The sequence below is a fragment of the Kitasatospora sp. NPDC085895 genome (assembly GCF_040702125.1).
Taxonomy (GTDB): Bacteria; Actinomycetota; Actinomycetes; order Streptomycetales; family Streptomycetaceae; genus Kitasatospora; species Kitasatospora arboriphila.
Genome location: NZ_JBFBJY010000062.1, coordinates 1 through 52,186, shown reverse-complemented (window position 1 = coordinate 52,186; position 52,186 = coordinate 1). Strand labels below are relative to the sequence as shown.

At 73.9% G+C, this 52,186-nt stretch carries 45 protein-coding genes and 2 pseudogenes; 23 read left to right on the top strand and 24 right to left on the bottom strand.

Annotation, left to right across the window (positions count from 1 at the left end; all coding sequences use genetic code 11):
• From AB0442_RS30160 to AB0442_RS30120, 9 genes are all read right to left on the bottom strand, one after another.
• Positions 1 to 1,554 (bottom strand): MFS transporter (locus AB0442_RS30160; protein ID WP_366166811.1); only part of this gene is annotated, 1,554 nt, incomplete at its 3' end.
• Positions 1,555 to 1,712: 158 nt separating this feature from the next.
• Entirely contained in the window at positions 1,713 to 2,414 is a 702-nt protein-coding gene (locus tag AB0442_RS30155) for an AAA family ATPase (protein WP_366166810.1), read from the bottom strand.
• Between the two features lie 38 nt (positions 2,415 to 2,452).
• Positions 2,453 to 3,496, bottom strand: coding sequence for an AvrD family protein (locus AB0442_RS30150; protein ID WP_366166809.1), 1,044 nt, complete (start codon positions 3,494 to 3,496; stop codon positions 2,453 to 2,455).
• Positions 3,497 to 3,500: 4 nt separating this feature from the next.
• Positions 3,501 to 3,788, bottom strand: a complete 288-nt coding sequence (locus AB0442_RS30145; RefSeq protein WP_366166808.1) for a phosphopantetheine-binding protein — start codon at positions 3,786 to 3,788, stop codon at positions 3,501 to 3,503.
• Positions 3,782 to 4,543, bottom strand: coding sequence for an SDR family oxidoreductase (locus tag AB0442_RS30140; protein ID WP_366166807.1), 762 nt, complete (start codon positions 4,541 to 4,543; stop codon positions 3,782 to 3,784). Before AB0442_RS30140 ends, AB0442_RS30145 begins: the two co-directional genes overlap by 7 nt.
• Positions 4,540 to 5,880 (bottom strand): AMP-binding protein, encoded by a 1,341-nt coding sequence (locus AB0442_RS30135; protein ID WP_366166806.1) that lies wholly within the window; start codon positions 5,878 to 5,880, stop codon positions 4,540 to 4,542. The genes AB0442_RS30140 and AB0442_RS30135 overlap by 4 nt, the downstream gene beginning before the upstream one ends.
• Positions 5,877 to 6,101, bottom strand: coding sequence for a hypothetical protein (locus AB0442_RS30130; RefSeq protein ID WP_344623744.1), 225 nt, complete (start codon positions 6,099 to 6,101; stop codon positions 5,877 to 5,879). The genes AB0442_RS30135 and AB0442_RS30130 overlap by 4 nt, the downstream gene beginning before the upstream one ends.
• Positions 6,077 to 6,316, bottom strand: coding sequence for an acyl-CoA carboxylase subunit epsilon (locus AB0442_RS30125; protein WP_366166805.1), 240 nt, complete (start codon positions 6,314 to 6,316; stop codon positions 6,077 to 6,079). The genes AB0442_RS30130 and AB0442_RS30125 overlap by 25 nt, the downstream gene beginning before the upstream one ends.
• On the bottom strand, positions 6,313 to 7,911 hold the full coding sequence (locus AB0442_RS30120) for an acyl-CoA carboxylase subunit beta (protein ID WP_366166804.1): 1,599 nt from the start codon (positions 7,909 to 7,911) through the stop codon (positions 6,313 to 6,315). The genes AB0442_RS30125 and AB0442_RS30120 overlap by 4 nt, the downstream gene beginning before the upstream one ends.
• Positions 7,912 to 8,178: 267 nt before the next feature.
• On the opposite strand from AB0442_RS30120, the gene AB0442_RS30115 reads away from it, so the two are divergent.
• The 3 genes from AB0442_RS30115 to AB0442_RS30105 all read left to right on the top strand — a co-directional run bounded on the left by AB0442_RS30115 (position 8,179) and on the right by AB0442_RS30105 (position 13,935).
• Entirely contained in the window at positions 8,179 to 8,826 is a 648-nt protein-coding gene (locus AB0442_RS30115; RefSeq protein WP_366166803.1) for a TetR/AcrR family transcriptional regulator, read from the top strand.
• Positions 8,827 to 9,135: 309 nt separating this feature from the next.
• The gene (locus AB0442_RS30110) at positions 9,136 to 13,089 is read left to right on the top strand and encodes a beta-ketoacyl synthase N-terminal-like domain-containing protein (protein WP_366166802.1); all 3,954 of its coding nucleotides are present in this window, start codon (positions 9,136 to 9,138) and stop codon (positions 13,087 to 13,089) included.
• A gap of 186 nt (positions 13,090 to 13,275) precedes the next feature.
• Positions 13,276 to 13,935: a TetR/AcrR family transcriptional regulator gene (locus AB0442_RS30105; protein ID WP_366166801.1), complete on the top strand. Its 660-nt coding sequence runs from the start codon at positions 13,276 to 13,278 to the stop codon at positions 13,933 to 13,935.
• Between the two features lie 26 nt (positions 13,936 to 13,961).
• Here the strand turns inward: AB0442_RS30105 and AB0442_RS30100 are convergent, their stop codons facing one another.
• On the bottom strand, positions 13,962 to 14,516 hold the full coding sequence (locus AB0442_RS30100; RefSeq protein WP_366166800.1) for a hypothetical protein: 555 nt from the start codon (positions 14,514 to 14,516) through the stop codon (positions 13,962 to 13,964).
• Between the two features lie 393 nt (positions 14,517 to 14,909).
• Here AB0442_RS30100 and AB0442_RS30095 point away from each other — a divergent pair, with 393 nt between their 5' ends.
• The 5 genes from AB0442_RS30095 (at position 14,910) to AB0442_RS30075 (ending at position 21,078) form a co-directional block, all read left to right on the top strand.
• Positions 14,910 to 15,206, top strand: a complete 297-nt coding sequence (locus AB0442_RS30095; protein ID WP_366166799.1) for a hypothetical protein — start codon at positions 14,910 to 14,912, stop codon at positions 15,204 to 15,206.
• 894 nt (positions 15,207 to 16,100) lie between these two features.
• Complete coding sequence (locus AB0442_RS30090; RefSeq protein ID WP_366166798.1) at positions 16,101 to 16,625, top strand: hypothetical protein; 525 nt, start codon at positions 16,101 to 16,103, stop codon at positions 16,623 to 16,625.
• A 182-nt stretch (positions 16,626 to 16,807) separates the two neighbouring features.
• Positions 16,808 to 17,638 carry a Crystal protein ET79 gene (locus AB0442_RS30085; protein WP_366166797.1) on the top strand — a complete coding sequence of 277 codons (831 nt, stop codon included), beginning with the start codon at positions 16,808 to 16,810 and terminating at the stop codon, positions 17,636 to 17,638.
• Positions 17,639 to 17,642: 4 nt separating this feature from the next.
• Positions 17,643 to 18,209: a hypothetical protein gene (locus AB0442_RS30080; RefSeq protein ID WP_366166796.1), complete on the top strand. Its 567-nt coding sequence runs from the start codon at positions 17,643 to 17,645 to the stop codon at positions 18,207 to 18,209.
• A gap of 115 nt (positions 18,210 to 18,324) precedes the next feature.
• Complete coding sequence (locus tag AB0442_RS30075) at positions 18,325 to 21,078, top strand: BTAD domain-containing putative transcriptional regulator (protein WP_366166795.1); 2,754 nt, start codon at positions 18,325 to 18,327, stop codon at positions 21,076 to 21,078.
• A gap of 161 nt (positions 21,079 to 21,239) precedes the next feature.
• Here the strand turns inward: AB0442_RS30075 and AB0442_RS30070 are convergent, their stop codons facing one another.
• On the bottom strand, positions 21,240 to 21,371 hold the full coding sequence (locus tag AB0442_RS30070) for a hypothetical protein (RefSeq protein WP_359985878.1): 132 nt from the start codon (positions 21,369 to 21,371) through the stop codon (positions 21,240 to 21,242).
• A 200-nt stretch (positions 21,372 to 21,571) separates the two neighbouring features.
• Entirely contained in the window at positions 21,572 to 22,156 is a 585-nt protein-coding gene (locus AB0442_RS30065) for an XRE family transcriptional regulator (RefSeq protein ID WP_366166794.1), read from the bottom strand.
• 118 nt (positions 22,157 to 22,274) lie between these two features.
• On the opposite strand from AB0442_RS30065, the gene AB0442_RS30060 reads away from it, so the two are divergent.
• From AB0442_RS30060 to AB0442_RS30045, 4 genes are all read left to right on the top strand, one after another.
• Entirely contained in the window at positions 22,275 to 23,111 is an 837-nt protein-coding gene (locus AB0442_RS30060; RefSeq protein WP_366166793.1) for an EamA family transporter, read from the top strand.
• A gap of 155 nt (positions 23,112 to 23,266) precedes the next feature.
• A complete protein-coding gene (locus AB0442_RS30055) occupies positions 23,267 to 23,569 on the top strand; it encodes a hypothetical protein (protein WP_366166792.1) in 303 nt (100 codons plus the stop codon).
• Between the two features lie 189 nt (positions 23,570 to 23,758).
• Positions 23,759 to 24,358 (top strand): hypothetical protein, encoded by a 600-nt coding sequence (locus AB0442_RS30050; RefSeq protein ID WP_366166791.1) that lies wholly within the window; start codon positions 23,759 to 23,761, stop codon positions 24,356 to 24,358.
• Positions 24,359 to 24,384: 26 nt separating this feature from the next.
• Positions 24,385 to 24,831: a carboxymuconolactone decarboxylase family protein gene (locus AB0442_RS30045; RefSeq protein ID WP_366166790.1), complete on the top strand. Its 447-nt coding sequence runs from the start codon at positions 24,385 to 24,387 to the stop codon at positions 24,829 to 24,831.
• A gap of 25 nt (positions 24,832 to 24,856) precedes the next feature.
• Here the strand turns inward: AB0442_RS30045 and AB0442_RS30040 are convergent, their stop codons facing one another.
• The gene (locus tag AB0442_RS30040; RefSeq protein WP_366166789.1) at positions 24,857 to 25,495 is read right to left on the bottom strand and encodes a hypothetical protein; all 639 of its coding nucleotides are present in this window, start codon (positions 25,493 to 25,495) and stop codon (positions 24,857 to 24,859) included.
• 272 nt (positions 25,496 to 25,767) lie between these two features.
• Between AB0442_RS30040 and AB0442_RS30035 the strand changes: the two genes are divergently transcribed.
• Positions 25,768 to 27,912, top strand: a complete 2,145-nt coding sequence (locus AB0442_RS30035; protein ID WP_366166788.1) for an NPCBM/NEW2 domain-containing protein — start codon at positions 25,768 to 25,770, stop codon at positions 27,910 to 27,912.
• Between the two features lie 65 nt (positions 27,913 to 27,977).
• On the opposite strand, the pseudogene AB0442_RS30030 reads toward AB0442_RS30035, so the two are convergent.
• Both AB0442_RS30030 and AB0442_RS30025 read right to left on the bottom strand, forming a co-directional pair.
• Positions 27,978 to 28,747, bottom strand: a pseudogene (locus AB0442_RS30030) (LysR substrate-binding domain-containing protein); the annotation flags it as partial.
• 112 nt (positions 28,748 to 28,859) lie between these two features.
• Entirely contained in the window at positions 28,860 to 29,213 is a 354-nt protein-coding gene (locus AB0442_RS30025) for a VOC family protein (protein ID WP_366166787.1), read from the bottom strand.
• Positions 29,214 to 29,520: 307 nt separating this feature from the next.
• On the opposite strand from AB0442_RS30025, the gene AB0442_RS30020 reads away from it, so the two are divergent.
• The 3 genes from AB0442_RS30020 to AB0442_RS30010 all read left to right on the top strand — a co-directional run bounded on the left by AB0442_RS30020 (position 29,521) and on the right by AB0442_RS30010 (position 33,273).
• The gene (locus tag AB0442_RS30020) at positions 29,521 to 30,564 is read left to right on the top strand and encodes a substrate-binding domain-containing protein (protein ID WP_366166786.1); all 1,044 of its coding nucleotides are present in this window, start codon (positions 29,521 to 29,523) and stop codon (positions 30,562 to 30,564) included.
• A gap of 103 nt (positions 30,565 to 30,667) precedes the next feature.
• Positions 30,668 to 32,239, top strand: a complete 1,572-nt coding sequence (locus AB0442_RS30015) for a sugar ABC transporter ATP-binding protein (RefSeq protein ID WP_366166785.1) — start codon at positions 30,668 to 30,670, stop codon at positions 32,237 to 32,239.
• Complete coding sequence (locus tag AB0442_RS30010) at positions 32,236 to 33,273, top strand: ABC transporter permease (RefSeq protein WP_366166784.1); 1,038 nt, start codon at positions 32,236 to 32,238, stop codon at positions 33,271 to 33,273. Before AB0442_RS30015 ends, AB0442_RS30010 begins: the two co-directional genes overlap by 4 nt.
• Positions 33,274 to 33,694: 421 nt before the next feature.
• On the opposite strand, the gene AB0442_RS30005 is transcribed toward AB0442_RS30010, so the two are convergent.
• From AB0442_RS30005 to AB0442_RS29990, 4 genes and pseudogenes are all read right to left on the bottom strand, one after another.
• On the bottom strand, positions 33,695 to 35,341 hold the full coding sequence (locus AB0442_RS30005; protein ID WP_366166813.1) for an amidohydrolase: 1,647 nt from the start codon (positions 35,339 to 35,341) through the stop codon (positions 33,695 to 33,697).
• The gene (locus AB0442_RS30000) at positions 35,338 to 36,153 is read right to left on the bottom strand and encodes an APC family permease (RefSeq protein ID WP_366166812.1); all 816 of its coding nucleotides are present in this window, start codon (positions 36,151 to 36,153) and stop codon (positions 35,338 to 35,340) included. The genes AB0442_RS30005 and AB0442_RS30000 overlap by 4 nt, the downstream gene beginning before the upstream one ends.
• A gap of 124 nt (positions 36,154 to 36,277) precedes the next feature.
• A pseudogene (locus AB0442_RS29995) lies at positions 36,278 to 36,754 on the bottom strand (amino acid permease); the annotation flags it as partial.
• Positions 36,755 to 36,911: 157 nt separating this feature from the next.
• Complete coding sequence (locus AB0442_RS29990) at positions 36,912 to 37,841, bottom strand: Lrp/AsnC family transcriptional regulator (protein ID WP_366166783.1); 930 nt, start codon at positions 37,839 to 37,841, stop codon at positions 36,912 to 36,914.
• Between the two features lie 564 nt (positions 37,842 to 38,405).
• Here AB0442_RS29990 and AB0442_RS29985 point away from each other — a divergent pair.
• Positions 38,406 to 40,187, top strand: a complete 1,782-nt coding sequence (locus AB0442_RS29985) for a cation:proton antiporter (protein ID WP_366166782.1) — start codon at positions 38,406 to 38,408, stop codon at positions 40,185 to 40,187.
• 681 nt (positions 40,188 to 40,868) lie between these two features.
• Positions 40,869 to 41,897, top strand: a complete 1,029-nt coding sequence (locus AB0442_RS29980) for a substrate-binding domain-containing protein (protein ID WP_366166781.1) — start codon at positions 40,869 to 40,871, stop codon at positions 41,895 to 41,897.
• A gap of 51 nt (positions 41,898 to 41,948) precedes the next feature.
• Here AB0442_RS29980 and acs read toward each other — a convergent pair whose 3' ends face one another.
• Together acs and AB0442_RS29970 are read right to left on the bottom strand one after the other, a co-directional pair.
• Positions 41,949 to 43,934, bottom strand: a complete 1,986-nt coding sequence (acs, locus tag AB0442_RS29975; RefSeq protein ID WP_366166780.1) for an acetate--CoA ligase — start codon at positions 43,932 to 43,934, stop codon at positions 41,949 to 41,951.
• Entirely contained in the window at positions 43,927 to 44,727 is an 801-nt protein-coding gene (locus tag AB0442_RS29970) for an acetate uptake transporter (protein WP_366166779.1), read from the bottom strand. The genes acs and AB0442_RS29970 overlap by 8 nt, the downstream gene beginning before the upstream one ends.
• Positions 44,728 to 44,810: 83 nt before the next feature.
• Here AB0442_RS29970 and AB0442_RS29965 point away from each other — a divergent pair, with 83 nt between their 5' ends.
• Together AB0442_RS29965 and AB0442_RS29960 are read left to right on the top strand one after the other, a co-directional pair.
• Positions 44,811 to 45,491 carry a class I SAM-dependent methyltransferase gene (locus tag AB0442_RS29965; protein WP_366166778.1) on the top strand — a complete coding sequence of 227 codons (681 nt, stop codon included), beginning with the start codon at positions 44,811 to 44,813 and terminating at the stop codon, positions 45,489 to 45,491.
• A gap of 52 nt (positions 45,492 to 45,543) precedes the next feature.
• Complete coding sequence (locus tag AB0442_RS29960; RefSeq protein ID WP_366166777.1) at positions 45,544 to 46,038, top strand: hypothetical protein; 495 nt, start codon at positions 45,544 to 45,546, stop codon at positions 46,036 to 46,038.
• Between the two features lie 222 nt (positions 46,039 to 46,260).
• Here the strand turns inward: AB0442_RS29960 and AB0442_RS29955 are convergent, their stop codons facing one another.
• On the bottom strand, positions 46,261 to 46,632 hold the full coding sequence (locus AB0442_RS29955; protein WP_366166776.1) for a fic family toxin-antitoxin system, toxin component: 372 nt from the start codon (positions 46,630 to 46,632) through the stop codon (positions 46,261 to 46,263).
• Positions 46,629 to 46,838: a hypothetical protein gene (locus AB0442_RS29950; protein ID WP_363548144.1), complete on the bottom strand. Its 210-nt coding sequence runs from the start codon at positions 46,836 to 46,838 to the stop codon at positions 46,629 to 46,631. The genes AB0442_RS29955 and AB0442_RS29950 overlap by 4 nt, the downstream gene beginning before the upstream one ends.
• Positions 46,839 to 47,036: 198 nt before the next feature.
• On the opposite strand from AB0442_RS29950, the gene AB0442_RS29945 reads away from it, so the two are divergent.
• Entirely contained in the window at positions 47,037 to 48,245 is a 1,209-nt protein-coding gene (locus AB0442_RS29945; RefSeq protein ID WP_366166775.1) for an SUKH-4 family immunity protein, read from the top strand.
• Between the two features lie 43 nt (positions 48,246 to 48,288).
• On the opposite strand, the gene AB0442_RS29940 is transcribed toward AB0442_RS29945, so the two are convergent.
• Positions 48,289 to 49,860: an FAD-dependent oxidoreductase gene (locus AB0442_RS29940; protein WP_366166774.1), complete on the bottom strand. Its 1,572-nt coding sequence runs from the start codon at positions 49,858 to 49,860 to the stop codon at positions 48,289 to 48,291.
• Between the two features lie 91 nt (positions 49,861 to 49,951).
• On the opposite strand from AB0442_RS29940, the gene AB0442_RS29935 reads away from it, so the two are divergent.
• The gene (locus tag AB0442_RS29935) at positions 49,952 to 50,593 is read left to right on the top strand and encodes a helix-turn-helix domain-containing protein (RefSeq protein WP_366166773.1); all 642 of its coding nucleotides are present in this window, start codon (positions 49,952 to 49,954) and stop codon (positions 50,591 to 50,593) included.
• 231 nt (positions 50,594 to 50,824) lie between these two features.
• On the top strand, positions 50,825 to 52,042 hold the full coding sequence (locus tag AB0442_RS29930; RefSeq protein ID WP_366166772.1) for a hypothetical protein: 1,218 nt from the start codon (positions 50,825 to 50,827) through the stop codon (positions 52,040 to 52,042).
• Positions 52,043 to 52,186 lie beyond the last annotated feature (144 nt).

Below are 52,186 nucleotides of genomic sequence, written 5' to 3'. Positions count from 1 at the left end.
TGGGGGGGTTGGGGGGGGGGGGGGGGGGGGGGGGGGGGGGGGGGGGGGGGGGGGGGCCCCCCCCCCCCGGGGGGGGGGGGGGGGCCGGGGGGGGGGGGGGGGGCGGGGCAGGGCGAGGCTGACGGCGGCGGCGATCAGCACCAGCACCAGGTCGATCACGCCGACCCACTGGAAGGCGGTGGCGTAGGAGCCGACGCCCTTCGGAGTACCGAGGGCGGCGAAGAAGACCGAGCCGATCGCGGCGACGCCGGCGGCGCTCGCGAACTGCTGCGCGGTGGTGAGCACACCGGCCGCGGCGCCGGCCTGCTGCGGGCGGACACCGGCCAGCACCGAGCCGACCAGGGCCGGCACGGCCAGGCCGTTGCCGAGGCCGATCAGCACCATCGGGCCGATCAGCCGGGCCGGGCCGGTGTGGTCGCCCGACACGCCCAGCACGATCAGCAGGGCGACGAAGCCGACCGCCGCGATCGAGCCGCCGGTGGTGATCATGCGGCTGCCGTACTTGGCGGTGATCCGCTGGGAGGCGATCGACGCACCGGAGAACGCCAGGCCGAGCGGGGTGAAGACGAACCCGGCGGCGAGCGGCTTCAGACCCAGTCCCGACTGGAGCACCAGGGTCAGGGTGAACATGAAGCTGAAGAAGCCGGCGAAGGTGGCGATGCTGACCACCAGACCGCGGCTGAACGCCCGGTCGGAGAAGAGCGACAGGTTGAGCAGCGGCTGGCCGCCGCGCCGGGCCAGACCGCGCTCCCAGAGCAGCGTCAGGGCCATCGCGGGCACCGAGGCGACCAGGCTGACCCAGGTCCAGGCCGGCCAGCCCTGGATCCGGCCGAGGATGAGCGGGACGAGCGCCAGCGCCAGGCTCACCGGGACGCCGATCGCCCCGACCGGGTCGAGCGAGGGCTTCCCGGTGGGCTTGCGGTGCGGCAGCAGCCGCGCCGCGAAACCCAGCATGACCAGGCCGATCGGCAGGTTGACCAGGAAGATGACCCGCCAGCCGAGGCCGGCGACGTCCGCCTCCAACAGCGCACCGCCGAGCACCTGGCCGGCGACCGCACCGACGCCGACGGTGACGCCGAACCAGGACAGCGCCCGGGCCCGCTCCGCCGGCGGGAAGGTCGCGGTGATCAGTGCGAGCACCTGCGGCACCATCGCGGCGCCGGTCAGGCCCTGGACGAGTCGCGCCGCCACCAGCTGGCCCGGCGACTGGGCGATGCCGCACAGCACCGAGGCGATGGTGAAGGCGACCGTGCCGGTCAGGAAGACCGCCCGGGAGCCGTACAGGTCGCCCAGCCGGCCGCCGGTGATCAGGCCGCTGGCGTAGGTGAACGCGTAGCCGGCGACGATGAGTTCGAGCGCGGCCTGACCGGCGGAGAGGTCGTGCTCCAGGGACGGGGCCGCGACGTTGACCACGTACAGGTCGAACTGGGCCATGAACATGGCCGCCAGGATCACCGGCAGCATCAGCCAGCGCTTGGCGTAGGGGGCCGGGTCGGCCGCGGGGGCCGCGGTGGCGGCCGGACCGGCGGCGGCCCCGTTCCGGGTGAGAGACATGGCAGTGGGTCCCTTCGGGGGTTTGCGTTTTTGCTGTGGGGCGGCCAGGTCAGGGGCGAGGGAAACCGGGGTCGAGCCGTGCTTCCACGGCTGCCCACATCCGGATCGCGCAGTTCCCCGCGCCCCTGAGGTGCTGCCCGACTGCCTTGTGAGGACTGCTAGGCGGCGGTCTTGGAGCGTTCCTGCTCCAGGCGCCAGTCGATCCGGGCGTACTCGGCCCGGGCGCGGGCGACGGCCTCGTCGACGGTGCAGACCGTCGGCAGGTCGAAGTGGGCGACGATCTTCTCCAGCCGCTCGTGCGGGGTGCCGGAGACCACGAAGTACGGGACCTCCAGCTCGTCGAGGGCGGCGAGGAGCATCGCGTCGCAGGTGGCGCGGAAGCGCTCGTTCATCGGCCGGTGGCCGTCGGCGGAGAGCTTCAGCTCGTTGGTGAGGTGCACGAAGCCGTCGAACGACTCCTTCACGTGCTGCTTGAAGTAGTGGCCGAGCTGGGCGGTGACCTGCTCGAAGAACGCCATCTCGGCGTCCTGCCGGGGCGGGTGGCCGTTCTCGGCCGCACCCGGGTCCATGCCGAACTCGACCCGGACGGCGGCGTATATCCACTCCTGCAGCGAGGAGCCGTCGGCTATGAAGCTGCCGCCGAGGAGCGCCTCGTTGACGGCCCGGCCGACGTGCCGGCGGACGGCCAGCTGGATGTACTCGGCCGGGGTGACCTCGGTCAGCGCCTTGCCCGGGACGGCGTCCGGCATGATCTCGCGGATGGTCTTCGCGGGCGAGCGGGGGATGCCGGTGAGGTGCGAGAGGGCGATCGCGGTGGAGGTCTTCCCCGCGGAGTAGGTGCCGGAGACGGAGATGCGCATGGTGGTGACTCCTTGTCGGATGCGGCGGGTGCCGGGGGTCAGCGGGCGGTCGCGGCGACGTGCGCGGGCAGCTCGTGGGCGAAGGAGCAGCGCATGCCGATGCCGGCCAGGCCGCCGCTCAGTTCGACGTTGCGCCAGGTGCCGCCGCGCAGCGGCAGCAGCCGGCGGCCGGTCAGGGCGGCCCGGGTGGTGAACGGCCGGCCCTCGACGAGTTCGACCGCGGGCTCCTCCTCGGGGGCGGTCAGCACCGTCTGCATCATCCAGAGCGTGTTGCTGTCGGCGCGGCTGAGCCCGTCGAGCTCGTACATCAGCACCTGCGCCAGCTGGAGGTTGACGACGAAGCAGTCGATCAGGCTGACGGTGGGACGGTCGCCGGCGGCGATGCCGTCGACCGGGGCGGGCGCGCCGGCTCTGCGGGTGAAGCGGACGAGGGCGGTGGCGCTGTGCTCCCGGTTGTCCACCGCCACGTCGGTGATCTCGTGGTGGCGGTACTTGAAGCCGGCACCGTAGAAGCGGTACTCGCCGCGGCCGAGCGCCGCGTCGAGGCTGCCGAAGCGGGCCTCCTCGGCGGCCCGTTCGACGATCGGGTGCTCGGTCTCGACGCGCACCCGCAGGTTGCCGACGGCGCACTCGTGGACGGAGCGGTACCGCGCGCCGGCCGGCTCGGTGCTGCGCAGCCGGGCAGAGAGCGGCACGCCGGTGAGGTCCTCCTGCGGGGCGGTGCCGGCCCGCAGCACCACCTTGGCCAGGCGCACGGTGCGCCGCTCGGCCTCGCCGAGGCCGTAGGCGTGCGCCAGGTGGAGTTCGGCGAGCTGGACGCCCAGCACCAGCGCGTCGACGGTGCTGAGGTGCGGACGCAGGTCGGTGCCGTCCTTCTTGCGGGACCAGTCCGCCGGGTAGCTGAGGTCGAGCGCGCCTCGCACACCCGGTTCGGCGGCGGAGGAGCCGGTGGTGGCCGGGGTGGCGTGCAGGCCGTGGACGCGGTACCCCGCCCGCTGGTAGCCGCGGGAGAAGAAGCGGGTCTCGCCGGGGCCGAGGTAGTCGTCGATGGAGTGCAGCAGCAGCTGCTGGTCGGTGGCCACGGCGTCAGGCCCCCGCGGAGGCGGTCGCCGGCTCGGCGCCCAGGGCCGCGGTGTAGGCCTGCGCCAGGTCGCCGATGGTGCGCATGTCGGTGATCGAGACGCCGTCCTCGAAGGGGTCGACGCCGAGCTGCATCTCCAGCTCGATCAGCAGCTGCGCCAGGGTCAGCGAGTTGAAGCCGAGCTCCGTCAGGTCCTCGCTGTCGTCGGCGGCAGCGGCGTCGTTGTCGGCGTCGAGCAGCAGGGCGCGGGCCTCGCGCTCGATCAGCTCACGGATCTCGGTGGGGGTCAGCATGTGATACCTCCGTCGATGACGAGGGACTGCCCGGTCACGAAGTGCGCGCGGGCGGAGGTGAGGAAGAGGATCGCGTCGGCGATCTCCTCGGCCGTTCCGAGCCGGCCGAGGGGGGTGCGGTGCTGGATCTTCTCGCGGTTGCGTTCGGTGACGTCCGCGGTCATGTCGCTGTCGAAGAAGCCGGGGACGATGGAGTTCACCCGGATGTTGAAGGTGCCGAGCTCGCGCGCCAGGCTGCGGCTGAAGCCGTCCAGGCCGGCCTTGGCCGCGGCGTACACCGAGACCCCGCGGAAGCCGCGGATGGCGTTGATGGACGAGATGTTGATGATGTTGCCGCCGCCGTGACGGGTCATCAGCCGGGCGCAGGCCTGGGTGAGCAGGATCGGCGAGGTGAGGTTGTTGGTGACGAGCGAGTCGATCTGCTTCGGCGGTGTGGTCAGCAGCAGCTCCTGGTGGAGCACGCCGGCGTTGTTGACCAGCAGGTCGACCCGGCCGAACAGGCGGCCCACGGTGCGGACGAAGACCCGCATCGCGTCCGGCTCGCCGAGGTCGGCCCGCTCCCAGTGGAAGGAGCCCGGGTACTCCTCGGCCATCGCCGTGGTGAAGGCGTTGGCGCTGCGGCTGAACGTCGCCACCCGCCAGCCGTCGGCGAGCAGCCGCTCGACCAGGGTGCGGCCCAGCCCGCGGCTGCCGCCGCTGACCACCGCGACCTTCGGCGCGGCCGGCCCGTCGGACCGCTCCGGCAGCGCGCTCACGCGGCGCTCCGGATCTTCTTGAACCGGTCGGAGTGCTGGTCGGCGTCGGAGATCTCGACGACCACCGGCACCTTGAACGCCTCCAGCCGACGGCCGCAGTGTTCGCGCACCGCCCGGACGACGTCCGCGCGCTCGGCGGGAGCGGCGAGCTTGACGGTCGCCTTGACGACCATGCCGGTCACATGGCTGGGCCGGCCCGAGACGGTCGCCTCGGCGATGCCCGGGATCTCCAGCAGGACGTTCTCGACCTCGCTGGGGTACACCTTCTCGCCCGCGACGTTGATGATCTCCGACTTCCGGCCGAGGATGCGCACGTACTCGCCGTCGGTCTCCACCGCGTCCTGGGTGTTGAAGTAGCCCTCCGCGTCGAACGGCGCCGGCGCGTTGAGGTACCCGAGCATCGCCATGTCGGAGCGGATCCACAGGACGCCGTCGACGATCCGGTGGTCGAAGCCCTCGCCGCCGAGCTTCACCCAGAGGCTGTCGTCGCTCTTCGACTTGGTGGGCATGATGCCCAGCTCGGACAGGCCGTAGGTCTGCTTGAACCGCACCGCGGGCAGCGCCTTCTTCAGCGCCTGCAGGGTCCGCAGCGGCATCGGCTCGGTGCCGTAGGTGATCAGCCTCAGCGCACTGACGTCGTGGCGCTGGTAGGCACCCGAGATCAGCAGCATGTTGAGGAAGGTGGGCGTGGTGGGCAGCACCTGGACCCGGTGGGCGGCGACGGCCGCGCAGACCGTGTCCGCGGTCCGCTCGGCGACGGTCACCAGCGTGCCGCCCTGGCTGAGGGTGTGCAGCAGGGTGTTGATGCCGCCGATGTGGTCCAGGTTCAGGAAGGCCAGCGTGCGGGCCGGCCGGGTCGGCTCGCCGTACTTGGCGAGGATCCTGGAGAAGTCCAGCACGGTCGCCTTCGACCGGCCGGTGGTGCCCGAGCTGAACAGCACCAGGCCCGGCACGCCCGCGGCGCGCAGCCGGCCGTACAGCTCGTGGCCGGCCGTGCGGCCGGTCCGCTCGAACTCCCGCGAGCCGTCGGGCCGGACGGTGGCGACCGCCTCCACCTCGGCGATCTCGTGGAACTCAGCCCGCTTGGCGGCGGGCAGCGGCGTCAGCGGCACCACCACGGCCGACAGCTCGACCAGGGCGAGCAGGGCCGCACAGGCCTCGACGCCGCTGGCGCCCTCCACCACCACGACCTGCCCGGCGCGGACGCCGTTCCCGGCCAGGTGGGCCCGCCAGTCGGCGGTGCGCTCGGCGAGCTCGGCGTAGCCGGTCGGCACGCCGTTGAAGACGATCGCCTCGGTCTCGCCGAAGGCTTTCAGACGTTCCAGGAACTTGCTCATCGGATCCCTCCCTCAGGTGTTCTCTGACTGTGCGATGTGCCGTTCTCGGTGCTGTCGGCCAGCAACTCCTCTGTCAGGGCGAGGAGTTGCTCGGTCGTCCGGTGGAGGCGCCAGGCGGCGCGGGCGGCCTCGTCGGGGTCGAGCTCACTGCCCCAGCTCGCGCGGTGCAGGGCCAGACAGGTTCTGGTGCGGTCGATCACGGAGCGGTCGGTGCCGTCCATGGCTGCTCCCTGGAAGTGCGCCCCTGTGCGGTCAGCCAGGAGGGGCGGTGGCGTTGGATGCGGTCCCAGGCGGGGCGGTCGGGGACGGGCCGGTCGGCCGTCCGGCGGGTCGCGAGGGCCGCCACCAGGGCGGTGAGTACGGCGAGTTCTTCCAGGTCGGGGTTGCCCCGCAGGACGCGCAGCGCCGCCGGCGACCCGGTCCGCTGCGCCGTCACACCGGCTGGTTGCCGTGCTTGCGGCTCGGCAGGTCGGCGTGCTTGAGGCGGAGCATCGCCAGGGCCCGGGCGAGCACGGCGCGGGTGCGCGCCGGGTCGATGACGTCGTCCACGAGGCCGCGCTCGGCCGCGTAGTACGGGTGCATCAGCTCGCTCTCGTACTCCTTGACCTTCTGCGCGCGCACGGCCTCCGGGTCCTCGGCCGCGGCGATGTCGCGGCGGAAGATCACGTTGGCGGCGCCCTCGGCGCCCATCACGGCGATCTCGTTGGTGGGCCAGGCGTAGGAGAGGTCGGCGCCGATGGAGCGGGAGTCCATGACGATGTAGGCGCCGCCGTAGGCCTTGCGCAGGATCAGCTGGATCCGCGGCACGGTGGCGTTGCAGTAGGCGTAGAGCAGTTTGGCGCCGTGCCGGATGATGCCCTCGTGCTCCTGGTCGACTCCGGGCAGGAAGCCGGGGACGTCCACCAGGGTGACGATGGGGATGTTGAAGGCGTCGCACATCTGGACGAAGCGTGCGGCCTTCTCGCTCGCGTGGATGTCGAGGACGCCGGCCAGGGCGTGCGGCTGGTTGGCGACGATGCCGGCGACGCTGCCGCCGATCCTGGCCAGGGTGCAGATGACGTTGGTGGCCCAGGTGGGCTGGATCTCCAGGTGGTCGGCGTCGTCGACGACCTCCTCGATGACGGTGCGCATGTCGTAGGGGCGGCTGCCGTCCGCGGGGACGAGGTCGAGCAGCGCCTCGCAGGGCCGGTCCTCCGGGTCGGTGCACGGCTCGGCGGGCGGGAACTCGCGGTTGTTCTGCGGTAAGAGGGAGAGCAGGTGCCGCACGTCGGCGAGGCAGGTCTCCTCGTCGTCGTAGGCGAAGTGGGACACGCCGGAGACGCCGGCGTGGACGTCCGCGCCGCCGAGGCCGTCGTGGGTGATCTTCTCGCCGGTGACGGCCTGGACGACGTCCGGGCCGGTGATGAACATCTGCGAGATGCCGCGGACCATGAACACGAAGTCCGTGAGCGCGGGGGAGTAGGCGGCGCCGCCGGCGCAGGGCCCGAGCATCACCGAGATCTGCGGGATCACGCCCGAGGCCTTGGTGTTGCGGCGGAAGATGCCGCCGTAGCCGGCGAGGGCGGTGACGCCCTCCTGGATGCGGGCGCCGGCGCCGTCGTTGAGCGACACCAGCGGCGCTCCGGTGGACAGGGCCATGTCCATGATCTTGTGGATCTTCTGGGCGTGGGCCTCGCCGAGGGCGCCGCCGAAGATCCGGAAGTCGTGTGCGTAGACGAAGACCGTCCGGCCGTGCACGGTGCCCCAGCCGGTGACGACGCCGTCGGTGTGCGGCTTCTTCGCCTCCAGGCCGAAGCCCTGGGCGCGGTGCCGGCGCAGCGGCTCCACCTCCTGGAAGGAGCCCTCGTCCAGCAGCAGGTCGATCCGCTCGCGGGCCGTCAGCTTGCCCTTGGCGTGCTGGGCCTCGGTCGCGCGGGGCGAGGGGCCCTCCAGCACCTGGGTGTGCACCGCGGCCAGTTCGGCGGTACGGCCGCGCAGGTCCGGACGGTGCGGCGCCGGCACGTTCGGCCGGGCGCGGGGACGGGTCGTCATGGGATGCCTCCCCCTGGGGCAGGCCCGGCCGGGTCGGTCCGGGCTCGATGGCTCAAACGTACACTCAAGTCCACTGAATGGCTAGGGGGCTAAAAATGCATTCGAGTACATGAGTGCCCGCCGCGACGGTGGAGGTCCTGTGTGCAGGTCTTCATCCGGCCTGGTCCGGGGCGGTGCCGTCCGTTGACATGAACTTCGCCCTATGTTTGAGTTGGAGAACATCAATGCACTCCAGTGCAGCAGCGACGATGTCACCTGGAGGCCTGTGTGCGTCGACCCTCGGACGCCCCGACGGCCGTGACCTCGCGGCGGGCCCGCAACAAGGAGCGCGCCAGGGAGCGCGTCTACACCTCGGCCAAGACCCTGTTCGGCCGCAAGGGGTATGCGGACACGTCCGTCGCGGAGATCGCGGAACACGCGGACATCGCGCGTGGCACCTTCTTCAACTACTTCCCGCGCAAGGACGCGCTCATCAGCGTATGGGCCGAGGAGCGCAGAACGGAGCTGATGCGCCGTCTGTCCCCGCAGCTGCGGCGCGGATCGGGGGTCGTGGCGGACCTCCGCGCCTGCCTGGCCGTGCTCGGCGCCCTCAACGAGGAGGAGCCGGAGCTCAGCGTGGCGATGCTCACCGCCTGGGTCCAGGCCGGGCGGCCGCTGGAGGAGGAGTCCTACCTCGGCGCGATCTTCGCCGACATCGTCGAGGCCGGCCGCACCCGGGGCGAGGTCCCCGCCGCGGCGGACGCCGAACGGGTCGGCGAGCTCGTGCGCGACCTCTACCTCGGCACGCTGTACCGCTGGAGCCGGGAGGATCCGGCCGACCGGTGCCGCCACTCGCTCGGCGCCGAACTGCAGCAGGCCCTCGACCTGCTGCTCCACGGCATCGCCGCGCCGCCGGGGCCGAACCCCCCGCGGTGACTCCGGGGAGTCCCCGCCTCCCCGCCCCTTCGAACGGGCCGCCCGTGCCTCGCGACGCTCTTGTCGTTGCGCGCACGGGCGGCCCGTTCCGCGTTGTCCGGGCCGTTCGTTCGTCTGCGTGCCGGTGCGCGAATCGCCCATCGGAGGACGTACCCCGCCAACTCGCGCCGGCCGGGCGGCAGGTCCTCGGAATCGCGTAGTTAAACACTGAGACCAAACTTGGCTTCCAGTGTAAGTTTGAATCGCGCTAACGACGAGCGCCCGCTGTCCCGTCCGTCCGGTCGTACTCGAAGAGATTGGACCACCCACATGGAACACGTGCGACAGAGCCCCGGCACCCCCATCGCCGTCATCGGCATGGGCTGCCGCTTCCCCGGGGCCGACGGGCCGGAGCAGTTCTGGCGGAACCTGCTCGCCAACACCGACTCCGTCACACCCGTCCCCGCCGAGCGCTTCGACATCGCGGCCGACTACGACCCCGCGCCCGGCACCCCCGGCAAGACCGCCTCCCGCCACGGCGGCTTCATCACCGACGCCTTCGCCTTCGACCACGCCTTCTTCGGCATATCGCCCGCCGAGGCCAGAGCGGTCGACCCCCAGCAGCGGCTGCTGCTCCAGACCGCCTGGGAGGCACTGGAGGACGCCGGCATCCGCCCCTCCGCCCTGGCCGGCAGCCGCACCGGCGTCTTCGTCGGCCAGGCCACCGCCGAGTACTCCGAGGCCTCGCACGCACCCAACGGCCCCGACGTGCGCGACGTCGCCGGCAGCCGACTGCGCGCGGTCACCGCCGGACGGCTGTCCTTCGCCCTCGACCTCCAGGGGCCCAGCCTCGTCCTCGACACCGCCTGCTCCTCCTCGCTGGTCGCCGTGCACGCCGCCCGCCAGAGCCTGCTCACCGGCGAATGCGGCCTCGCCCTCGCCGCCGGGGTCAACTTCCTGCTCTCCAGCCACGACGCCATCGCCTACTCCCAGGGCGGCATGCTCTCCGCCGGCGGCCGCTGCCGCTTCGGCGCCGCCGACGCCGACGGCTTCGTCCGCAGCGACGGCGTCGGCGTGGTCGTGCTCAAGCGCCTCGACGACGCCGAACGCGACGGCGACCGGATCCTCGCCACGATCCTCGGCAGCGCCGTCAACAACGACGGACGCGGCAGCGGCCTGCTGCTCCAGCCCGCCGTCGACGGCCAGGTCGACATGCTCCGCGCCGCCTGCGCGTCCGCCGGCATCGAACCCCGGCAGCTCGACTACGTCGAGGCCCACGGCACCGGAACGGCCGTCGGCGACGGCGTCGAACTCCGGGCCCTCGCCCGGGCCACCGCCCGGCCCGCCGACCGCCCCCTGCCCACCGGCTCGGTGAAGACCAACATCGGGCACGCCGAGTCCGCCGCGGGCATCGCCGGCCTCATCAAGGCCGTCCTGATCGTCCGCCACGGCACCGTCCCGGCCTCGCTGCACTGCCACCGGACCAACCCGGTGATCGCCGAACACGGCCTGCCCGTCCGCGTGGTGACCCGCAACACCGAACTCGCCGCATCCGGTGACCGCGCCCTCGTCGGCGTCAGCTCCTTCGGCATCTCCGGTACCAACGCGCACGTCGTCGTCGGCGAACACCGGCCCCGCGCCGCGCCCGCGATCGCCGGGGTCCCCGTGCCGGAGAGCGCCGCGACGGCCGGGGCCACCGGAGCCGCCGCGCCGGAGAACACCGAACACCTGCTCGTGCTCAGCGCCCGCTCCCGCCGCTCGCTCACGCTGCTGGCCGGGGCCTGGGCCGACCACCTCGACGGCCCCGGCCGTGACCAGGAACTGCGTGAGCTGTGCGCCGTCGCCGCCCTCCGCCGCGACGCCCACCCCCACCGGCTATGGGTCCGCGCCGACACCCACCGCACCCTCGCCGCCCGGCTGCGCCGCCTCGCCGCCGGCGACACCCTGGCCGAGGGCGGCATCGCCGAGGCCGGCTTCACCGGCCCGCGCCGCACCGCCTTCGTCTTCCCCGGTCAGGGCTCCCAGTGGCTCGGCATGGGCCGCGGCCTGCTCGCCGCCTCACCCGCCTTCGCCGGCGCCATGGCCCGCTGCGACACCGCAATCCGCGACGAACTCGGCTGGTCCGTCACCGAGTTGCTCACCCGGGCGACCGAACTGCCCACCGACATCGACCGGGTGCAGCCCGCACTCTGGGCCGTCGGCGTCTCCCTCGCGGCAGCCCTCACCGACCTCGGCCTCGTCCCGGACGTCTGCCTCGGCCACAGCATGGGCGAGATCGCCGCCGCCAGCACGGCCGGCGCCCTCGCCCTCGGCGACGCAGCCGCCGTCATCTGCCGCCGCAGCCGGCTGATGCGCCGCCTCGCCGGGCGCGGTGCCATGCTCGCCGTCGAACTCTCCGCGGACGCCGCGCGCGACTACCTCGCCTCCCGGCCCGGGTCCGCCGCCGTCTGCGTCGCCGCGGACAACTCCCCGAACGCGACCGTCCTCGCCGGACCGCCCGAGGCGATCGCCGCGATCAGCGCCGACCTGGAGGGACGGCACGTGCTGTGCCGCACCGTCCGCGTCGAAGTGGCCTCCCACTCGCCCGACATGGACCTGATCGCCACCGACCTCGTCGCCGCCCTCGACGGCCTCGCCCCGCGCCCCGCCCGCACCCCGCTGATGTCCACCGTGCTCGCCGCCCCCGTCCGCGGCGACGAACTCCTGCCGCAGTACTGGCAGGACAACCTCCGCAAGCCCGTCCGCCTCACCGAGGCCGTACGCCGGCTCGCCGCCGAGGACACCGTCTTCGTCGAGGTCAGCCCCCACCCCGTGCTCGCCGCGGCCGTCGAGGAGACCCTCCGCGACAGCGGCGCCGACGGCACCTGCCTGCCCACCCTGCGCCGCGGCTGCGACGAGCCCGCCGCACTCCTGGACGCCGTCGGCCGGGCCTTCGCCCACGGCGCGGCCGTCGACTGGCTCCGCTGGTACGGCACCCCGCCGCCCGTCCTCGACCTGCCCGCCTACCCGTGGGACACCGCCGAACTCCGCCGCGAGACCGCCGCCCCGACCCGCACCGCCGTGACGACCGGCGACACCGCCCCGTACGTCCGCGAGGCGGCACTCGGGGAGTGGGGCGTCGGCGACCGGGGCACCGGCGTCACCGTCCACGGCATCGCCCCGATCGTGCCCACCGTCTACCTGGACGCCGTCCTCGACACCGCCCGCGCCGCCGCCCCCGACACCCGGTTCGACCTCACCGGGGTCCGGCTCGGCAGCGCGGCCCTCACCCTGGACGACCTGCCGCACACCGCCCTGCGCGTCACCCTCGGCCGGCCCGGGCCCGACGGCGTCCGCCCCGTCCTCGTCCAGGCCCGCCGCGGCGCCGACGGGCCCCTGGAGCCGTGCGCCGAGGGCCGGTTGTGCCCCGTCGGCCCCGCCGACCCGCCCAACCGCCGGGACCTCCTGGACGCCGTCCTCGGCCGCCACCACGGCTACCTGTCCGCTGCCGGGTTCCACGCCGAGGCCGAACGCCACGGCATCGGGATCGGCGCCGGGTTCCGCGCCGTCCAGCACGTCTGGCGCCGCGGCAGCCACGCCGCCGCCCGGCTGCGGCCCGCCCCCACCGCCTCCCGCGGCGCCGCCTGGGAGTCCGGCCTGCTCGCGCTGATCGCCGCGTACCCGGCCCGCACCGCCTACACCCCGCTGGCCTTCGGCACCGTCCGGATCCACGGGGACCTCGCCGAGGAGTTCTGGTCGCTCTGCCGGGTGCGGACCGCCCCGGGCGGCCGGACCGCCCGCGGCGACGTGATCTTCGCCGGCACCGACGGCACCGTCCTCGCCGAATTCCTCGACATCGACCTGCGGGCCCTGGACCACCGCCCGCCGCAGCGGCTGGCCTCCTCCCTCGCCGCGGTCCGCTCCCGGCTGCTGCCCCCAGCCGGGCGCGGGCACGCCCGCACCGCACCCGTCGTGGTCGATGCCGCGCTGGCGACCGTGGCCGCCGGCCCCGCGCCGAGCGACCGCGGTCCCGCGCCGCACGGTCACGCGCCGGTGGGTGCCGGCCCGGAGCGGTCCCGCTCCGCGGCGACGGCCGCCGAGGCCCTCGTCCAGCGCGTCGCCCGCGTCCTGGAGATCCCCGAGGACCAGCTCGACCGCCGCCGCCCCCTGCGCGACCTCGGCCTGGACTCCCTGATGGCCACCCAGCTCCGCGCCCACCTGCGCACCGACTGGGGACTGGACCTCACCGCGGGCCGCCTGCTCGGGCCGGAGAGCCTCAACGGCATCCTCGCCACGATGCCCTGACCGAACCCCGGTCGATCCTGCGGGCGGCCAGCGTCGCCCGCCCGCGGGCCACGACCCCCGAGCACCACGGAGAAGGGAAGCGATGGGCAACCTTCCAATTTTGACTGCAAAACATAGTTAAACTGTGGTGCATCGACCTGCGGGGAGGATGCCTCCCCGATCCCACCCGGCAGATCGGAGACACCGGTGAACACCACACAGACCGCCCCGGCCGAGCAGACCGCCGCACCCCTCGGCCGACGGGAGCGCAACAAGATCAGGATGAAGGAGCGCCTCTACGGCGCGGCCCTCGCCCTCTTCACCGAACAGGGCTACGACGAGACCTCCATCGACGAGATCGCCGAACGCGCCGACGTCGCCCGCGGCACCTTCTTCAACTACTTCCAGCGCAAGGAGGACCTCCTCGGCACCTGGGGCGAGAAGCGCCGTGCCGCCCTCACCACCGCGCTCGTCGACGACGGCCCCGACATGGACACCGCCGCCGGACGGCTGCGCCGCTGCATGACCACCCTCGGCCGGATGAGCGAGGAGCACCAGAAGGAGACCGGCGCCATGCTGATGGCCTGGGTCCGTGCTGGCCACCCCCTGGTCGAGGAGCCGTACCTCGCCGACCTCTTCGCCCAGATCGCCGCCACCGGCCTCGAACGCGGCGAGCTCCGCGCCGGCATCGCCGCCGAACAGATCGGCAACGCCCTGCGCGACCTCTACCTCGGCACCCTCTACCGCTGGTGCGGACGCCCCACCGACCCCACCGGCGCCCTCACCGACGAACTGCTCACCACCCTGGACCTCATGCTGTACGGCGTCCTCACCACCCCCGTCCCCGAGGAGACCGCCGTGCGCTGACCGCCCCCGTCCCCGGCGATGTCCCGTCAGAAGATCCTCGGCTCCTCCTCGCGCTGGCGCCGGGCCATCATCTCGTCCCACCAGGCGTCGTCGTCGGAGGGCTTGCGCCGCTGCTTCGGGCGGTCGTCGCGGGGCGTGAGGAGGCTGCGGGGCGTCGGGTACTTCCGCTCCATCCGGGTCTCGTGGACGATCACCGTCACGACGAAGGCGGCAACGCCCAGGACGAGCAGCGGGATCCACACGCCGGACTCGAACAGCCAGTACAAGGCGCCCGCCGTCGCGAGGAGCATGGCGACGCGCCCCGGCACCGGGAGCCGCTTGAACAGCCGCTTGTACTGCTGCTCCGGCCACGCGCTCGCCCGGATGAGCCGGCCCAGGAACTCCGTCTCCTCCTCCTGCCGGGAGCTCCACGCCGACCGCCGTTGCGGCGGCGGGGCACTCCGGGTGGACTTGGCGGACCTGGCGGCTTTCGCCGACCCGGCGGAGCCGCCCGACCCGGCGGGCTGGTTCCCGCGGGCCGGGGCCTGCTTGCGCGGCGGCCGGCCGCCGCGCGGCGGAGAATTCTGCGAATGCGGGGCCACCGATCACCTTTCCGGGGGTGGTGTGCGGCCGGTGCGGGGCTCCCCGAGCCTTCCCGCCCGTCGGCGCACCGTGGCCTCTCCCGGCCACGAGACCGCATCCTAGGGTCGCCGGGCCCACCCCCGCCCGCATCGACCGAAATGCCCCCCGCTCGGACAACTCCGGTCACTCGCAACGTCGCTCCGGTCGTTCCGTGATCGAGTCGGCCGCCGGATCGCGCCCTTCGAACTGCCGGCGCAGCCCCGACGGATCGGTCAGTGGTCAACGTGTCCAGCAGACGAGTGCGAAAAGCCCGACTCGCTGCCCGGCAGCCGAGAATTCCCGGACCGGTGTATTAGAGTCCGCCTCTGGCATCACTCGATCGACCGCTGCTCACCCAATCGATAGGAAGCCCGATGATCGGCGTGCTCGTGACTTTCACGCGGACCGAAAAGTTCGACCGTTCAACCGTCGCAAAGATCGCCGGCGAACTCCGAGGACCGTTCGAAGGCATGGCCGGCCTTCGCTTCAAGAGCTTCATGCTCGACGAGGAGGGCGTCCACGCGAGGAACTTCTACGTGTGGGACGACGAGGACAAGGCCCGTGCCTTCTTCACGGAGGAACTCGTCGGGATGGTGACGGGGATTTACGGCGCCCCGCCCACAATCGAATACCTCGACATCGTGGGGTTCGTCGACAACTCCGGCACCTGATTCTCCGGGGCCGTCGCGCAAACCCCTGCCGTCCGGGCCGCCCACGAGAACGCTGCCTTTGCGGTGCCAGTGCGGCCCAGTACCGGACCAGGCCGTCGGCGTCGCTCGTGCAGGCGACCACGGCGTCGGCGACCAGGTCGAAGTACTCCGTCCCGAGCAGGTCGAAGAAGCACACGCCCCAGAGGCCGACTCTCCGCAGGCCCGGATCGTCGGAAGCGGTGCAGTCCATGGACAGCTCGAACGCGGTCCCGGGCCGTGCCTCGAAGAGATCGCGGACGTCGACCTGCAGCATGTCCCCGTCCTCGTTGCGATCCGTCACCATCGCGCGCAGCAAGGCGGGCAGGGCCTCCTGGCCACAGGCACCCGCGAGGGCGTGGGCCGTCCGGTCCCGCGCGAAGGAATCGTCCGCGGCGACGTAACGGGCGAGTCGCTGCTCCAGTTCCGGCCGTAGGAACGCGGCTGCCGGTGTCCGCGGCTTCTCCACCAGGGCTCGAACCGACGGTGGGCCCCGGGCCCGCGCTCGGCGCTTGCGGCCGGCCGCGCGTCCAACTCGTCCAACGCACGGCGCAGCGCGGCCCGCTTCATGCGGCCTTCCTCCCGATCCGTCCCTGCCATGCCGCTCACCTCATGGGGAGCGGTGTCGCCACCAGCACCCTCCGGGAGGGAGGCAGTCCTCCAGGACGGGGATTCCGTGCGCCGCCCATGCGATGGCCGTCAGCAGGCCGGACGCGCCCGCGCCGCGACGAGATGCAGCCGAGGGTCTACGCTGTGGCCCGCGGTCGCCGACTGGTCATCGGACTGCAAAAAGCGATGATCCACGGGTGACCGCATCCGCGCCGCCCGCCCCGTCGGCGCGGGCCGGGGGTCTCAGCCACGCGGAGCAGGGAGCTCATCATGCGGTCGGGCCGTTCACAGCCGGTGGTCCGGCGCCTCGTCCGCGCGGTCGGTGTGGGGGCGGCCCTGGCCGCGACCTCGGGCTGCACCGTTCCCGTCGATGCCGTCGCGGGCATCTCCGTGAGCGGTGACGGCCATCTGCTCGGCGTCATGATGGTCTGCGGACACCGGATCGACGGGGCGTCCCTCTACGTGCGAAGCGCCGACCCCGACGAGACGGTCGCATCGTGGACCGCGGACCAGGCCCTGAAGCCGGGCCTCACCACCTGGACCCTCGACTCGCCCGCGGCCGGCTGGGTGGCGACGGGCCCTTCGGTTCCGCTCACCGCCGGGGCCGACTACACGCTCTACGGCTGGACCAAGGACAACTCCTGGTCCTCGGCCGGTGTCTCCTTCACCCTCGCCGACCGGGACCGACTCACGCCGGGGAACGTCCGCTACGTCGACCTCTCGGTCGACGGTCAGGCCTCCGCGGTCACCGTCCCCGTCGCGGAGTTCGAGGCCAAGGCCTGCCGTCGCTCGTAGCGTCCTCGGGACGGGCCCGTGGGCGGTCCGACAGCCGTTCGGTAGTGGAGCGTTAGCGGTGCCGTCGACCTTGGGACCACGCCGTACGGAGCGGCGGTCGACGAGGAGGCGTGATGTTCCGCAAGGGGAGTGCCGGCAGGCGCGGCGCAGGGGTGATGCGTGGGGTCGGGGGAGCGGCCGTCGTGGCGGCGGTGAGCGCGGTCGTGCTGGCGGGTGCGCCGGCGGCGGTGGCCGCGGGCGGGCAGGGGGCCGCCGAGGGGCCGGCCGCGCTGCGGTCGGCGCGCAGCACCAGCGTCTCGCTGTACAACGGCACCGCGGACGTGATCTACCGGAACTACAGCGGGCTCTCGCACGGGGTCTGGGACGACTCGACCCCGCCGGAGTCCGTCGGGCACGCCGCGACGGCGTACTGGGGTTCGCACTCCTCGGGCTTCATGACGGGGACCGAGGGCGAGGCGCGCTACCAGCTGGCGGGCGGCGAGGCGGTGATCCACTGGAACAACCCGTACGCGGGCGGCAACTCGTACAGCTGCTCCGTTCCGCGTGGCTACACCTGCTCGTGGAGCGGCGGCGGCGGGAACAACGCCTCGGTGGCGTTCACCCTCGGCGGCAGCCCGGCCCTCGCGGGCGCCGCCGCCGAGCGGCGGGCCCCGGCGGTGCGGGCGGCCGCGAGGAGCACCCACGTGGCGCTGCAGAACCGCACGACGTCGGTGCTGGAGCGCACGTCCTCCGCCCTGCAGCACGGCACGTGGACGGAGAACATGCTGCCGCCGGACGCGGTGTACCCGATGTCCAACGGCGCCTGGCAGTCGGAGTCGAACGGCTTCATGACCGGCACGGAGGGCCGGGCCGTCTACAACATGTACGGGGTGGGGAACGTCTCGATCTGGTGGGACAACCCGTACTCCGGCAGCAACAAGTACGGGTGCGACGTTCCGGAGGGCTACACCTGCAGCCGTGACGGCGGCGGTGGCGACAACGCCTACGTGGCCTTCACCGTGCGGAAGGGCTGAGCCGGTGACCCGCATCCTGCGCACCCCGCCCGGCACCCGGGCGCTGGCCGCGGCCGCACTCGCCGCGGCGACCCTCCTGCCGCTGGCCACTGCCACCACTGCCGCCACCGCGGCCACCGCCGCCACCACGAGCAACGCGGTCGGCGCGCCGGCCCCGGGCCCGGCCGCGCTGTCGGCGATCAGCGACGGCCAGCACTACGTCCTCGCGCCGCAGCACGCGCCCGACCAGTGGCTGGGCGAGGTCAGCTGGAACAGCATCGTCGCCCGGGCGAGCAGGCTCTGGTACGGCAACCAGTACCACCACGCGCTGTGGACCGCCCGGGTCGCCGGTGACGGGACCGTCGAGCTCCAGAACGTCGACTTCGGCGGCAGCCTCCAGGACGACAACGGGGCCGTCGAGGCGAACTGGGGCCAGGGCGGTACCTGGGACTGGACCGCGGTCGCGGGCCCGGGCGGCACCGTCGCGCTGCGGAACCGCGTCACCGGCCGCTACCTCGCGCTGAACGCGGCGAACGTCGCCGTCACCGCGGCGACCGCCTACTTCTGGTACGTCGTCAACGCCCACGTGTAGCAGCCCGGTGGTGCCCGTGCCCCCGATCGCCCGGTGTGATCGGGGGCACGTGTATGAACACGGTCAAGTCGGGTAGCTCCCCACCGTTCAGCGGACGAACCGTGGGGAGAACGCGTTGCTCGACTTCCGCCTGCTCGGCCCGGTGGAGGCGCACTGCGACGGAACGGGCGTCGACCTCGGGCCGCCGAAACGACGCACCGTCCTCGCGATGCTGCTGCTCGCCGACGGCGCACTGGTGACCACCGACCGGCTGAGCGAGGCCCTCTGGCACGAGCAGCCGCCGACCCACGCCAGGACCGCCGTCCAGGGCCACATCTCGCAGCTGCGCCGACGGCTCCACCCGACCGGCCGCGCCGCGATCGTGACGGTCGGCGACGGCTACCTGCTGCGCACCCCGGCCGACCGGGTCGACGCCCGCCGCTTCCGCACCGGCGTCCAGGAGGCCCGGCGCCACCACCGCGGCGCACCCGCGTCCGCCGTGCCCGTGCTGCGCGATGCCCTGCGGCTCTGGCGCGGACCCGCCCTCGCCGGACTCCGCCCCACCCCGCTGATCGCCTCCCTGGCGGCCGAGTTGGAGGAATCCCGGCTCATCGCCGTCGAGGAACTCGGCCAGGCCCTGACCGCCGCGGGCCTTGCCGAGGAGGCCGTCGGCCTGCTCCGCGGCCCCGCCTGCCGGCACCCGCTGCGCGAATCGCTGGTCGCCCCGCTGCTCGACGCCCTGCTCGCCACCGACCGGCAGGCCGCCGCCATCGCGCTCTACCACGCCACGGCCCGGCGGCTGGCCGACGAACTCGGCGTGGACCCGGGCCCCGCCATGACCGGCGCCTACGCCCGCATCCTCGCCGCACCCGGCGCGACAGCGGGCACCGGCACCGGCTCCAGCCCCGGCACCGGCACCGGCTCCAGCCCCGGCGAGCGCACCGAAGCCCCCGCCGGCCCCGCCAGGCCCGCCGAAGCCGCCGACGGCCCCGCCAGGTCCGTCGACGCGCCGCCCCCGCTCCTACTGCCCCGCAGCCCGGCGGGATTCACCGGCCGGCCGCGCGAACTCGCCGCGCTGGACGCCGTCCTGGCCGCCCCCGCGGACGCCCCCGTCTGCCTGGTCACCGGACCGGCCGGCGTCGGCAAGAGCGCCCTGGTCGCCCACTGGGCACAGCACGCCGCCCACGCCTTTCCCGACGGAGTCCTCTTCGCCCGGCTCGGCGGCTTCGCCGGTACCGTGCCCGCCGCCGACCCCGTCTTCGTCCTGCGGGACTTCCTCGTCGCCCTCGGCATCCGGCCCGACGACGTCCCCCGCAACCCCGTCGCCGCCGAGAGCCTCTACCGCACCCTGCTCCGCCACCGCCGCGTGCTGGTCGTCCTCGACGACGCCCTGAACCACGACCAGGTAAGGCCGCTGCTGCCCGGCGCCGCGGGCTGCGCGACCGTGGTCACCAGCCGCGACCGGCTGGAGGGCCTGATCGCCGGCGACTGCGCCCGACCGCTGCTGATCGGCCGTCTGGGGCCCGAGGAGGGCGCCGCGTTGCTCGCGGGTGTGCTCGGCGCGGACCGGGTGGCCGCCGAACCCGACGCCGTCGCGCACCTGGTCCGGCTCTGCGACGGCCTGCCGCTCGCCCTGCGGCTGACCGCCGCCCGGCTCGCCCTGCGGCCGGAGCGGCCGCTGCGCCGAGCCGCCGAGGAACTGCACGACGAACAGCAGCGGCTCGCCCTGCTCGCCGCCGGGGACCTCGACCTGGCCTCGGTGCTGCGGGCCGGTGTCGCCCAGCTGCCGGCCGCCGCCGCAGAGCTCCTCGGACTGCTGGCCCACCACCTCGGGCCCGACATCGACCTCGGCGCGGCGGCCGCGCTGGCCGCCGCCGCACCGGGGGAGACCAGGGCGGCGCTGGAACGGCTGGTCGCCGCCAACCTGCTGGAGGAACGGGCGGACGGCCGGTACGCCCTGCACGACCTGGTCCGGCTGTACGCGCGCACGCTGCGGCCCGCGCCCGACCCCCGGCGCATCCTGCCGCTCCTCGACCACTACCTGTGCGGCGCACTGGCCGCCTCCGCGGCCGCCGTCGCGGGCAGCCAGCCCTGCTGCGAGCTCCCCGCGGACGTCCACCGGCCGGCTGCGGAACCGGACTTCGCGGACCGGGCCGCTGCGATGGCCTGGTACGCGACCGAGCGGAGCACGCTGGTCGCGGCCGTCGGGGCGGCGGCCGACGCGCACCACCACGACCGGGCGTGGCGGCTCGCCGTCCTGCTGTGGCCCCTGGTGGTGCAGCAGCCCGAGGCGCAGTGGGACGGGCCGCTGGGCCGCGCGCTCGACTCGGTTGCCGAACTCGGTGACGCCGACGCGGAGTCACGGGTGAGGACGCTGCTCGGCTGGGTGCTGACGGAGCAGGGCCGGCACGAGGAGGCGGCCCGCCACCTCGAGTCCGCCCCGGACCTCGCCCGGCGGGCCGGCGACACCGAGGGCGAGGCCATCGCCACCGTCAACCTGGCCCAGCTGCACGACCGGCTCGGCCACCCCGCCCGGGCCGGCCGCGGATACGAGCGGGCGCAGCTGCTGGCCCGCGACGCCGGCAGTCCGCAGACGCACATGCTCACCACCTACCACCTGGCCCGCCACCACCTGAACGACGGGCGCCCCGCGGAGGCGCTCGCGCTCGCCCGCCACGGACTGGACCTGGCCCCGGCGGAGCAGGTCCCGGCCCGCCGGGCGATGCTCACCGACCTCTGCGGGCAGGCCCTGCTGAGGCTGGGTCGGCCCGGCGAGGCCGCCGAGCACTTCTCCTGCGCCGCCCGGCTCGCCGAGCAGGACGGCTTCACCGCCGACGCGGCCGAGTACCGCGCCCGTGCGGCCGAGACGGGTCGCCCGGGCCGCGTCTGAGACCCGGTGGACGGAGCCCGCCGACCGCGCACGGCACGCGGAGCGCCTGCCGTGGCAAACACAGAGGCCCCGTCCGGTCGTCGGGACCGGGCGGGACCTCGTCATTCGTTCCCGGGTGGACCCGGGAGCACCTGCCGTCGTCGGGGGACGGGGTGTCGGCGTCAGGCCTTGCGGGCCTCGGCGCGGGCGGCGGTGCGGTTCTTGCGCTGGGCCGCGCGGGCGAGTCGGTGCTGCTCGGCCTGCCGGAGCCGCTCGTCCATCGTCGCGCGTGCCGCATCGAGCTGGTAACCCATGGTGCTCTCCCCCTTGGTGGGCGGCTGTGGGCATCACCGTGATGCCGGTCCTGGAGGCCGCCCTCGCATCTCAGATTCTACACCCATCCGGGCGCCGCTGCTTTCATTTACTTGGCGTTCACCGATGAGTGCCTTTCTATCGAAGGTTCAAAGGGGTGGTGGCCTGCGGGGGTGGACGGCCGTGAGGCCCCCGGGGCAGGTCAGGTCAGGGGCCCGGGGCCGGGCGGCAGGTGGACGGTCATGACCAGGGTGCAGGGGCCGGTGCCCGCCCCGCGGTAGGCGTGGGCGGTGTCGCCGTCGAAGGTGGCGGTCTGCCCGGCCTCGACGGTGTGCTCGGCGCCGTCGACGACCAGCGTCATCCGTCCGGCGGTGACGCTGACGGTCTCCACGACGCCCGCCCGGTGCGGGTGGCTGGCGTACTCCTCTCCCGGCTCCAGGCGCCACCGCCACACCTCGACCGGGGCCGGGCCCGAGGTCGTCAGGACGAGCCGGGCCTCGCCCCCGTGCTCGCCCGTCCACAGCGGCGCCGCGGCGTCGGCGGAGACGATCCGCACCCGGCCCTCGGGCGGTCCCTGCATCAGGTCGGACACCGAGATGCCGAGGGTGTCGGCGAGCCGGACGAGGGTGGCCAGGTTGGGATTGCCCTGGGCCTTCTCGAGGGCGACCAGGGCACCCTTGCTCACCCGGGCGCGCCGGCCCAGCTCGTCCAGCGACAGGCCCGCCCGCGTGCGGGCCGCCCGGACGTTGTGCGCCACCGTCCGCAGAGCCTCGGTCGCGTCCGCCACCTGGTCACCATCCCCTCGTTCGGGTCATCGGAGTGCACTGCAAGGTCACTCCATTGGACCATGCCGGTCGATCCGATGTACGTTCCAGTCGTTCCACTGACATCGTAGGGAATGAACCGTGATCGCTCTGCTCCTCGCCCTCGGCAGCTCCCTCGCCTACGGCTGCGCCGACTTCCTGGGCGGCCTCGGCTCCCGCAAGGCCCACGTGCTGCGCACCGTGCTGATCGCGGCTCCCGCCTCGCTCGCCGTCGAACTACTGCTCTGGCCGGTGCTAGGCGCCACGTTCGGCCCCGGCGCCGTCGGGTGGGGCGCCGCCTCCGGCGTCGCCTCGGCCGCCGCGTTCGCCCTGCTCTACCGCACCCTGGCGATCGGCCCCATGAACGTGCTGTCCCCGGTGACCGCCCTGGTCTCCGCCGCCCTGCCGGTCGCGGTCGGCCTGCTGCAGGGCGAGCACCTGACCACCGCCGGAGTCCTCGGCCTGCCGCTCGCCCTGCTCGCGGTCGTCCTGGTCAGCGCCGGCCCCGGGACCGGCGCGGCCCGCCCCTCCCGGGCCGCCCTGCTGCTGGCCCTCGGTGCAGGCGCTGCCATCGCCCTCCAACTGGTCTTCCTGCACCAGGCGCCGAACGACAGCGGCGTCGCCCCGCTGATCGTGGGACGAGCGGTCTCCTCCGCGGTCGTCCTCGCCGCGGCCGGCCTGCTCCGCCGCAGGCTCGGCACCGAACGGCCCGCCTACGCGATGTCCGCGGGCGCCGGCGTCCTGGACTCCGTGGCCAACCTGCTGTTCCTGCTCGCCGTCCGCAGCGGGGACCTCACCGTCGTCGCCGTGATCACCGCCCTGTACCCGGCCGGCACCGTCCTGCTCGCCCGTGCCGTGCTCGGCGAACGCATCCACCGCGGCCAACTCGCCGGTCTCGGCGTCGCCGCGCTCGCCGTCAGCCTGCTGGCCCTCGCCTGAGACGGCCGACCCGTGCGGCGCGTCCGCCGGGCGCCCGCCGACGGCGGGCGCTGGCGCACTCCGGCCGCACACCCGTCTGCCTTTGCGGCACGCCGGTGGCGGGGGGACGCTGGACGGGCGGACGGCCACCGTCCGCCGAGTCGAGGAGGCCGTACGTGACGTTCATTCAGATCATCGAGTACAAGACCAGTCGGATCGACGAATTCAACGCCCTGCTGGACGCCTGGGTGGAGAAGAACGAAGGCAACCGGGTGGCCACCAGAGCCGTGCAGGCCAAGGACCGTGACGCCGAGAACACCTACCTGAACATCGTGGAGTTCCCGTCCTACGAGCAGGCCATGGAGAACTCCAGGCGCCCGGAGACCGGGGAGTTCGCGGCGCAGGTCGCGGCGCTCTGCGACGGGCCGCCGGTCTTCCGGAACCTCGAGGTGACGAACGAGCGGGGCTTCGAGGACTGACCGCCCGCACCGTTCGGCCGGGACGGCCGCCGCGCAGGTGCGGCGGCCGTCCCCCGTGGCCGGTCGGCGGGCACGGTCCGGAGGGCTGGGCCGTGCGGGTGGGAGGCGGGGGCGCTCGTGGTGTGGTGCCGGTGCCCGGGCGGGCGGCCGTAGCAGGCTGGAGGTCCGGCGGCAGGCAGGAGAGGGCGTGTGAGTGTGCGCAGCCCCGGCGGCAGGGTGGGCGGGGACGTCGACCGGACCGCCGGCGGGGAGCGGCCGGCCGCCGACGCCGGTGTGCTGGGGACGGCCCTCGGCGTGGTGCTGGCGTTCTCGCTCGCGGAGGGCTCCTGGCAGTGGTTCTCCACCTACCTCGGGGTGACGCTGCTCGCGGTGGTCCTCTCCTTCGGCCGGGTGCCGGAGCCCACGCCCGGCCGCCGGAGCGCCTACCGGTGGAGCCTGGCCGCCTACTCGCTGGTCGTCGGCCTCTGCGTGGCACTGGCGCTCGCGCCCGCACTGCAGCGCTGGGACTGGCTCTTCCCGATGCCCGGGACCCGGCAGGCCTGCGTGCAGTCCGGCCGGTACCAGAGCCTGCAGGCGCAGGCCGCCCTCGGTGACCTCGCCGGTCGCGATGCCGCCGCGCTCGCCCACGCGCAGCAGAAGCAGGGGCAGGAGGCCGTCGACGACTGCCTCGCGGCGACGACCACCCGCTGGTTGCCGGCGTACGCGCTGGGAACGGCGCTGCTCGTCGGCGCGGCCGCGTGGTCGCGGGGCCGGGCTCGGCCGCGCAGCACGGCGCCCGCGACCGCGTGAACGACCACCCGACGACACGGAGCCCCATGACAGCCGACGGTACGACCGACAGCACGACCGACAGTGCGGACGCACGCACCCGCCGGGCCCGGTTCGAACGGGGCATGGAGGTGCTCTCCCGGATCGACGGCGAGGCGGGCGAGCGGGTGGTGGCCGCACTCTCGGACGTCTCCCCGGAGATGGCGCACCAGATCGCCGCCTGGGGGTTCGGCGAGATCTACTCCCGGCCCGCCCTGCCGCCCCGCGACCGCCAACTCCTCACCCTCGGCATGCTCACCGCACTCGGCGGCTGCGAGCCCCAGATCGAGGTGCACGTCCACGCCGCCCTCAACGTCGGCCTGACGGCCCGGGAGATCGTCGAGGCGCTGCTCCACGCGGCCGCCTACTGCGGGTTCCCGAAGGCGATCAACGCCACCCTCGCCGCGAAGCGGGTCTTCGCCGAACACGGACTGCTGCCCGTGCACGACGACTGACCGGCACCACCCACCCGCCGCCGGGTCACTTCGGCGGTGCGGTGTTCAGCGTCGACCAGGGGCCCTGCCCGAGGAAGTCGATCCGGCCCGATCCGTCGACGCGGACGGTGAAGACGTTGCCCTTCCAGCCCAGGGCGCCCGTGCCCGAGCGGCTCGCGGCATGGGCGGCGAACAGGCCGGTGAGGTCCGCGGGGGTCGCGGCGGCGAGCCGGTTGTCGGGGCTGAGCAGGTGGACGGCCGCGCCGGCGACGAGGTGCAGCGTCCTGACCCCCGTCCCGCCGGCGCCCTCCACCACCGGGTCGAGCCCGTCGGGGCTGCACGTCACCCTGGTGTCGGAGACGACGAGGTCGGCACCGCCGTCGGCGGTCTTCGCGGCCGAGGACACGAACACCCGGGCCGCGCCGGCCGGAGCGCCGCATGTTCCGCCCGCCGCAGCCGCCGCCACGCTCGGAGCACCGGTCGGGGCGCCGGACGGACGAGCCGGGGCGCTGCCGGATGCGGGAGCGGCAGGAGCGGCCGGTGCCGCCACGGACGAATGCGCCGGAGCGGGCTTCGCCCGGTCGGGCGCGGGCTCGGGCGAGTCGCAGGCCGCGAGTGCGAACAGGAGCGAGGCGGCCGCCGCGCCGAGGAGCGGGGCGCGGTGCACGGAAGCGGAGTCGGTCATGGGATCCCCCTGCGGAAAGCTGTGCCGGTTCGGCACCTCTCACAACGCGCTGACCGTCCGTCAGGTCGCACGGCGATCCGCCCGAGGCCGCCGCAGGGGCGGCGGAACCTAGTCGAGAACCGGCCAACTTCCTTGTGCAGGACGGCTGGTGGAGTTCATCCGCGGGCCGCCGATTCTCTTGACAACCGGGAGTCAACGGGTCGACGCTCGGGGCTGCTCGATTCCGTTGGATTCAGTGCTTTTGTGTGCTGATCGCGTCCCGGAGGCCATGCATGACCCTGATCCCCCACAAGATCCGACACCGGGCCGTCGGAGTGGCCACCACCCTGGCCATGCTGTGCGGCGGCGGCACCCTGGGCGCCGCCGCGGTGGTCGGCCTCGAGGTGGCGGGCGCCGCCCCGGCCGCCGCGCTGCAGAACTCCCAGGCCGTCACCCCGCAGATGGGGTTCAACAACTGGAACTCCACGCACTGCCGGGCCGAGTTCAACGAGGCGATGGTCAAGGGCATCGCCGACATCTTCGTCTCCAAGGGACTGAAGGCGGCCGGCTACACCTACGTCAACCTCGACGACTGCTGGGCGATGCCGACCCGCGACGCCGCCGGCAACCTCGTGCCCGATCCGGTTCGCTTCCCGAACGGCATCAAGGCGGTCGCCGACTACGTGCACGCCAAGGGGCTGAAGTTCGGCCTGTACTCCAGCGCCGGCACCAGGACCTGCGACGGGCTCGGCTTCCCCGGTGGACTCGGCCACGAACAGCAGGACGCGAACCTCTGGGCGTCCTGGGGCGTCGACTACCTGAAGTACGACAACTGCAACAACCAGGGCGTCGACGCGAAGCAGAGGTACAAGGCGATGGGCGACGCCCTGAAGGCCACCGGCCGCCCCATCCTCTACAGCATCTGCGAATGGGGCAGCAGCCAGCCCTGGACGTGGGCCCAGGAGACCGGCAACTCCTGGCGGACCACCGGCGACATCTCCGACTCCTGGTCGAGCATGATCTCCATCGCGCACGAGAACCAGGCCCTCGCCCCCTACGCGGGCCCGAACGCCTGGAACGACCCCGACATGCTGGAGGTCGGCAACGGCGGCATGACGGACACCGAGTACCGCACCCACTTCAGCCTCTGGGCGGAGATGGCCGCGCCGCTGCTGATCGGCTCCGACCTGCGCACCGCCAGCGCCGCGACCATGGCCGTCCTCACCAACGCCGACGTCATCGCCGTCGACCAGGACCCGCTCGGCCGGCAGGGCGCCGTGATCTCCTCCGGCGACGGACTGGTCGTCATGAGCAAGCCGCTCGCCGACGGCAGCCGCGCCGTCACCCTGACCAACGAGACCGCCGCCACCAGGACGGTCGCCACGACCGCCGCGGCCGCCGGCATCGGCGGCGCCGCCTCGTACACCCTCAAGGACCTCTGGTCCAAGCAGACCACCACCACGACCGGCGCGATCAGCGCCTCCGTCCCCTCGCACGGCACGGTGATGTTCCGGGTCACGCCCGCCGCGCCGACCGCGCTGCCCACCGGACTCCACTGGCTCGGCGACCTGGCCTGGTCCGGCACGCCCACCAACGCCTGGGGACCGGTCGAACGGAACCACAGCAACGGCGAGACCGCGCCCGGTGACGGACGGACCCTCACCCTCGGCGGCACCGCCTACGCCAAGGGCCTCGGCGTGCACGCCGGCTCGGACGTCCGCTACCACCTCGGCGGCACCTGCACCGGACTGGTGGTCGACGTCGGCATCGACGACGAGGTCGGCAGCAACGGATCCGCGGTCTTCCAGGTCTACCGCGACGACACCCTGGTGGCCGACAGCGGAATCCGCCGCGGCACCGACCCGGCCCTGCGGCTGACGGCCGACCTCACCGGCGGCAGCGACCTTCGGCTCGTCGTCACCGACGCCGGCGACGGCAAGGACTACGACCACGCGGACTGGGCCGGCGCCCGCATCGGCTGCGGGACGGCGCCGACACCCGGCACCCACGCCCTCGGCGACCTGGCGTGGACCGCCGCGTTCAACGGCTGGGGCCCGGTCGAGCACGACCGCAGCAACGGCGAGGCGGCGGCCGGTGACGGACGGACCCTCACCGTCGGCGGCACCGCCTACGCCAAGGGCCTCGGCGCCCACGCCACCTCCACCGTCACCTACTACCTCGGCGGCCGGTGCACCGCCCTCAGCACCGACGCCGGCGTGGACGACGAGGTCGGCTCCAACGGCTCGGTCACCTTCCAGGTCCTCGCCGACGGAGTGAAGGTCGCCGGGAGCGGCACGGTCACCGGCGCCGGCGGCGCCGTCCACCTCGACGCCCCGCTCACCGGCGCCTACGAACTGACCCTGGAGGTCGGAGCCGCCGACAACGGCAACACCTACGACCACGCGGACTGGGCCGCACCCCAGCTGACCTGCGTCTGACCGGAACCCCGGCCGGTCCCGCCACCCGCGGCGGGACCGGCTCCGCCCGGCCGCTCCTCCGCGGCCTACCCGGCGTCGGCCCCGTCCACCACGGCGGCCCCCGGCGGACGGAGGACCCGGCGGACGGCGTCCCGGAGCCAGCGGTGGCCCCCGTCGGCCGTGTGCCGGGGGTGCCAGGCCATGCCGATGGTGACCGGCGGCAGGGACAGCGGGAGGTCGAGCAGGTGCAGTCCGAGGGCGACGGCGTCGTGGGTGAGGGGCGAGGGCGCGGCGCCGGGGAGCGCGGCGGCACCAGGCAGACGACGTCGCTGCGGGCCGTGAGGGCCGTCGCGGCCAGGTGATCCGGGAGGACGACGCCCACCCGCCGGCGGAGGCCGAGCTCGGCCAGCGCGGTGTCGAGGGGGCCGGTGAACCGGCCGCGACGGCTGACCACGACGTGCTCCGCGGCGGCGAGCCGGGCCGGGGTCAGCGGCCCCTCGGTGAGCGGATGTCCGGGCCGGACGGCCGCGACCATGCGCAGACCGACCAGCTGCTCGACCCGGGTCTCCGGGTCCACGTGGTCGATGGAGCCGACCTCCGGGTCGATCCGGCCGTCGCGCAGCGCCGGTCCCGCCTCCAGTTCCTCGGCCCGGATCCGGAACGAGCCCCCCGGCGCCTCCCGCCCCGCCAGCCGCAGCAGCCCGGGCGCCCGCGCCGCGCCGACCAGATCGGCGGCCTGGAGGGTGAAGGCGGTGCGGAGCCCCGCGGGGACCGCACTCGCGCCGGGGCCGAGCAGCGCTCCCAGGCTGCGCACCACCGCGGCGGCCTCCTCTCGCAGGGCCCCGCGTCGACGTGGTCACCGGCTCGCACGCGGACCCCGTGGTCCTCGACCGGGCCTTCGTCTCCTGACGCGCCGTCCGCCTGCGGCACCGGCCCGGGGGTCCCGCCCGCCTCGCGCGGGTGCCCGCTCAGGCGGGTTGCCACAGTTCGATCCGGCGGCCCTCGGGATCGGTGACCCAGCCGAACCGGCCGACACCCTCCATCTCCTGGGTCTCCCCGGACACCTCGGCGCCCTTGGCCCGCAGCTGTGCGAGCATCGCGTCCAGGTCGCGGACCCGGAAGTTGAGCATGGTCTGCTGGGTGGGGGACCCGAAGTAGTCCGTCCCGGAGTCGAACGCCGCGAACACCGTCGGCCCGGCCTCCTGCTGCCAGAGGCCGTGCTCGTCCGCGTCCAGCCCCAGGCAGTCGCGGTACCAGGCGCTCATGGCCGCCGGGTCGGCCGCCCGCAGGAAGTACCCGCCGATTCCAAGCACACGTTCCATGGCGCCATCCTGCCAGGGCCGGTCCCGGAGCCCGGGCAGCACCGCCGACCGGCGCCGCGGGCCGTGGCCGAGACCCGGCGTCAACTGGACGGCCGAGAAAGAGAGGTGACGCAACGAAGGCACAGTCGTCCGCTCCATGGTCACAAGCTGGTCTCGGCGATCCCGCCCCCTTGACGGTGCCATGCAACACGGGTGTCATATGTTGCATACCGTTTGAACGTGTTTGTTCTTGATGGAACTCGGGACGCCTGCTGCGGTGGCCCGAGCGCACCCGCCGCGCCGCCGGCGCATGCCCGAAGGAGCTCCCATGTTCCGCACCACGACCCGTGCCGCCGCCGCGGCGGGCCTGCTGCTCACCCTCGGCCTGACCACCGCCTGCTCCACCGGGCAGGAGTCGCTGAAGGGCGACGCGGGCCCCACGGCGCCGGTGAACGGCAGGATCTCGCTCACCTACCTGCAGAAGCAGGGCGACCAGGAGTACTTCGTGGGCGAGGCCGCGGGCGCCAAGGCCAAGGCCGCCGAACTCGGCATCGACCTCAAGGTGGTGAACCTCGGCAACGACGCCAACAAGACCGTCAGCGAGGTGCAGTCCGCCGTCGCGCAGAAGACCAACGGCGTCATCATCGTCGTGCCCGACCCCGCCGTCGGCCCGTCGGTCGTCCAGGCCGCCCGGGACGCCAAGGTGGCGCTGCTGACCTCCGACGACCAGATCTGCGCCACCGGCCCCGACCCGGCGGCCTGCAGCAAGGACGACCTCGTCGCCCGGATCGGCTTCTCCGGCCGACAGATGGGCACCGAGGTCGGCAAGCGCGCCGCCGAGGAGTTCAAGAAGGCCGGCTGGAACCCGGCCGAGACCCGGATCGTCTCCGCCTGGAAGCAGGACGTCACCGTCTGCGGCGACCGGGTGAAGGCCGCCAAGGAGGCATTCACCGCCGGGTCGGGCGCCCAGGTCCAGAACATCGACGTCGCCACCGACAACACCCCCACCGGCGCCCAGGACAAGATCGCCGCGACGGTCACCGCCAACGCGGGCGTCAAGCACTGGGTCGTCTGGGGCTGCAACGACGAGAACGTCCAGGGCGGTGTCACCGCCATGGAGAACGCGGGCATCGGCCCCGGCGACGTCATCGGCGTCGGCCTCGGCGCCTACCTCGCCTGCAAGGACTGGAGCGGCAAGCCGTCGGGCATGAAGGCCGCCCTGTTCATCAACGGCAAGGACGTCGGGGCGCTGGCCGTCCAGACCATGTACGACCGGCTCAAGAACGGCAAGGACTTCCCGAAGGAGGCATTCGCGCCCACCACCATGGTCGACCCGACCACCTGGAAGTCCGCCGGCGTCAGCTGCAGCTGACGCCCCGCCGGCCGATGCCCGGTACGTCCGGGGCCCGGGCCGGCGTCGGCCCCTTCTCCGCGCAGCTCCGCGAACCCTCCCCGCACGAAACGAAGGTGACCCCATGAGCCGAGCCCACGACGAGAAGCCGGATCCCCGTCCGCCCACCGCCCCGGCCCCGGGCGGCGCCGGCGTGCGGAACCTCTCCAAGCGGTTCGGCGCCGTGCAGGCCCTGTCGGACGTCACCCTGGACTTCCCCGCCGGCCAGGTCACCGCGCTGATGGGCGAGAACGGCGCCGGCAAGTCGACCCTGCTGAAGATCCTCACCGGCGACCACCGGCCCACCGAAGGTAGCGTCCTGGTCGACGGCAAGCCCGTCCAGCTCGCCTCGCCGACCGACGCCCACCGCGCCGGCATCCGGATCATCCCGCAGGAACCGGAGATCGTCCCGCACGTCTCCGTCGCCGAGAACGTCTACGTGGGTGCGCTGCCCCGCGCCGCCGGCCGCCGCCTGGACCGCGCGGAGCTGCGCCGCAAGATCACCGCCGACCTCGTGCGCCTGGGTTTCGAGAAGGTCCTCGACCCCGACCTGCTCGGCTCCGAGCTCACCCCCGCCCAGCGCCAGTTGGTCGAGATCATGCGGGCCCTGACCGGCGAGGCCAAGGTCATCGCCTTCGACGAGCCCACCTCCTCGCTCTCCGAGCACGAGGTCGAGGCGCTCTTCGCGCTGATCCGGCGGCTGCGCGCCGACGGTGTGGCCGTCGTCTACGTCTCCCACCGGATGCAGGAGATCTTCCGACTCGCCGACCGCATCGCCGTGCTGCGCGACGGCGCGCTCGCCGGCATCCAGGACGCCGCGACCACCAGCGAGGGCGAGCTCGTCCGGCTCATGGTCGGCCGCGACCTGTCCGCCGTGTTCTCCCGCCCGCACGTCGCCACCGACCGCCTGGTGCTCGACGTCCGCGGCCTGACCACCGACGACGTCCGCGACATCGACCTGCAGGTCCACGCCGGCGAGGTGGTCGGCCTCGCCGGACTGATCGGCGCCGGCCGCTCCGAGCTCGCCCTGGCGCTGGCCGGCGACCTGCCCGTGCGCTCCGGCACCGTCACCCTCGACGGGCAGCGCCTGCCCTCCGGCAACCCCGGCGCCGTCATCCGCGCCGGCCTGGGACTTGCCCCGGAGGAGCGCAAGGCCCAGGCCCTCTTCCTGCACCGCTCGATCCGCGACAACACCTCCACCGTCGTCCTGGAGCGCCTGCGCCGCTTCCGCTTCGTCCGCCGCTCGGCGGAGCGGCAGCTGGCCCAGGAGTACGCGGACCGGCTGCGGGTGCGCACCCCCTCGATCGAGCACGAGGTCCGCAAGCTCTCGGGCGGCAACCAGCAGAAGGTCGTCCTCGCCCGCTGGCTCGCCCGCAAGCCCAAGGTCCTGATCCTGGACGAGCCGACCCGCGGCATCGACGTCGGTGCCAAGGCCGAGATCTACCGGATCATCGCCGACCTCGCGGCGGAGGGCGTCGCGATCCTGGTCATCTCCTCCGAACTCCCCGAGGTCCTCGGCCTCGCCGACCGCATCGTCGTCATGCAGAACGGCCGCATCACCGGCGAACTCGACCGCGCCGACGCCACCGAGGAGGCCGTCCTCAGCCTCGCCATGGCCGACGACATCGCCCCCGCCACCCCTGGAGCCGCCGCATGAGCACCACCACCGACACCCCGCCGGCCGCCACCGGCAGCACCGCGACGCGCAAGGGCGGCAACCCCGCCGCGGTCCTCGCCTCCGTCGGCGGGCAGAACCTCAGCCTGATCGGCGCACTGGTCGTCGTCCTCGCCCTCTTCGGCGCGCTCAACGACAACTACCTCTCCGTCTCCAACCTCCAGGTGATCGCCGAGGCCGCCACGATCACCGGCCTGCTCGCCGTCGTCCAGACCGTCGTCATCATCTGCGGCGGCCTCGACATCTCCGTCGGCTCCCAGGCCGGCGTCGCCTCGGTCGTCAGCGCGATGGCCTTCACGTCCGCGGGCTCCAACGCCCTGGCGGGCATGGCCGCCGCCGTCGGCGTCGGCATCCTCATCGGCATCCTCAACGGCGTGATCATCGTCTACGGCCGGGTCAACCCCACCATCGCCACCCTGGCCGGCCTCGCCGCCTACAAGGGACTCGCCCAGCTGATCTCCAACGGCCGCGCCCAGGGCTACGTCCTCAACGACGACGTCTTCGTCTTCCTCGGCCGCGGCAAGATCGCCGGCCTGCCCGTCATGGTGTGGATCCTCATCCTCACCGCGCTCGCCGTCCACCTGCTGCTGAAGTACACCGACATCGGCCGCAACGTCTACGCGATCGGCGGCAACGACACCGCCGCCCGCCTCGCCGGCATCAACATCAACAAGTACCTGGTGGCCGTCTACGCCCTGATCGGCACCGTCGCCGCCGTCGCCGGCATCCTGCTCACCGCCCGCACCGGCAGCGGCCAGCCCACCTCCGGCAGCGAAGGACTCGAACTCAAGGCCATCACCGCCGCCGCCCTCGGCGGCTGCGCCCTCAAGGGCGGCAAGGGCGGCATCGGCGGCACCCTGCTCGCCGTGGCGCTGCTCGGCTGCCTGGAGAACGGACTGACCGTCGAAGGCATCAACTCCTTCTGGCAGAACGTCGCCCAGGGCGCCCTGCTGGTCATCGCCGTCGTCATCCAGCAGCGCCGCAGCGGCGAACGCGCCATCGGCCTGCCCGCCTGACGCCGGCCCGCGGCCCCGACCCGGGCGCTCCGCGCATCCGGCGAAGATCACTGGAACCCGGACGGACCCTCACCGCATCGGACGGGGTGAGGGCCGCCGGGGCGGCCGGGAGAGGGGAAGGAGGACGGCGCGGTCGCCGCAGCGCCCACCTGCTCCGCGGCGACCGCGACGAGGCGGACGACCTGGTGCGGACGACCCCGGTCGAACCGGTCCTGCGGTGGCGCGAGGTCGAGCCCGGGAACCTGAACGCCTACGCGCACCGCGTACCGGTCACCACCTTCATCGCCTCCCGCCGCCGCAGGTCGTGGGGCGAACGCCCGAACGGCGACCTGCCGGAGCGCGCCGCACCGGCACCCGACGCGGCCGCGGGCCCGCACCCCGGGGGGAGGGGGAGCGGGCAGCACCCAACGGCGACGGTCCGTCAGACGGCCCGGTGGACGACCTCGCCGCCGAGCACGCCCAGCTCCACCCGGGCGTCGAGGAACGCCTTCGGCTCCAGTTCGAACAGGTCGTCGGAGAGCATCACCAGGTCGGCGAGCTTGCCGGGGACGACACTGCCGAGCTCGTGCTCCAGGTGGACGGCGTACGCGCTGCCCAGGGTGTAGCCGCGCAGCGCGGTCGCCAGGTCGAGCGTCTCCTCCGGCATCCACGGCTCGCCGCCGGCCAGGCCGCGGCGGGTCACCGCGGTGTACAGGCCGACCAGCGGGTCCATCTCCGCGACGTTCCAGTCGCTGGACAGCGCGAGCACCGCGCCGGACTCGTGCAGGCTGCGCATCGGCCAGGCCTTGTTCCAGCGGTGCTCGCCGACCGCCTCGGCCCAGTCCCGTCCGGGGCCGGCGATGTCCGGCGAGCAGTGCCGCGGCTGCATGCAGGCGACGACGCCGAGTTCGGCGAAGCGCGGCACGTCGGCCGGGTCCAGGCACTCCACGTGGACGACCTGGTGCCGGGCGTCGTTCGGCCCGTTGACGGCCCGGGCGTGCGCCACCGCGTCCAGCACGGTGCGGATCCCGCGGTCCCCGGTGGCGTGCACGAAGGCCTGGAAGCCGGCCGCGTCCAGCCCGGCCAGCACCTCCGCGAACTCCTCCGGCGGGTAGAAGGTCTCCCCGCGGTGGCTGTGGTGGCCGGCGTACGGTTCCAGCAGGGCCGCGGTGTGCGGCTCCACCACGTCGTCGATGTAGAGCTTCAGCGGCCCGACCCGGAACCGGTCGGAGGCGTGGCGCCGGGCGGCCGCGGCGAACGCCGCCAGGTCCTCCGGGGTGGTGCCGCGCGGGTGGAACAGCCCGGCGACCAGCCGGGACCGCAGCCGGCCCTCGGCGAGCGCCCGCTCGAACAACGGCAGGTCGTCGAGGGAGTTCTGCGGCTCCACGACCGTGGTGATCCCGTACCGGGCGGCCATGTCGAGGCTGCCGGCGAGCCGCCGGTACTGCCGGTCCGGGTCCGCCCAGGGCACGCCGGCCGCCCGAAGCGCCCGGTGGCCGTCCCGGGAGAGCCCGCGCACCGCGAAGTCGGTGAGGAAGCCGGTCGGTTCGCCCGTCGCCGGGTCCTTCCGCACGGTGCCGTACGCGGTCTGCGCGGTGTCCCGGCCGATGCCGAGGCGGCGCAGCGCCGCGGTGTTCAGCCAGGCGGTGTGCACGTCGTAGCTGAGCACGAACGCCGGCCGGTCCCCGGTGAAGCGGTCCAGGTCGGCGGCGGTGGGCATCCGGCCGCCGGGGATCGCCGAGTAGTCGAAGGCCTCGCCCTCGATCCATGCGGCGTCGGGGTGGCTGCGCACCCGGTCGGCGATCCGTGCGCCGATCTCGTCGAGGGTGCCGGCCCCGGCGAGCTGGACGCAGTCGGCGTCGGAGCCCAGCCGGACGTGGTTGTGGCTGTCGACGAACCCGGGCAGCACCAGCCGGCCGCGGGCGTCGACGGCCTCGGTGTCCGGGCCGGTGAACGCCCGCCAGCCGTCGCGGTCGCCGACCCAGGCGATCCGGCCGTCGCGAACGGCGACCGCCTCGGCGCGCGGACGGGCGTCGTCCACGGTGTGCACGTGGGCGTTGTACAGGACGAGGTCGGCGGGGCGGGTCACGGCCGGGCTCCGTTCAGCGGGGCGGCGGCGCCCTCGGTGCCGTCGGGATCGGGGGTGCCGGGGTCGGGGTCGCCGGCAACGTCGGCGGGCAGGCTGAGCACCCAGTGGGTGGCGCTGCGCGGACGCAGGTAGGCGAACCAGTAGCAGGTGCCGGCGAGCAGCACGCCGCCGGTGATCAGCAGGTCGCGGCCGGTCTGCTGGGTCAGCGAGTAGCCGAGCACGGCGATGGTGACGAGCGGCACGGCCGGCCAGAGCGGCATCCGCCAGGCGGGTACGGCGCGGTGGCGGGCACGCCGGGCGGTCAGCGCGGCGCACCCGAGCAGCAGGTAGATCACCGCGACCACGACGCCGGTGAAGCCGAGCAGGACGTCGATCGGCACCGCGAGGGCGAGCACCACCCCGGGCAGGCCGATCGCCAGGGTCGCGGCCCACGGCGAGCCCCAGCGGGGGTGCAGCGCGCCGAGCACCCGGTTGACCGGGTCGGGCCAGGTGCGGTCGCGGGCCGAGGCGTACAGCACCCGGCCGTTCTGCAGCACCATGACGATCACGGCGTTGAGGATGGCGGCGGCGATGCACAGGCTGACGAAGGTGCCGACGGTGCTTCCGGCCCAGGAGTCGACGATCGCGACGAGGTCGCCCTCGGCGAGCCGGTCGGGCGAGTCGACGCCCAGGCAGATCGCGGCGACCGGCACGGTGATCAGCAGCACGCCGGCCAGCAGCGACCAGAGCACCGTGCGCGCCACCGTGCGGCGGGGGTCGCGCAGGTCCTCGGAGAGGTAGACCGCGGTGCCGAAGCCGTTGTAGGTGAACAGGGCGACGGCCAGGCCCGGTGCCGCCGTGCCCGTCCGGGACGACGGCGTGCACCAGGCTGCCCAGCGGCCGGTGGACGTGGGTCAGCCCGAGCACGCTGACCACGGCCGCGGCGAGCACCTCCAGGCCGAGGAAGAGGCCGGTGATCAGCGCGTTGGACTTGATGTCCAGGACGCCGACGGCGACGGCGAGGGCCATCACCACGGCCCCGGTGACCGCCGGGTCGAGGGCGGCCACCGAGGACAGGTAGCCGGCCGTGCCGAGCGCGATGATCGGCGGGATCACCAGCAGCGACACCACCGAGATCACGAACACCAGCCAGCCGGCCAGCCGGCCGAGCAGCTGCCCGACGATCGAGTACTCGCCGCCGGCGCTCGGGACGAGCGTGCCGAGCTCCGCGTAGCAGAAGCCGACACCGAGCGAGAGCAGCGCGGCGATCAGCAGGGTGAGGACGGTGCCGCTGCCCTGGGTCTGCAGCAGCGGCGGCACCACGATGAACAGCGAGGAGGCCGGGGTCACGCAGGAGAGGGTCAGCAGGACGCCGCCGAAGACGCCGAGCGAGCGGGGCAGCGCGGCGACACCGCTCTGGGGGGATCTGGACATCAGCCGTCCCGACAGGGTGAGGGAGAGGGGGGACGCCGGTCATTCAATGCCGGGCGAAAACACTGCGTCAATGACCTGCGGATACATTTCCGCAGTCGATTCGCCTCTGATCCTGCGTTTCGTAATCGGGTGACGCTGACGGCGATCGATCCGCCGGTCAGGCCGGGAGATCGTAGCTGTACGTCTCCTTCACGATGTCGAGGTGGTACCAGGACTCGGCGCGGACCACGCCCGGCAGGGCGCGCAGCGCGTCCAGGGTGCCGAGCAGGGCCGCCCGGTCCGCGGCGTCCACCCCGCAGACCACGTCGAAGCGGCCGTGGCCCGCGGCCACGTAGTTCACCCCCGGCAGTCCGACGGCGAGCGCGGCCGCCTCCCGGGCGGCGCCCCGCACCCCCAGCCCCACGCCGACCGCCTCCCGCACCCCGAGCGCCTGCGAGGCGACCAGCCCGGTCACGTGCACGGCCCCCGACTCCAGCAGCCGCAGCACCCGGGCGCGGGTCGCCGGCTGCGACAGCCCCACCCGCTCCGCCAGCGCCGCGAACGACGCCCGCCCGTCCACCTGCAGCAGACCCAGCAGCACCCGGTCCGTCTCGTCGACCGGCGGCAAAGGCCCCTCGGCCGGCCGCGGCGCCGCCGGGCCGCCCGGCAGCGGCGAGTACGCGTCCCGCAGCAGCTCCGCACAGCGGAACACCTCGATGCCGTGCACCCCCGGGACGCCGCGCAGCGCGGTGAACTCGCGCTCCAGCGCGCGGTCGTCCGCGACCCGGACCTCGGCCACCACCGCGCCGCCGCCCGCCGTGCACGACACGAACGACGTGGCGGGCCGGGCCGCCGCCGCCTCGGCCACCGGCCGCGCCGGGCCCTCGACCGCCAGCGACACATGCGCGACCGCCGTGATCCCGACCACCGACGGCCGGACGATCCCCACCACCCGCACCGCGCCGGAGGAGGTCAGCCGGTGCACCCGCGCCCGCGCCGCCTCCCGCGAGACCCCCAGCAGCTCGGCCAGGCGCTGGTAGCTCACCCGCCCGTCCCGCTGCAGCTCGCGGACCAGCGCCGCATCCAGCCCGTCCAGCACCGCCGCCACACCCTTTCCACCGACCGGCCGGCGACAACGCCCGCCACCGCCCCGCCGAGCCTATGGCGTGTCCGCAGAGCGGGTGTGTCGCGGCCCGGTGCGTGCCGCGTCGTCATGATCCGACCGACGGGTCGTGGGCGGTGGTCGAGCTCGTCCGTCAGGATCCGCGCCCAGGGCCGCTCGGCGCCGTTCCGGCGGATCGGCGAGCTCCCGGAGGGCCGGGGTGGGGCGACGCGCCGCGGAGCGGTGGAACGCCGTCGACCGGGTGGCGCAAAGACGGCCCTTCCGGCGCGCAGCCTCCCGTGCACGGTGATTGTGTGGCGGCCGGACTTCAGACGCGGCCGGGCGCGGTGCGAGGAGGGAGCCAGCTGTGGGGACGGTGACCGACGATGTGCCTCCTGCCCGTCCGGCCCGGTGCGGCGGTCCGTGCGAGACGGTGGCGTCCCCCCGGAAGCGCCTGACGGCAGGCGCGGTCGTCCACCGGCCCGGGCACCGGGAGGCCGGGGGAGCGGTGGGTGTACGGGACCGGATCGGCCCCGGGCCTTCTCCGTGGCCGGGAGGGGCGGGCCCGTCGTGACCCAGGACCAGATCCTCCTGGGCGCCGCGCTGACCGTCGCGCTGGCAGTGGGCTCCCAGATCCTGGCGAGCAAGCTGCACGTCCCGTCGCTGATCGTGCTGCTGCCCGTCGGATTCGCCGCCGGGGCCCTCACCAAGGTGGTCCGCCCCGACAACCTGGTACCCGACTTCACGGCCCTGGTGTCGCTCGGGGTGGCCGTGATCCTCTACGACGCGGGGCTGGGACTCGATCCGCAGCAGATGAAGGGCGAGACCAGGAGCGTGGTGACCCGGTTGATCGTGCTGGGGATCCCCATCACGGCCGGAGCCTGCCTGGGGCTGGTCGTCGCGCTGTTCGACGTTCCGGTCGCCGTGGCGCTCATGCTCGGCGTCATCCTCGTCGTCTCCGGGCCGACCGTCGTCGGTCCGCTGCTCGAGCATGCCGGGCTCGCCGACCGGGTGCGCTCCGTCCTGACCTGGGAGGGGACCCTCGTCGACCCCCTCGGCGGCATCCTCGGCGCCGTCGTCTTCCACCTCATCGTCCGGTTGCAGGACAAGGAGGGCTACCGGGTCGGCCTGTTCTTCGGAAGCATGGCCGTCGGGCTGGCCGGCGGCGCCGTCGGCGTCGCGGTGCTGTGGCTGACCCTGCGCAAGCTGCGGCTCGGCGGGACGCTCGGCACGCTCGCGCAACTGGCCACGGTCGTCGCGGTGGCGGCGGGCTGCGACATCGTCCTGGACGACACCGGGCTCATCGCGGCGATCGTCACCGGCATCGGGGTGGCGAACCTGCCCGGATTCGACATGCCGGCCCGCCGCCCGTTCTTCGAGACGGTCGTCCAACTGGTCATCGGCCTGCTGTTCATCTCCATCTCGGCCTCGGTCGCGCCGGAGTCCGTCGCGTCGGTGCTGCTTCCGTCGCTGGTGCTGACCGCGGCGCTCGTCCTGGTGGTGCGGCCGCTGGTGTCCGTCGTGGCAACCGCCCGGACGGACGTCGGCCCCGGGGAGCGCGCCGTCATCGGCTGGATGGCGCCCCGGGGCATCGTCGCCGCCTCCACCGCCGCGACGTTCTCCGCCTCGCTCGTCCACCAGGGCCTGGCGGGCGCCGACAAGATCCTGCCGATCACCTTCCTGGTGATCGTCGGAACCGTCCTGGTCTACGCACTGACCGCCAGGCCGGTCGCCGTACGGCTGGGGGTCGGCGAGTCGGCACGCTCACGGCCCCTGCTGGTCGGCGGCGCACCGTGGGTGATCGACCTCGCCCGGTCGCTCCGTGCGGCCGGCCTGGACGTGCTCATGTGGGCCGGCCTGCCCCGGGAGCGGGACCGGATCAGGGAGGCGGGGATGGAGCTGGCCCCGGGGGAGCTCCTGGCCACGGCGACCGACCCCGGGGCCCGCCTGGAGGGCGTCACGACCGCGCTGCTGCTCACGGACGACGACGACCTGAACGCGCTCGCCTCGGTGGTCGTGCAGGACAGCCTCGACGGTCCGGTGTACCGGATCGGCCCGCACCCCGGAGGTCAGGGCATCGTCGCCCCGTACTCCGGCGGCGGCGTCCTCTTCGGTCCCGGCCTCGTCCGGAGCGTCCTGGAGGACCGCCACGAGCTCGGCGCGCGCTTCGTCGTGCGGCCGGCCGCCGACCCGCTCCCCCCGGGCCACGAGCTGCTCTTCGTCGTGCGGGCCGACGGCCGACTCGAACCCGTCACCGAGGCCCGGGACGTCGTTCCGGCGGCCGACGACACGCTCGTGCTCCTGGGCCCCGTGCCGAAAGCCTCCGCGCCGCCCACCCGCGCCCACGGCTGACCGCGTGCGGAGGCCGCCCGGCACGTCGTTCGCCGCACCCTCCATGACGTCGCACTCGAGCGCGTCGCCGTCCGGTGAGTTCGACACCGACCGCAGGACCACGGAGCCTCCCGCTGCACCGACGTCGGCTGGGGGAACACCCGTGGCGCTCCCGCAGAGCCGCCCGTCACGCCCCGCGGGCCGGCCACCGGCCCGCGGCCACGGCCCGCGGGTCGCCCGGGACTCGCGCGTCCCAGGCGCCCGTGGCGCAGGACGGCACGACCTCGGCACGTGGGTTCGACGCACCACGGACAGCGCGGCGACGGGTCGACCGCCCGGGAAGGCCGCCGGCGCGGCGCGCCCGGGGACGAGTCGGACGTGCCGCGCCGGCGGTGTGCCCGGGCCGGTGGCAGCCTACGGCGCGGGCGCGGCGTCGCTCCATCAGAAAACCCCACACACCAACAGGATCGAACGCTCGGCATCATCACACCGCAGCCCCGGACGCCGCGTCAAGAACCGCACCGGTCCGCCGGCCGGGTGGCCCGCGCGCCCGCGCGTTCCCTGACGCACCCCTGCCGCGTTCTTGCTGTCGAACCGTCCCGCGCTCCACACCGATGTCCCGCTCACGTCCCGCCCACGTCCGCCGCCCGGGCCGTGGTCGAGGCCGTGGGCGGGGGAGCCCAGAACCGCCCGAGGCCGCCCATGTCCCGTCCCCCGCTCCTGCCCACGCCCTCGGGCGCCGTCGCCGTCCTCGCCGCGATCGCGACGCTCGGCGCCTGCACCACCCAGGGCCCCGAGATGCACCGGACGGCGCGGATCTCCGTCGCCTACATCCAGAAGCAGGGCGACCAGCAGTACTTCCGGGACGAGGCGGCCGGGGCGCGGGCGAGGGCCTCCGAACTCGGCGTCGACCTGGACGTGGTGGACGTCGGCACCGACGCGGCCCGCACCCTCGACGCCGTCCGGTCGGCCGCCGCCCGAGGGGCGAGCGGCGTGGTCGTGGCGGTGCCGGACCCGGCGCTCGGACCGCAGCTCGTGCGGATCGCGCACGACGCCCGGATCGAACTGCTCGCCTCCGACGACCAGATCTGCGCCGACCTCGGCGACCCGAGCGTCTGCGCCCGGCAGAAGCTCGTGCCCAGGGTCGGCTTCAGCGGCAGCCGGATGGGCGAGGCCGTCGGCCGCCGCGCCGCCCAGGAGTACCGCACGACCGGCTGGAAGGCCGCCGACACCCGGATCGTCGCCGCGGCGCGGATGGACCTCAGCGTCTGCCGCGAGCGCATCGACGCCGCCAGGCTGGCGTTCCTCCAGGACGGCGGCCAGGTCCGCACCCTGAACGTCAGCACCGACAACACGCCGGACGGCGCCCGCAGCGCCGTCGCCTCCACCACGGCCGCGGAGGCGGGGAACCCCGAGCACTGGGTGGTGTGGGGCTGCAACGACGAGAACGTCGAGGGCGGCATCGCCGCACTGCGGGCCGCCGGCGTCGCCGAGGCCGACGTCATCGGGGTCGGCCTCGGCGGCTACCTCGCCTGCCGGGGCTGGCAGCACGGTGAGCGCTTCGCCATGCGCGCCGCCCTGTCGATCAGCGGCCGGGAGGTCGGCGCCCTCGCCGTGCAGACCATGTACGACAAGGTGCGCAGCGGCAGGCCCTTCCCCGCCGAGGCGTTCGCCCCCACCGCCATGGTCGACCCGGAGACCTGGCAGGCCTCCGGCGCCACCTGCGACTGACCGGCCGCCCCGGTGGCCATCCCCCCGGAGGGGGCACGGCCTCAGCCGCGCCTACCGTCCGCCCTCGTCCTCGCCCTCACCCTCGCCGCCGCCGGCCGCGGGCAGTTGATCCCGGATCAGCTCCATGACCGAGCTGTCGGTGAGGGTGGTGACGTCACCGAGACTGCGGTGCTCCGCGACGTCCCGCAGCAGCCGGCGCATGATCTTGCCCGAGCGGGTCTTCGGCAGCTCCGGCACCACCAGGACCTCCCGCGGCCGGGCGATCGGGCTGATCTCCCGGGCGACGTGCGCCCGCAGCTCGCCGGCGACCTCCGGGCCGCCCCCGCCGGCGTCGGACCGCAGGATCACGAACGCCACGATGCCCTGACCGGTCGCCTCGTCCGCCGCACCGACCACCGCCGCCTCCGCGACCTTCGGGTGCGAGACGAGCGCCGACTCCACCTCCGTGGTCGAGATCCGGTGCCCCGACACGTTCATCACGTCGTCCACCCGGCCGAGCAGCCAGATGTCGCCGTCCTCGTCGCGCTTCGCGCCGTCCCCGGCGAAGTACAGCCCCGGGAACCGCGACCAGTAGGTGTCCAGGTAGCGCTGCCGGTCGCCCCACACCGTGCGCAGCATCGCCGGCCACGGCTCCGTCAGCACCAGGTAACCGCCCGCGCCGTCCGGCACCGGATCGCCGTGGTCGTCGACCACGTCCGCACCGACACCCGGCAGCGGCCCCAGCGCCGACCCCGGCTTGCAGGTGCTCACCCCCGGCAGTGGGCTGAGCATCTGAGCACCCGTCTCGGTCTGCCACCAGGTGTCCACCACCGCGCACCGGTCGCCCCCGATGTTGTGCCGGTACCAGATCCACGCCTCCGGGTTGATCGGCTCGCCCACCGAGCCGATGATCCGCAGACTGCTCAGGTCGAACGCGGCCGGCACCTGCTCGCCCCACTTCATGAACGCCCGGATCGCCGTCGGCGCGCAGTAGAGGATGCTCACCCGGTACTTCTCGACCATCTCCCACCAACGTCCCCGGTGCGGGGTGTCCGGGGTGCCCTCGTACATCACCGAGGTCGTGCCGTTCGCCAGCGGGCCGTAGACGATGTACGAGTGGCCGGTCACCCAGCCGATGTCCGCCGCCGTCCAGAACACGTCCCGCTCGGGCTTCAGGTCGAAGACCGCCCAGTGCGTCCACGCCACCTGCGTCAGGTAACCGCCCGAGGTGTGCAGGATGCCCTTCGGCTTCGCCGTCGTCCCCGAGGTGTACATGATGTACAGCGGGTGCTCGGCGTCGAACGGCTGCGCCTCGTGCTCCGCCGACTGCCGCTCCACCAGCTCGTGCCACCACAGGTCCCGGCCCGCCGTGAACGGCACCTCCTGACCCGTGCGGCGGACCACCAGCACGTTGCGCACCCCCGGGCACTCGGCCACCGCCCGGTCGACCGCGGGCTTCAGCGCCGCCGCGGAACCCTTGCGGTACCCGCCGTCGGCGGTGATCACCACCCGGGCGTCGCAGTCGACGATCCGGTCCTTCAGCGCCTCCGAGGAGAAGCCGCCGAACACCACGGTGTGCGGCGCCCCGATCCGGGCGCACGCCAGCATCGCGACCGCCGTCTCCGGGATCATCGGCATGTAGATCGCCACCCGGTCGCCGGCCGCCACTCCGAGCTCCGCCAGCGCGTTGGCCGCCCGGCACACCGCGTCCTTCAGCTCCGCGTAGGTGATCGTCCGGGTGTCGCCGGGCTCGCCCTCCCAGTGGAAGGCGACCCGGTCGCCGTGCCCGGCCTCGACGTGCCGGTCCACGCAGTTGTACGCCACGTTCAGCCGGCCGCCGACGAACCACCGCGCGAACGGCGCCTGCGACCAGTCCAGGACATCCGTCCACGGCTCCGCCCAGCTGAGCCGGCCCGCCTGCTCGGCCCAGAAGGCGAGCCGGTCCTGCTGCGCCTCGCGCACCGTCCGGTCCGTGGCGTTGGCGGCCGCGGCGAGCTCCGGAGGGGGCGGGAAACGGCGCTCCTCGTGCGACAGGTTGGCCAGCGTCCGCTCACTCATCGCCACTCCCCGGGGCCGCCGCGGCGGGAGGGCCGGCGAGCGGCCACACCGGTAGCAGCGTCCGTTTGAAGGTGGCGTTGGCGACCGTCGCGAACGAGGCGTACCAGGCGACCACCGCCGTCACCAGCCCGGCCCACCCGCCGACCTCCGTCCAGGTGTCGGACCGGGCGAACGCGCCGACGGTCAGGAAGAGGAACGTCAGGCTCAGCGTGACGAACACCGAGAGGACCGCGACGGTCGTCCGCAGCGCGGCCACCGTCATGTAGACCGTGAAGATCGTCCAGGCCAGCAGGAACAGGCCGGTCGCCTGGTAGAGCTGGTGGACCCGGAGCAGGTGCGGCACCACGGTCTCCACGAACCCCCAGTACGCCAGCCAGAACGCGCCGAAGGAGGCGAACGCGGTCGCGGCGAAGGTGTTGCCGCGCCGGAACTCCCACATGCCCGCGAGGATCTGGACGATGCCGCCGTAGAACAGCGCCAGCGGCAGCACCACGGCGACCACGGACTCGTTGACGAGCGAGGCGTTGAAGCAGCTCAACACGAAGGTGGTCATCGCGAACGCGGCGAGGCCCAGGGCGCCCGGATCGGCGATGACGGCGGGTGGGGGCGGAGGAGACCGGCGGCGCCGGCGCCTTCGGGGGAAGCACGGGACCTGCCACGATGACTCCTCTCCGCGGCGTGCCGGACGTGCTCGCCCACCCGCGTCCGACGACCGGACACGGCACCGGGACGAGACAGCGTGTCTTCCGGCACCCGCTCGTCGGCGGGTCGCGCCGCCGGCCGTCGGACGCACCCGCCGGCACGGCAGCCCGTCGCACGGGCGCGCCTATCCCGTCCACTCCGCCGCAAACCGGCCGCCCGGTAGGCTGCTCGTCCGTGACCGAACCGGACTTCCTGCGCGCCACCCGCGACTCCTACAACGCCGTCGCGGCCGACTACGCCGGCCACTTCCGCGCCGAGCTCGCGGCGAAGCCGCTCGACCGGGCCCAGATCACCGGATTCGCCGGCCTCGTGCAAGCGTCCGGCCTCCCGGGCCCGGTGGCCGACGTCGGCTGCGGGACGGGCCGGGTGACGGGGTACCTCGCCGAGCTCGGACTGCCCGTGCTCGGCATCGACCTGTCCGCCGGGATGCTAGCGGCGGCCCGGCAGGCCCACCCCGCGCTCCGGTTCGAGGAGGGCTCGATGCTCGCGCTCGACCTGCCCGACGGCGGCCTCGGCGGCGTACTGGCCTGGTACTCCACCATCCACGTCCCGGACGAACGGCTGCCCGAGGTGTTCGCCGAGTTCCACCGGGTGCTCGCCCCCGGTGGACACCTGCTGACCGCGTTCCAGGTCGGCGACGCACCCAGGCGCCGGACCGAGGCCTTCGGCCACGGAATCGACCTGGTCTTCCACCGCCGCCGGCCCGAGCACGTCGCCGACCTGCTGCAGACCGCCGGACTGCCCGTCATCTCCCGGACGGTGCGCGAACGCAACGACGACGGGCCGTTCCCGGAGAAGACCGCGCAGGCCTTCCTGCTGGCCCGCAAGCCCCGCGTGTCCGCCCCCGCGGACTGAACAGCCGCCCGGCCCGCGCGCGGGCCGGGGCGCGCTCTGGTCGGATGAGGTCATGGACAGCGGCAGCCATCCGGAATCGGGTCTCGCCAAGAGCGTCCGGAGCGACGCCGACTTCGAGGAGATGGGCTGGCACGACGCCACCCTGCACGGCCTGTACCTGCAGCAGACGGACGACGTCGTGCCGCGACTGCTCCTCGACCTCGACTACGTCGTCCGCTGGGTGCACCCCGTCCGGCCTGCGAAGAACTTCACCTTCTGGGTGGCTCCCGCGACGCTCGTCTTCGAGCAGGTGTGGGACCTCGAGGGCAGCCTCGGGCTGACGAACACGCACCCGGAGCTGGAGATCGACGACGTGTACCGGCTCGCTCCGGACGACGGCAGGTCCGAGTGGCCGCAGTGGCACGTCGAGGGGCACGGATTCGACCTGAGGTTCCGTGCCGGAGGCTTCCGTCAGTACGTTCGGCAGACCCCGCGGCACACCCCGACCCCGACCCTGTCCGCCGCCGAGCGCGGAGGCTGCTGCTTCACCGAGGCCGGCTTCGACTGAGCGACGGAGGCGCAGGAGGGGCCGCCGGCAACGGCCCGGCGTCCGGCGGGGTGAGGCGCGGGCCGGGCCGCTACCTGAGTAGGGGCAGGGCGGCCGGCCGGCGCAGGAGGGGCGGTGGCCCCTCCGTCCCCGACGTTACGGGGTGGCCGACGGAACGGGGGCAGGCTCGCCGCGCGTCGCATTGGTTCACCCGTCGGCACCCGGTGGCCGGGCGGACGCCCGTCAGACGAGCCACGTCCTGAGGACGGCGGCGAGATCGGCCGCGGTGGATCCGTGCCGCCTCAGCTCCTCGGCCACCGCGGACACCCGCTCCTGGTCGAGCTTGACCGAGACCCCGCTGGCCAGCAGGTAGCCGTGCGCGACGGCCACCGCCACCCGCAGGTTCGAACGCTCCAGCCACGGCAGCCGGCCGAGCGTGTGGGCGAGCGCCGCAGCCCGGGTGAACGGCCCGTCGTAGACCTCCTGCCCGGCGACCACGGCCCGGTGCCGCTCCACCGCGGAGATCGCCACCCCGTAGTCCACCGGTGCCGGGTCCCCGACCCCGGCACGCTCGGCGACCTCGAGGATCCAGGCGAGATCGACGTGGAGGATCACGCGGCCTCGATCCCGTCGAGCAGGTCCCCGTACTCGTCCAGCACTTCCTGCGCACCGGCCAGGAAGACCTCGCGCAGCTTCTCGTTGTCGTCCCGGATCAGCTGCGCCACGTAGTCGTTGACGGGCATCCGCCGGGTCTCGGCCGCGTGTCTGGCCATCTCGGCGACGGTCTCGTCCATGCGGAGGTTCACCTGGGTCTTCGCCATACCCCGAAGATAGCAGGTGATAGCAGGGTCGCGTCAGGGGCGTTCACTGCCCGTAATTCCGGTGCGTGCCGCACCGTTGGCGGTCGTCCGAGGGCTGTCGGCGAGGTGCCGTAGGCTCATGGTCAAGATCATCAGCGGGAACGGGGGAACGGGGGAACGGGGACGACGGCGTGGCGACCGGACGGGTTTCCGGCGCGGGTGGCGAAGTACGGGGAGGTGTTGTCCGAGGTCGCCCGGGTCTACGGGACGGAGGACGGGGCCGGACCGGAGGAGCGGGCGGCGAGGCTGCGGTTCGCGGCCCTGATGCGGGGTGACCTCGGGCTCGCCCGGTGGCTGGACGGTCTGGGCCTCGCGATGCCCTGGCGGGTGGTGTGGGCGCACTGGCGGCCGATCGAGGTGTGGGACACCGGCACCGTCGCGCCGGGCTGGACCGGCCCGGTCGCGCTGCACGGCTTCCGGGCGGGTGGCAGCGAGGTCTGCCTGCAGTCGCGCGACGACCACACCTACCGGTGGTACGCCCTGGCGGACGGTGCCCCGCTCGGCGGGCCGTCGCCGGACGAACCGGCGCAGGAGGAGCCGCCGGCCGCGATGGCCTCGGCGCTGGACACCGGTGACCCGCTCCACTCGATGGTCGAGGTCACCGTCACCCGGGCCGCCACGGCCTCCGTCCACGCGCTCTACCCGGTGGCCCACGACGGCGACATCCGGGTGCTGCCCGGCGACCGGGTGCTGATCGCGGGCTACAGCGGCGCCGCACTGTTCGACTTCGGCCCGCCGGCCGCACCCGCACCCGCACCCACGGCCGCGCTCACCGGTCAGGGCGCGGCCGCCGGCGCGCACCACCGGGTGACCGCGTCCAACCTGCTGCCCCGGGACGTCTGGTGGGACGGTGGGCGGCTCACGCCCGAGGACGTGCAGACGTACTACAGGGGCGTGGTCCTCGCCGACCCCGGGCAGCTCGCCGCGGCGACCGGCGACGCGGAACCGGTCCGGGTGCTGGGGACGCTCGGGCTGCCCCGGGTCTCGGCGCTGGGCTGGCTGGACACCGACCGGGCGATGAAGGAACTCACCGTCACGGACGGCCGCCTGGTGATCGCCGAGGTCCACGGCGAGCCGGCCCTCCGGCTCGACCTGGCCACCGGCCGGGTCGTCGACTCGTACGGCGACACGGTCAACACCTCGCTCACCGCCCTCGCCGCCTGCCTGGCGATGAGCGACCGGGCGCTCTGCCTGTCGGTGGGCCGTGCGACCCGTGGCGACGACGGGTGCGGCGAGCACTGCGCCTTCCTCACCTTCGTCCGTTCCTCGCTCGTGCGGATCGATCCGGAGGCGGCGGCCGCCGCGGAGGGCGACGATTGGTGGTGGCTGGAACAGACGGAGGACCACTGCTGCTCCCTGGGCGCCTGACGACGCCCGCGGGCGCCGCGCCGTCGGCGGGCCCCGCACGAAGTCAGGGCAGCCGCACGAGGTGGTCGGCGATCGCCGCGAGCAGGCTGTCGGCGTCGGCGGGGGTGCCGTCCGTGGCCCAGCGGACGTAGCCGTCGGGGCGGATCAGCACGGCCGCCGCGGCGAGCCCGTCGGTGCAGGTGGCGCGAACGAGGTCGACCTGCGGCGGGAGCGGGAGACCGACCGGGACGGCTCCGGCGAGGTCGAGCAGGACGGCGTGCCCCGCGGCGAACAGGGCCGACAGCCGGACGGTGCCGGTGCCGAGGGTGAGTTCGGTGTCCGGGACGCGCCGGCCGGTGAGCGGGTGGTGCCGCGGGCGGCCGTCCTGCGGCGGGTAGTGCAGGGAGAGGCCGGACATCAGCCCGGCTAGGTGGCGGTTGGCGTCGGGCAGGCGCAGCAGGTCGGTGACGATGTCGCGCAGGGCGGCCACGTCCTCGCTCGGGTTCGGGTCCGCGAGGACGCGCTGCGCCGAGGTGTGGTGCAGCACCTGGGCGCCGACCGGGTGGCGTTCGGCGTGGTAGCTGTCCAGCAGGCCGTGCGGTGCGTGGCCCCGGACGGTGGCGGCGAGCTTCCAGCCGAGGTTGAAGGCGTCCTGGATACCGAGGTTGAGGCCCTGTGCGCCGAGCGGCGGGTGGACGTGCGCGGCGTCTCCGGCGAACAGGACGCGCCCGGTGCGGTACTGCTCCAGCTGCCGGGTGGCATCGGTGAACCGCGAGGAGTTGTCCACCGCGCCGAGCGCGGTCTCCTCGCCGTACACGGACCGCAGCACCTCGGCGATCTCCTCGCGGGTGACGGGGGAGTCGCGGGAGGCGTCCTCCTGGTCCGTCCGGTCCGTCCGGTCCGTCCCGTCCGTGCGGTCCGTGCGGCCGAAGGTGAAGCGGTAGCGGTCGCCGCCGAGCGGGGCCAGCACCGCCCAGTGGCCCTCGGCGCGGCGGATCAGGGTGCTCATGTGTCCGAGCTTCTGCGGCACCAGCGGGGACACGGCAGACAGGCGGATGTCGGCCAGCACCGCCCGGTGGGTGCCCGGCCGGCCGGGGAACGGGAGGCCGAGGAGTCGGCGCACCGTGCTGTGCGCGCCGTCGCAGGCGACCAGGTGGCGCGCCCGCACCTGCAACCCGTCCGCCGTGACGACCACGCCGTCCTCGTCCTGGTCGACCGCGCGGACGGCCGTGCCGCGCAGGATCCGCGCGCCGAGGGCGATTGCCCGCTTCTCCAGCACCTCCTCGATCTCCCACTGGGGGAGCACGATCGGGAAGGGGTGCCGGGTCTGCCAGGGCGTGCAGTCCAGGGGGACGGGCAGGGCCGCGAAGTGGCCGCCCACCGGGTCGCCGGGGGCGGTCCGGCGCAGGACCGGCTCCAGCAGTCCGCGCAGCTCCAGCAGTTCGGCGGTACGGGGCTGGATCGCGCCGCCCTTCACCTGCTCGACGCGCCGGGGCAGCCGCTCCAGCACCAGGGTGTCGATGCCCGCCAGGGCCAGTTCGCAGGCCAGTGCCAGCCCGGCAGGGCCGGCACCGACGACGACCACCTCCGTCCCGGCCGCCGTCCAGGTCTCGTTGTCGGTCCCGTTCTCGGTCAAGGTCCTCACTCCGCTCGTATTCTCGCCTCGGGGCAAATGTATACCAGGTGCAGAAATGCCCCGGGAGAAGCCCTCTGCTAGGTTGGTCGCCGTGGACGGCACGCCAGGGCTGCGGGAGCGGAAGAAGCAGCGGACCCGCGCGGCGATCTCCGACGCGGCGATCGCCCTGTTCCTCGAACACGGCTTCAACCAGGTCTCGGTGGCCCAGGTCGCCGAGGCGGCCGAGGTGTCCAAGCGCACGCTCTTCGCCTACTTCCCGACCAAGGAAGACCTCGTGCTGCACCGCCTCGCCGACCACGAGGCCGAGGCCGCCCGCGTCGTCCGCGCCCGCCCGCCGGGCACCGCCCCGCTGGCCGAACTGCGCACGCACTTCCTCCGCGGGCTGCACGAACGGGACCCGATCACCGGACTCAACGACCACCCCCACGTGCTGCGGCTGACCCGGATGATCCAGGACGCGCCCTCCCTCGCCGCCCGGATGGACCGGTTCAAGGCCGGCGCCGAACAGGCCCTCGCCCGGGCCCTGCAGGAGACGGCCGACACCCCCGAGCTCACGGCGCGCCTCGCCGCCGTCCAGATCGTCGGCGTCCAGTGGGTACTGGCGCAGGACAACGCCGCCCGCCTCGCCGCCGGCACGCCCGCCGACACCCGCCACCCGGGCGCCGTCGCGGACGCGGAACAGGCGTTCGCCCTCCTCGCCGACGGACTGCGGGACCTGACGCCGCGCCGGTGACCCGGGGCTGCACCGGGCCCCGGGGGTGCCCCGTGTGCAGGGGGCACCCGCCCTGGACGCCGCGCTGTGCGATCAGCTGATGATTCGTCCGTCGAGGGGAACCGTTCGCGTGGGAACCGGCCGCTCCGCTCCGCACCGTCCGATGATGCAGGCGTCACCCGCACGGGCCTGCGGTCCCCAGCCCCGTCCCGCGGCTGCTGCGGCCCGTGCGTACCCGAAGGAGGTAACCCCTTGTCCGACCAGGACGAGAAGTCGGAGCAGAGCGTCGGCGCCTTCACCCTCGCGGCCCCGCTGGACTCCACCGCCCCCACCCCGCTGCCGTACCCCGTACCCACGCCCGACGAGGAGTGGCAGCTCCCCAACGGCTTCGCCCACGTCTTCTACGGCGAACGCAACCAGGGCATCACCCACCCCGTGATCATCGCCGACGGCTTCAACCTCGGCCGCAGCGACCTCACCTGGCTCTACGCCGGCCTCGACCGCGACTACCCCTTCCTGACCGAGCTCCGCCGCCGCGGGCGCGACGTCGTCCTGCTCGGCTTCGACGAGCGCTCCGCCTCCATCACGGCCAACGCCGAGGCCGCGATCGCCTGCATCATGCGGACCAACGCCGAGCAACTGGGCTCCGCCGGGCTGACGGTCGGCGGCTTCAGCATGGGCGGCATCATCACCCGATACGCCCTGGCGCGGCTGGAGACGCAGCGGATGGACCACCGCACGCGGCTGTACTTCTCGTACGACAGCCCGCACCGCGGCGGTGTCGTCCCGATCGGGCTCCAGGCGTTCTCCCACTTCATCCCCGTGCCCAACGACTTCGCGCGGCAGATGGACAGCCCGGCCGCGCGGCAGATGCTCTGGCGGCACTACGACCCCGCCACCGGGACGATCGGCGTGGCCCCCGAGCGCACCGAGTTCCTGCAGCAGCTGGAACGGCTCGGCGGCTGGCCGCGCCTCCCGCGCCTGATCGGCGTCGCCAACGGCCGCGGCGACGGCACCGGCCTCGCCGTCGAGCCCGGCGACATCATCCTCACCGTGAACCGGATCTACCCCGGCACCACCTTCTACGCCCAGTCCCAGGGCGACAACGCCGTCGTCGCCGAACTCAAGCGGCGCTTCCCCCAGGCCGAGAAGACCGTCACCACCAGCGGATTCCCCGAGCTCGACGGCGCCCCCGGCGGCACGCTGCGCTCCTACGGCATCCTCGCCGACATGCTCGAGAAGTTCGGGGCCCAGGTCGACCTGCGCCACGAACACGTCTGCTTCGTCCCCTCCGTCAGCGCGGTCTCGATCCGCGACCTCGACGACAACAAGGCCCTGTACGCCGACATCGACGACCTCGACCCGTCCGAGAGCGACCTCGACGACTTCCTGTGCTCCAGCACCACCACCGAACACACCGCCGTCACGCGTGAACTCGGCGAATGGATCCTGGACCGCCTCCCCGACTGATCCGAACCGCGCCCGGCACCGACGGGCGCACCCCGGACCGACCGGCGGGCCCCCCCGACCGGCGGGCGCGCCCGGCGGGCCGCGGGGGGCCCGGGGGATTGCGACCGGGGGGGGCGGGGGCCGGTGACCGGGAGGACCGGTAGG

Excerpts from the sequence above, each read along its gene's own strand:
- AB0442_RS30155 (WP_366166810.1), bottom strand. The coding sequence starts at position 2,414 with ATGCGCATCTCCGTCTCCGGCACCTACTCCGCGGGGAAGACCTCCACC.
- AB0442_RS30145 (WP_366166808.1), bottom strand. The coding sequence starts at position 3,788 with ATGCTGACCCCCACCGAGATCCGTGAGCTGATCGAGCGCGAGGCCCGC.
- AB0442_RS30135 (WP_366166806.1), bottom strand. The coding sequence starts at position 5,880 with ATGAGCAAGTTCCTGGAACGTCTGAAAGCCTTCGGCGAGACCGAGGCG.
- AB0442_RS30130 (WP_344623744.1), bottom strand. The coding sequence starts at position 6,101 with ATGGACGGCACCGACCGCTCCGTGATCGACCGCACCAGAACCTGTCTG.
- AB0442_RS30120 (WP_366166804.1), bottom strand. The coding sequence starts at position 7,911 with ATGACGACCCGTCCCCGCGCCCGGCCGAACGTGCCGGCGCCGCACCGT.
- AB0442_RS30110 (WP_366166802.1), top strand. The coding sequence starts at position 9,136 with ATGGAACACGTGCGACAGAGCCCCGGCACCCCCATCGCCGTCATCGGC.
- AB0442_RS30095 (WP_366166799.1), top strand. The coding sequence starts at position 14,910 with ATGATCGGCGTGCTCGTGACTTTCACGCGGACCGAAAAGTTCGACCGT.
- AB0442_RS30090 (WP_366166798.1), top strand. The coding sequence starts at position 16,101 with ATGCGGTCGGGCCGTTCACAGCCGGTGGTCCGGCGCCTCGTCCGCGCG.
- AB0442_RS30070 (WP_359985878.1), bottom strand. The coding sequence starts at position 21,371 with ATGGGTTACCAGCTCGATGCGGCACGCGCGACGATGGACGAGCGGCTC.
- AB0442_RS30045 (WP_366166790.1), top strand. The coding sequence starts at position 24,385 with ATGACAGCCGACGGTACGACCGACAGCACGACCGACAGTGCGGACGCA.
- AB0442_RS30040 (WP_366166789.1), bottom strand. The coding sequence starts at position 25,495 with ATGACCGACTCCGCTTCCGTGCACCGCGCCCCGCTCCTCGGCGCGGCG.
- AB0442_RS30035 (WP_366166788.1), top strand. The coding sequence starts at position 25,768 with ATGACCCTGATCCCCCACAAGATCCGACACCGGGCCGTCGGAGTGGCC.
- AB0442_RS30025 (WP_366166787.1), bottom strand. The coding sequence starts at position 29,213 with ATGGAACGTGTGCTTGGAATCGGCGGGTACTTCCTGCGGGCGGCCGAC.
- AB0442_RS30020 (WP_366166786.1), top strand. The coding sequence starts at position 29,521 with ATGTTCCGCACCACGACCCGTGCCGCCGCCGCGGCGGGCCTGCTGCTC.
- AB0442_RS30015 (WP_366166785.1), top strand. The coding sequence starts at position 30,668 with ATGAGCCGAGCCCACGACGAGAAGCCGGATCCCCGTCCGCCCACCGCC.
- AB0442_RS30010 (WP_366166784.1), top strand. The coding sequence starts at position 32,236 with ATGAGCACCACCACCGACACCCCGCCGGCCGCCACCGGCAGCACCGCG.
- AB0442_RS29980 (WP_366166781.1), top strand. The coding sequence starts at position 40,869 with ATGTCCCGTCCCCCGCTCCTGCCCACGCCCTCGGGCGCCGTCGCCGTC.
- acs (WP_366166780.1), bottom strand. The coding sequence starts at position 43,934 with ATGAGTGAGCGGACGCTGGCCAACCTGTCGCACGAGGAGCGCCGTTTC.
- AB0442_RS29960 (WP_366166777.1), top strand. The coding sequence starts at position 45,544 with ATGGACAGCGGCAGCCATCCGGAATCGGGTCTCGCCAAGAGCGTCCGG.
- AB0442_RS29950 (WP_363548144.1), bottom strand. The coding sequence starts at position 46,838 with ATGGCGAAGACCCAGGTGAACCTCCGCATGGACGAGACCGTCGCCGAG.